Origin of the sequence: Mycobacterium sp. KBS0706 (assembly GCF_005938675.2) — a bacterium.
Classification (GTDB): Bacteria; Pseudomonadota; Alphaproteobacteria; order DSM-16000; family Inquilinaceae; genus Inquilinus.
Genome location: NZ_VCCH02000053.1, coordinates 1 through 55298, shown reverse-complemented (window position 1 = coordinate 55298; position 55298 = coordinate 1). Strand labels below are relative to the sequence as shown.

General features: G+C 70.0%; 55 protein-coding genes and 1 other RNA gene (1 of these 56 running past the window's edge). 22 read left to right on the top strand and 34 right to left on the bottom strand.

The genetic code is table 11. The features are described from left to right. The 10 genes from ruvB to FFK22_RS25560 all read right to left on the bottom strand — a co-directional run. Window positions 1-885: the 5' portion of a Holliday junction branch migration DNA helicase RuvB gene (ruvB, locus tag FFK22_RS25605; protein ID WP_138890669.1), read on the bottom strand. Its footprint begins 153 nt before the window's first position; 885 of the gene's 1038 nt are visible here — the first part of the coding sequence; the start codon lies at window positions 883-885; the stop codon falls past the left edge of the window. Further along, window positions 882-1502 (bottom strand): Holliday junction branch migration protein RuvA, encoded by a 621-nt coding sequence (gene ruvA, locus FFK22_RS25600; RefSeq protein WP_138890668.1) that lies wholly within the window; start codon window positions 1500-1502, stop codon window positions 882-884. Before ruvA ends, ruvB begins: the two co-directional genes overlap by 4 nt. Then, window positions 1499-2008, bottom strand: coding sequence for a crossover junction endodeoxyribonuclease RuvC (ruvC, locus tag FFK22_RS25595; RefSeq protein WP_138890667.1), 510 nt, complete (start codon window positions 2006-2008; stop codon window positions 1499-1501). Before ruvC ends, ruvA begins: the two co-directional genes overlap by 4 nt. Before the next feature lie 59 nt (window positions 2009-2067). Further along, window positions 2068-2817: a YebC/PmpR family DNA-binding transcriptional regulator gene (locus FFK22_RS25590; protein ID WP_138890666.1), complete on the bottom strand. Its 750-nt coding sequence runs from the start codon at window positions 2815-2817 to the stop codon at window positions 2068-2070. A gap of 219 nt (window positions 2818-3036) precedes the next feature. Continuing rightward, window positions 3037-3876: a TIGR00282 family metallophosphoesterase gene (locus FFK22_RS25585; protein ID WP_138890665.1), complete on the bottom strand. Its 840-nt coding sequence runs from the start codon at window positions 3874-3876 to the stop codon at window positions 3037-3039. Between the two features lie 12 nt (window positions 3877-3888). Then, window positions 3889-4479, bottom strand: coding sequence for a 5-formyltetrahydrofolate cyclo-ligase (locus tag FFK22_RS25580; RefSeq protein WP_138890664.1), 591 nt, complete (start codon window positions 4477-4479; stop codon window positions 3889-3891). 22 nt (window positions 4480-4501) lie between these two features. Continuing rightward, a non-coding RNA gene (gene ssrS / locus FFK22_RS25575) (6S RNA) lies at window positions 4502-4661 on the bottom strand. Between the two features lie 13 nt (window positions 4662-4674). Continuing rightward, window positions 4675-5001, bottom strand: coding sequence for a cell division protein ZapA (locus FFK22_RS25570; RefSeq protein WP_138890663.1), 327 nt, complete (start codon window positions 4999-5001; stop codon window positions 4675-4677). Between the two features lie 4 nt (window positions 5002-5005). Further along, entirely contained in the window at window positions 5006-5236 is a 231-nt protein-coding gene (locus FFK22_RS25565; protein ID WP_138890662.1) for a hypothetical protein, read from the bottom strand. A 36-nt stretch (window positions 5237-5272) separates the two neighbouring features. Then, the gene (locus FFK22_RS25560) at window positions 5273-6358 is read right to left on the bottom strand and encodes an Ldh family oxidoreductase (RefSeq protein ID WP_138890661.1); all 1086 of its coding nucleotides are present in this window, start codon (window positions 6356-6358) and stop codon (window positions 5273-5275) included. A gap of 264 nt (window positions 6359-6622) precedes the next feature. Between FFK22_RS25560 and tkt the strand changes: the two genes are divergently transcribed. Next, a complete protein-coding gene (gene tkt, locus FFK22_RS25555; protein ID WP_138890660.1) occupies window positions 6623-8614 on the top strand; it encodes a transketolase in 1992 nt (663 codons plus the stop codon). A 95-nt stretch (window positions 8615-8709) separates the two neighbouring features. Further along, window positions 8710-9717 carry a type I glyceraldehyde-3-phosphate dehydrogenase gene (gene gap / locus FFK22_RS25550; protein WP_138890659.1) on the top strand — a complete coding sequence of 336 codons (1008 nt, stop codon included), beginning with the start codon at window positions 8710-8712 and terminating at the stop codon, window positions 9715-9717. Window positions 9718-9787: 70 nt separating this feature from the next. Here gap and FFK22_RS25545 read toward each other — a convergent pair whose 3' ends face one another. After that, the gene (locus tag FFK22_RS25545) at window positions 9788-10168 is read right to left on the bottom strand and encodes a hypothetical protein (RefSeq protein WP_138890658.1); all 381 of its coding nucleotides are present in this window, start codon (window positions 10166-10168) and stop codon (window positions 9788-9790) included. A 182-nt stretch (window positions 10169-10350) separates the two neighbouring features. Continuing rightward, the gene (locus tag FFK22_RS25540) at window positions 10351-11697 is read right to left on the bottom strand and encodes an ammonium transporter (protein ID WP_138890657.1); all 1347 of its coding nucleotides are present in this window, start codon (window positions 11695-11697) and stop codon (window positions 10351-10353) included. Between the two features lie 271 nt (window positions 11698-11968). On the opposite strand from FFK22_RS25540, the gene FFK22_RS25535 reads away from it, so the two are divergent. Continuing rightward, complete coding sequence (locus FFK22_RS25535) at window positions 11969-13108, top strand: succinylglutamate desuccinylase/aspartoacylase family protein (protein WP_138890656.1); 1140 nt, start codon at window positions 11969-11971, stop codon at window positions 13106-13108. A gap of 193 nt (window positions 13109-13301) precedes the next feature. After that, on the top strand, window positions 13302-13751 hold the full coding sequence (locus tag FFK22_RS25530; RefSeq protein WP_138890655.1) for a dihydroneopterin aldolase: 450 nt from the start codon (window positions 13302-13304) through the stop codon (window positions 13749-13751). 3 nt (window positions 13752-13754) lie between these two features. On the opposite strand, the gene FFK22_RS25525 is transcribed toward FFK22_RS25530, so the two are convergent. The 3 genes from FFK22_RS25525 to gstA all read right to left on the bottom strand — a co-directional run bounded on the left by FFK22_RS25525 (window position 13755) and on the right by gstA (window position 15474). After that, complete coding sequence (locus FFK22_RS25525) at window positions 13755-14129, bottom strand: 4a-hydroxytetrahydrobiopterin dehydratase (RefSeq protein WP_138890654.1); 375 nt, start codon at window positions 14127-14129, stop codon at window positions 13755-13757. Window positions 14130-14194: 65 nt separating this feature from the next. Continuing rightward, window positions 14195-14788, bottom strand: a complete 594-nt coding sequence (locus tag FFK22_RS25520; protein ID WP_138890653.1) for an isochorismatase family protein — start codon at window positions 14786-14788, stop codon at window positions 14195-14197. 26 nt (window positions 14789-14814) lie between these two features. Further along, window positions 14815-15474 carry a glutathione transferase GstA gene (gene gstA / locus FFK22_RS25515; RefSeq protein ID WP_221938848.1) on the bottom strand — a complete coding sequence of 220 codons (660 nt, stop codon included), beginning with the start codon at window positions 15472-15474 and terminating at the stop codon, window positions 14815-14817. A 74-nt stretch (window positions 15475-15548) separates the two neighbouring features. Between gstA and FFK22_RS25510 the strand changes: the two genes are divergently transcribed. Further along, on the top strand, window positions 15549-16406 hold the full coding sequence (locus FFK22_RS25510) for a LysR family transcriptional regulator (RefSeq protein WP_138890652.1): 858 nt from the start codon (window positions 15549-15551) through the stop codon (window positions 16404-16406). Window positions 16407-16570: 164 nt separating this feature from the next. Here FFK22_RS25510 and FFK22_RS25505 read toward each other — a convergent pair whose 3' ends face one another. Genes FFK22_RS25505 through pxpB form a run of 5 tightly spaced genes read right to left on the bottom strand, consistent with a single transcriptional unit; the run spans window position 16571 to window position 20314 of the window. Further along, the gene (locus FFK22_RS25505; RefSeq protein ID WP_138890651.1) at window positions 16571-17212 is read right to left on the bottom strand and encodes an HD family hydrolase; all 642 of its coding nucleotides are present in this window, start codon (window positions 17210-17212) and stop codon (window positions 16571-16573) included. Window positions 17213-17217: 5 nt separating this feature from the next. Beyond that, window positions 17218-17691, bottom strand: a complete 474-nt coding sequence (locus FFK22_RS25500; RefSeq protein WP_138890650.1) for an NUDIX domain-containing protein — start codon at window positions 17689-17691, stop codon at window positions 17218-17220. Window positions 17692-17722: 31 nt separating this feature from the next. Beyond that, the gene (locus FFK22_RS25495; RefSeq protein WP_138890649.1) at window positions 17723-18583 is read right to left on the bottom strand and encodes an alpha/beta fold hydrolase; all 861 of its coding nucleotides are present in this window, start codon (window positions 18581-18583) and stop codon (window positions 17723-17725) included. Window positions 18584-18599: 16 nt separating this feature from the next. Then, window positions 18600-19607 (bottom strand): biotin-dependent carboxyltransferase family protein, encoded by a 1008-nt coding sequence (locus FFK22_RS25490; protein ID WP_186002639.1) that lies wholly within the window; start codon window positions 19605-19607, stop codon window positions 18600-18602. After that, window positions 19604-20314 carry a 5-oxoprolinase subunit PxpB gene (gene pxpB, locus FFK22_RS25485; protein WP_221938847.1) on the bottom strand — a complete coding sequence of 237 codons (711 nt, stop codon included), beginning with the start codon at window positions 20312-20314 and terminating at the stop codon, window positions 19604-19606. The genes FFK22_RS25490 and pxpB overlap by 4 nt, the downstream gene beginning before the upstream one ends. Before the next feature lie 160 nt (window positions 20315-20474). On the opposite strand from pxpB, the gene FFK22_RS25480 reads away from it, so the two are divergent. After that, window positions 20475-21875: an amidase gene (locus FFK22_RS25480; protein WP_138890647.1), complete on the top strand. Its 1401-nt coding sequence runs from the start codon at window positions 20475-20477 to the stop codon at window positions 21873-21875. Further along, the gene (locus FFK22_RS25475) at window positions 21872-22330 is read left to right on the top strand and encodes a YcgN family cysteine cluster protein (protein WP_138890646.1); all 459 of its coding nucleotides are present in this window, start codon (window positions 21872-21874) and stop codon (window positions 22328-22330) included. Before FFK22_RS25480 ends, FFK22_RS25475 begins: the two co-directional genes overlap by 4 nt. 7 nt (window positions 22331-22337) lie before the next feature. On the opposite strand, the gene FFK22_RS25470 is transcribed toward FFK22_RS25475, so the two are convergent. The 3 genes from FFK22_RS25470 to FFK22_RS25460 are packed head-to-tail and all read right to left on the bottom strand — an operon-like array spanning window position 22338 to window position 24294. Next, window positions 22338-22934 (bottom strand): hypothetical protein, encoded by a 597-nt coding sequence (locus FFK22_RS25470; RefSeq protein WP_138890645.1) that lies wholly within the window; start codon window positions 22932-22934, stop codon window positions 22338-22340. Beyond that, complete coding sequence (locus tag FFK22_RS25465) at window positions 22931-23566, bottom strand: hypothetical protein (RefSeq protein ID WP_138890644.1); 636 nt, start codon at window positions 23564-23566, stop codon at window positions 22931-22933. The genes FFK22_RS25470 and FFK22_RS25465 overlap by 4 nt, the downstream gene beginning before the upstream one ends. Further along, the gene (locus tag FFK22_RS25460; RefSeq protein ID WP_138890643.1) at window positions 23563-24294 is read right to left on the bottom strand and encodes a MotA/TolQ/ExbB proton channel family protein; all 732 of its coding nucleotides are present in this window, start codon (window positions 24292-24294) and stop codon (window positions 23563-23565) included. The genes FFK22_RS25465 and FFK22_RS25460 overlap by 4 nt, the downstream gene beginning before the upstream one ends. 189 nt (window positions 24295-24483) lie before the next feature. On the opposite strand from FFK22_RS25460, the gene FFK22_RS25455 reads away from it, so the two are divergent. From FFK22_RS25455 to FFK22_RS25405, 11 genes are all read left to right on the top strand, one after another. Then, entirely contained in the window at window positions 24484-25872 is a 1389-nt protein-coding gene (locus FFK22_RS25455) for a histidine kinase (protein ID WP_138890642.1), read from the top strand. Beyond that, entirely contained in the window at window positions 25869-26537 is a 669-nt protein-coding gene (locus tag FFK22_RS25450; protein WP_138890641.1) for a response regulator transcription factor, read from the top strand. Before FFK22_RS25455 ends, FFK22_RS25450 begins: the two co-directional genes overlap by 4 nt. 67 nt (window positions 26538-26604) lie before the next feature. Continuing rightward, the gene (locus FFK22_RS25445; protein ID WP_138890640.1) at window positions 26605-27519 is read left to right on the top strand and encodes a homocysteine S-methyltransferase family protein; all 915 of its coding nucleotides are present in this window, start codon (window positions 26605-26607) and stop codon (window positions 27517-27519) included. Window positions 27520-27724: 205 nt separating this feature from the next. Further along, entirely contained in the window at window positions 27725-28624 is a 900-nt protein-coding gene (locus FFK22_RS25440; protein WP_221938846.1) for a dihydrodipicolinate synthase family protein, read from the top strand. Beyond that, window positions 28621-29280 (top strand): GntR family transcriptional regulator, encoded by a 660-nt coding sequence (locus FFK22_RS25435; protein WP_138890638.1) that lies wholly within the window; start codon window positions 28621-28623, stop codon window positions 29278-29280. The genes FFK22_RS25440 and FFK22_RS25435 overlap by 4 nt, the downstream gene beginning before the upstream one ends. 48 nt (window positions 29281-29328) lie before the next feature. Beyond that, the gene (locus FFK22_RS25430) at window positions 29329-30660 is read left to right on the top strand and encodes a sugar ABC transporter substrate-binding protein (protein WP_138890637.1); all 1332 of its coding nucleotides are present in this window, start codon (window positions 29329-29331) and stop codon (window positions 30658-30660) included. A gap of 272 nt (window positions 30661-30932) precedes the next feature. Then, entirely contained in the window at window positions 30933-31865 is a 933-nt protein-coding gene (locus FFK22_RS25425) for a carbohydrate ABC transporter permease (protein ID WP_138890636.1), read from the top strand. Window positions 31866-31876: 11 nt separating this feature from the next. Beyond that, on the top strand, window positions 31877-32707 hold the full coding sequence (locus tag FFK22_RS25420) for a carbohydrate ABC transporter permease (RefSeq protein WP_138890635.1): 831 nt from the start codon (window positions 31877-31879) through the stop codon (window positions 32705-32707). A gap of 123 nt (window positions 32708-32830) precedes the next feature. Next, window positions 32831-33247 carry a hypothetical protein gene (locus FFK22_RS25415; RefSeq protein WP_138890634.1) on the top strand — a complete coding sequence of 139 codons (417 nt, stop codon included), beginning with the start codon at window positions 32831-32833 and terminating at the stop codon, window positions 33245-33247. A gap of 152 nt (window positions 33248-33399) precedes the next feature. Next, on the top strand, window positions 33400-33813 hold the full coding sequence (locus tag FFK22_RS25410; protein ID WP_138890633.1) for a hypothetical protein: 414 nt from the start codon (window positions 33400-33402) through the stop codon (window positions 33811-33813). Between the two features lie 97 nt (window positions 33814-33910). Then, complete coding sequence (locus FFK22_RS25405; RefSeq protein WP_221938845.1) at window positions 33911-35908, top strand: hydantoinase/oxoprolinase N-terminal domain-containing protein; 1998 nt, start codon at window positions 33911-33913, stop codon at window positions 35906-35908. 22 nt (window positions 35909-35930) lie between these two features. On the opposite strand, the gene FFK22_RS25400 is transcribed toward FFK22_RS25405, so the two are convergent. The 4 genes from FFK22_RS25400 to FFK22_RS25385 all read right to left on the bottom strand — a co-directional run bounded on the left by FFK22_RS25400 (window position 35931) and on the right by FFK22_RS25385 (window position 40362). Then, window positions 35931-36320, bottom strand: coding sequence for a hypothetical protein (locus tag FFK22_RS25400; protein WP_138890632.1), 390 nt, complete (start codon window positions 36318-36320; stop codon window positions 35931-35933). A gap of 46 nt (window positions 36321-36366) precedes the next feature. Beyond that, window positions 36367-37749, bottom strand: a complete 1383-nt coding sequence (locus FFK22_RS25395) for an NCS2 family permease (protein WP_138890631.1) — start codon at window positions 37747-37749, stop codon at window positions 36367-36369. A 54-nt stretch (window positions 37750-37803) separates the two neighbouring features. Further along, window positions 37804-39672 (bottom strand): adenine deaminase, encoded by a 1869-nt coding sequence (locus tag FFK22_RS25390; RefSeq protein ID WP_138890630.1) that lies wholly within the window; start codon window positions 39670-39672, stop codon window positions 37804-37806. A 228-nt stretch (window positions 39673-39900) separates the two neighbouring features. After that, the gene (locus FFK22_RS25385) at window positions 39901-40362 is read right to left on the bottom strand and encodes a DUF3237 domain-containing protein (protein ID WP_221938844.1); all 462 of its coding nucleotides are present in this window, start codon (window positions 40360-40362) and stop codon (window positions 39901-39903) included. On the opposite strand from FFK22_RS25385, the gene FFK22_RS25380 reads away from it, so the two are divergent. After that, complete coding sequence (locus tag FFK22_RS25380) at window positions 40331-41353, top strand: LysR substrate-binding domain-containing protein (RefSeq protein ID WP_221938843.1); 1023 nt, start codon at window positions 40331-40333, stop codon at window positions 41351-41353. The genes FFK22_RS25385 and FFK22_RS25380 overlap by 32 nt on opposite strands. A gap of 326 nt (window positions 41354-41679) precedes the next feature. Beyond that, window positions 41680-43245: an alkaline phosphatase PhoX gene (locus FFK22_RS25375; RefSeq protein ID WP_138890629.1), complete on the top strand. Its 1566-nt coding sequence runs from the start codon at window positions 41680-41682 to the stop codon at window positions 43243-43245. Window positions 43246-43252: 7 nt separating this feature from the next. Here the strand turns inward: FFK22_RS25375 and FFK22_RS25370 are convergent, their stop codons facing one another. From FFK22_RS25370 to FFK22_RS25340, 7 genes are all read right to left on the bottom strand, one after another. Continuing rightward, complete coding sequence (locus FFK22_RS25370; protein ID WP_138890628.1) at window positions 43253-45778, bottom strand: cation:proton antiporter; 2526 nt, start codon at window positions 45776-45778, stop codon at window positions 43253-43255. Window positions 45779-45978: 200 nt separating this feature from the next. Further along, window positions 45979-47655 carry a calcium-binding protein gene (locus tag FFK22_RS43970; RefSeq protein WP_138890627.1) on the bottom strand — a complete coding sequence of 559 codons (1677 nt, stop codon included), beginning with the start codon at window positions 47653-47655 and terminating at the stop codon, window positions 45979-45981. Between the two features lie 145 nt (window positions 47656-47800). After that, on the bottom strand, window positions 47801-48682 hold the full coding sequence (pdxY, locus tag FFK22_RS25360; RefSeq protein WP_186002638.1) for a pyridoxal kinase PdxY: 882 nt from the start codon (window positions 48680-48682) through the stop codon (window positions 47801-47803). Between the two features lie 246 nt (window positions 48683-48928). Next, window positions 48929-50311, bottom strand: a complete 1383-nt coding sequence (locus tag FFK22_RS25355) for a PLP-dependent aminotransferase family protein (RefSeq protein WP_138890626.1) — start codon at window positions 50309-50311, stop codon at window positions 48929-48931. A gap of 117 nt (window positions 50312-50428) precedes the next feature. Beyond that, window positions 50429-51310 carry a DUF3618 domain-containing protein gene (locus tag FFK22_RS25350; protein WP_138890625.1) on the bottom strand — a complete coding sequence of 294 codons (882 nt, stop codon included), beginning with the start codon at window positions 51308-51310 and terminating at the stop codon, window positions 50429-50431. Next, the gene (locus FFK22_RS25345; protein ID WP_138890624.1) at window positions 51288-51704 is read right to left on the bottom strand and encodes a phage holin family protein; all 417 of its coding nucleotides are present in this window, start codon (window positions 51702-51704) and stop codon (window positions 51288-51290) included. The genes FFK22_RS25350 and FFK22_RS25345 overlap by 23 nt, the downstream gene beginning before the upstream one ends. Window positions 51705-51715: 11 nt before the next feature. Continuing rightward, window positions 51716-52156: a hypothetical protein gene (locus FFK22_RS25340; RefSeq protein ID WP_138890623.1), complete on the bottom strand. Its 441-nt coding sequence runs from the start codon at window positions 52154-52156 to the stop codon at window positions 51716-51718. Between the two features lie 339 nt (window positions 52157-52495). Here FFK22_RS25340 and FFK22_RS25335 point away from each other — a divergent pair, with 339 nt between their 5' ends. Further along, entirely contained in the window at window positions 52496-53560 is a 1065-nt protein-coding gene (locus tag FFK22_RS25335) for a glycosyltransferase family 4 protein (protein WP_138890622.1), read from the top strand. A gap of 858 nt (window positions 53561-54418) precedes the next feature. Continuing rightward, window positions 54419-54748, top strand: coding sequence for a hypothetical protein (locus tag FFK22_RS25330; protein ID WP_138890621.1), 330 nt, complete (start codon window positions 54419-54421; stop codon window positions 54746-54748). The last annotated feature ends 550 nt before the right edge of the window (window positions 54749-55298 follow it).

The window sequence follows — 55298 nt, the reverse complement described above, 5'->3', positions numbered from 1 at the left end:
CTCGATCATGTCGCGCTGCTCGCTCAGCGCCGCCGCCAGCGTTTCGACCCCGACCGGGCCGCCGCCGTAATGCTCCGCGATCAGACGCAGATAGCGCCGGTCCATGGCGTCCAGCCCGGCGTCGTCGACATCTAGGCGCTTCAGCGCCTGGTCGGCGGCGCGGGCGTCGATCTGCGCCAGCCCGGCCACGGCGCCGAAATCGCGCACCCGGCGCAGCAGCCGGCCGGCGATGCGCGGGGTGCCGCGCGAGCGCTTGGCGATCTCGTGCGCGCCCTCGTCGGTCAGCGGGCAGCCGAGCAGCCGGGCGCCGCGGGCGACGATCGATTCCAGCTCCGGCGTGCCGTAGAAGTTCAGCCGCAGCGGAATGCCGAAGCGGTCGCGCAGCGGCGTGGTGATCAGCCCCGACCGGGTGGTGGCGCCGACCAGGGTGAAGGGCGGCAGGTCGATACGGACCGACCGCGCCGCCGGCCCCTCCCCGATGATCAGGTCGAGCTGGTAGTCCTCCATCGCCGGATAGAGGATCTCCTCCACCGCCGGGTTCAGCCGGTGGATCTCGTCGATGAACAGCACGTCGCGCGGCTGCAGGTTGGTCAGGATCGCCGCCAGGTCGCCGGCGCGGGCGATCACCGGGCCCGAGGTGGCGCGGAAGCCGACGCCGAGCTCGCGCGACACGATCTGCGCCAGCGTGGTCTTGCCCAGGCCGGGCGGGCCGAACAGCAGCACATGGTCCAGCGCCTCGGCCCGGCCGCGGGCGGCGGTGACGAAGACCCGGAGATTCTCGCAGACCTCGCGCTGGCCGACGAAATCCTCCAGCGTCTGCGGCCGCAGCGAGGCGTCGTCGTCGCCCTGGCGCTCGCCGGTGACGATGCGGTCGGCGTCACTCATGACGCCAGCTCACGCAAGGCGGCGGGGATGATCGCCGACACTGTCGCCTCGGGCCCCAGCTTGCCGCCGGCCCGGGCCACGGCGGCAAAGGCCTCGGCCCGGCCGTAGCCGAGATTGACCAAAGCGGAGACGGCGTCGGCCGCGGCGCCCGCTTCCGCCGGGGCAAAGGCGGCACCTCCGGTGTGGAGGGCGACGACGGCGGGCCCGAGGGCGATGCCGCCGACCTTGTCCTTCAGCTCCGACGCGATCCGGCCGGCCAGCTTCGGCCCGACGCCTTCGGCCCGGGCCAGCATCGCCTTGTCGCCGGCGGCGATCGCGGTCGCCACCTGGTCCGGCGACAGCACCGACAGGATGGCGAGGCCGACCTTGGCCCCCACCCCTTGCACCGTGGTCAGAATGCGGAACCAGTCGCGCTCCGCCGTGTCGGCGAAGCCGTAGAGATGGATGTGGTCCTCGCGCACATGGGTCTCGATGTGCAGCGCCACCGCCTCGCGCGGGCCGCCGAGCAGGCCGAGGGTGCGGCGCGAGCAGAACACGAGGTAGCCGACGCCGTTGCAGTCGATCACGGCGTGGTCGGCCCCGGCGCTGTCGACCAGCCCGCGCAGCCGGGCGATCATCGCGCCACCTGCAGCCGGATGCCGGCGATGCTGGCCTCGGTCTGGCGGTGATGGGCGTGGCAGATGGCGACAGCCAGGGCGTCGGCGGCGTCCGGGGTCTTGAAGGTGGTGCCCGGCAGCAGCATCCGCACCATGTGCTGGACCTGGGTCTTGTCGGCATGGCCGGCGCCGACCACCGACTTCTTGATGTGGTTGGCGCCGTATTCCGCGACCCGCAGACCGGCCAGGGCCGGCACCAGCAGCACCACGCCGCGGGCCAGGCCCAGCTTCAGGGTCGAGCTCGGGTTCTTGTTGACGAAGGTCTCCTCGACCGCCGCCTCGTCCGGCGTCCAGCTCCGGATCACCTCGACCAGCCCCTCATGCAACTGCACCAGCCGGGTGGCGAGGTCGGCCTTGTCGTCGGAATCGACGCGACCGTCGGCGATGTAGCGCAACCGGTTGCCGTCGACATCGAGGACGCCCCAGCCGGTGTGGCGCAGCCCGGGGTCGAGGCCGAGGATCCTCATCGGCGGTCCATCCCCCCTGCCCTCGCCATCCCCCGAAATGCCATCACCCCTCCGCCGGCTCAGGCCGTGAGCCGCGCCATGATGTCGTCCGGGATCTCGAAATTGGCCGAGACCCGCTGCACGTCGTCATTGTCGTCGAGCGTGTCGAGCAGCTTCAGCAGCGCCGCGCCCTGCTCCTCGTTCACCGCGATGGTGTTGAGCGGACGCCAGACCAGCCCGGACGAATCCGGCGTGCCGAATTTCTCCTCCAGCGCGTCGCGCACGGCGGCGAAGCCCTCGACCGAGGTGGTCACGGTGTGGGTCTCGTCGTCGCTTTGCACATCGTCGGCGCCGGCTTCCAGCGCCGCCTCGAACACGGCGTCGGCGCTGGCGGCCTTGGCCGGGAACACCAGCTCGCCGACCCGGTTGAACATGAAGCTGACCGAGTTGGTCTCGCCCAGCGACCCGCCGTGCTTGACGAAGGTCGAGCGCACTTCCGCCGCGGTGCGGTTGCGGTTGTCGGTCAGCGCCTCGACGATCACGGCGATGCCGGCCGGGCCGTAGCCCTCGTACCGGATCTCGACATAGTCGCTGTCGTCGCCGTCGCCGGTGGCGCGCTTGATCGCCCGCTCGATGTTGTCCTTCGGCATGTTCTCCTTGCGCGCAGCCTGGATGGCGGCGCGCAGGCGCGGATTCATCGCCGGGTCGGGCAGGCCGAGTTTGGCGGAAATGGTGATCTCGCGCTGGAGCTTGGTGAAGATCTTGCCTCGCTTGGCGTCCTGCGCGCCCTTGCGATGCATGATGTTCTTGAACTGTGAATGACCGGCCATGGGGGCAGTGCCTGACTGACTTGGAGAATTCGCGGCGCGAGACATATGCGGCCGAACCGGCGACGGCAAGCGTCACCGCACGTTCACCGGCGCCGCGTTAGGCCCAGACTATGGCGCTTTTGTGGCCCGGAGGAAAGGGACACGAAAATTTCTGATTCGCAAGATTCTGTTTCCCAGCAATCGGATAGCCGCGGTTGCTGGGAAATAAGTTGAATAGCCTCAGCCCGCCGATTCGGCCGGGGCGAAGCCGGTCGGCCAGGCGGGCGCCAGCCGGCCGCCGAGGCGCAGCGGCTCGACCTTGCGGGCGAGTCCCGTGGTCTCGTCGGTCTCCAGGACCAGGCCGCAGATCGTCGGCTGGCCTTCGGCCGGGGTCAGCCGCTCGGTCGGCATCTTGCGGATGAAGCGAGCGATCGCCGGCTCCTTCACCATGCCGATGACGCTGTCGTAATCGCCGCACATGCCGGCATCGGTCTGGTAGGCGGTACCGCCGCGCAGGATGTGCAGGTCCGAGGTCGGGACATGGGTATGGGTGCCGACCACCAGTGTCACCCGGCCGTCGAGATGATGGCCCATCGCCATCTTCTCGCTCGACGCCTCGCCATGGAAATCGACGATGATGGCGTCGACCACCCCAGGCATGGCCATGTCGGCGAGCAGCCGGTCGACCGCGGCGAAGGGATCGTCCAGCGCGTCCATGAACAGCCGCGCCATCAGGTTGATCACCAGCACCTGGCGGCCGCCGCGGGCCTGCAGCAGGGTGGCGCCGCGCCCCGGCGTGCCGGCCGGGAAATTGGCCGGGCGCACCATCCGCTTGTCGCGGTCGATGCTGCCCAAGAGCTCGCGCTGGTCCCAGATATGGTTGCCGGTGGTCAGGCAGTCGACGCCGGAGTCGTAGAACTCCTCGGCGATCTTCGGGGTGATGCCGAAGCCTCCGGCCGAGTTCTCGCCGTTGACCACCACGAAGTCGAGGTCGAGGCGCTGCCGCAGCCGCGGCACCTGCTCCATCACCGCCACGCGGGCAGCGCGGCCGACGACATCACCCAGGAAAAGAATTCGCATCCGAAATCCGTCTCAAACAGCGATGCGGATCGCCTCGCGATCCGTCACGATCCAATCCAAAGCTTCGTCGTGCAGGCCGACCGGCACCGCCGCGACCTCCTGCCCGGCATAGCCGATCCCGACCGCCACCACGGACTTCTGCGCCCGCAGCCCGGCCAAGGTGCGGTCGTAGAAGCCGGCGCCGTAGCCCATGCGGAAGCCCTTGCGGTCGAAGCCGAGCAGCGGCACGAACAGCAGATCCGGCACCCGCTCGGCCGCCGACGGCGCCGGCACCGACACGCCGAACACGCCCTCGACCAGCGGCGCCTCGGGCCTCCAGTCGCGGAACACCAGGGGCCGGCCCTTGCCCTGCACCACCGGCACGCAGGCGTGATGGCCGCGATCGATCGCGGCGCGCAGCAGCGGCAGCGGGTCGAGCTCGTCGTCGATCGGCAGATAGCCGCTGACCACGCCGCCCGGGGGAAGGGGAATCGTCTTCAAGACGATGTCGCGCAGCCTTTCGCCCGCTCCAGCGCCGTGGTCTTGATGATAGGCCGCACGGTGCTCCCGCGCCGCGGCCCGGAACGCCTTCTTGGCGTCGCGCAGCTCGCTCCCGTCAGGCATCGCAGGAGGAACTAGAAGGAGTAGCGGAGCCGCATCGGCCGGTGGTCATATCGTCTCCTCTTGGGCCCTGCAACAGCAGGTGGGCGCCGTTTGCCGGGACCACGATCCCGGCAGGGACAGCTCCCTAAGAGAAGTGCTACGGCCCCAGGGACAAAGCGACCTGTCGCACCGCGCAGCCCCGCTCCGCGAACAGATTTAGGGTGTCTCGACCCGGGCTGCAATGGCCTCGATCCGATCCGCGAGTTTCTGCAGCCGCGACGACAGCTCCGGGTCGTCCAGCGGCGACGCCGCCGGGGCCGCGGCGCCCGGGACCTTGCCCTCGCGCAGGTCGAGCAGCTCGTCGCCCAGCATCAGCGCGACCATGACCAGGAGATGCGTGTCGGTCGCGGTCCGCACCGAGCCCTGGATCTCGCGGATCCGCTCCTGCACGAAGCTGGCGACCTCGCGGACGCGCCCCTCCTGCCCGTCTTCGCAGGCGATCGGATAGGGGCGGTTGTTCAGATTGATTTCGACCCGGGCCACGGCGCTACTTTTCCAAAAGGGTCTCGATGCGCTGGATCACCTGGTTGACCCGCGCCGCCACTGTCGCCGTGTCCTCGCGCAGTTCGGTCTCGATCTCGGTCACCGCCTGCGAGCGCACGCGATCCGCGATCTCGTCGATCTGCGATTGGCTGCGCTCCGCCTGCGCCGCCATGGCGGTGTCCAGGCGCTCCAGGGCGCGCTCCAGGCGATCCAACTCGGCGGCCAACCCGCTCATCGGCGGGACTCCAGATCCAGCGTCATCCGGGTGAAACTATGCGCCGCTCCGGTCCCCGTCAACGGAAGCCTCCGGCACGGGCGCGCCGACGGTGCCGGCGAAGGCGACCAGCCGCTCCCAGGTGCGGCGGTCCAGCGGCACGCCGAGCCGTTCGCGCTCCGCCGCCTCGCGCTTCTCCGGGTCGCCGGGCGCCATCACCTCCTGCCCCGGCTGGGCCGGCTGCGCCCGCAGATCCTCGAGAATCGCCGCGAGCGACGATTCGTAGCCGCCGGCGGCGAAGGCCTGCGGCTTCAGCAGCAGGAAGAAATGGCCGATATGCACCGGCTCGCCAGGCCCGGTGAACTTGGTCATGCGGTGACCATGCGGCATGCCGGTCAGGCTGGCGCACAGGATCTCGACCATCATCGCCAGGCCGGCGCCCTTATAGCCGTAGCCGAGGCCGCCGACCGGGATCAGGCCGGTGGCGATATGCGGGTCGATGGTGGCGATGCCGTCGTCGCCGACCGCGACCTCGGGCGGCAGCGGCGTGCCGGTGTCGCGGCGCAGATGCACCCGGTTCAGCGGGATGGCGCTGGTCGCCATGTCCAGCAGCACCGGCTCCTCGTTCCGCGCCGGGGCGGCGAAGCTGATCGGGTTGGTGCCGAAGAACGGCTTCACCCCGCCATGCGGCACCACCAGCGCATCGGCATGGGTGCAGCCGAAGGCGATGAAATCGCGCTGCGCCGCCGCCAGGGTGTAGACGCCGGTGGCGCCGTGATGGGACGAGCGGGTGACCACCGCCGCGGCCAGTCCGGTCTCTTCCGCCAGCTTTGCCGCCTCGTCGATGGCGCGGTAGCTGGCGAGATGGCCGAGGCCGCCATCTGCGTCGACCACGACGCAGGCCGGCGCGGTGCGGGTGGCGGTCACCGCCGGGGCCGGGTTGACCCGCCCGTTCTGCAGCTGGTCGAGATAGAACGGGATCAAGCGCACGCCATGGGTGTCGACGCCGCGAGCCGAGGCGTCGGTCATCGCCCGCGCCGTCGCCGCCGCGCTGTCGTCCGACATCCCGGCGCCGCGCAGGAGCGCTGCCGCGAAGTCTTCCAGCACCGCCCGCTTCAGCCGCACCCCGTCGAACCGTTCCATCCCGCGTCTCCGCAACCCTTTCGCCGGCGCCGGCGCCGTTATGTCCGACGTTTCTAGCGCAGCGCTCCGCGGACCTCCAGAGCTTCCGCCCGGCACCAGGAATGTCAGACGTTTCCATCCACATTATCGGCCTGAAATGGGCATTTGGTGGCATTGACGCGGGGGCACCGGGGCTGCATGGTGCCGCCCGCCCCCGACGACAGCCCGCCTTGACGCCTGGGCGGGCCATCGCCGGATCCCCGTGCCCCCGAACGGATCGATGCCATGAGCGACAGCCCCCGGACCGTGACCCACTCAGACATGGCGAACGCCATCCGCTTCCTGTCCCTGGACGCGGTGGAGAAGGCGAAGAGCGGCCATCCCGGCATGCCGATGGGCATGGCCGACGTCGCCACGGTGCTGTTCAGCCGCTATCTGAAGTTCGACGCCGCCCACCCGACCTGGGCCGACCGCGACCGCTTCATCCTGTCCGGCGGCCACGGCTCGATGCTGCTGTATTCGCTGCTGTACCTCACTGGCAACAGCAAGATCACGCTCGAAGAGATCGAGAATTTCCGCCAGCTGGGCCACCACACCGCCGGCCATCCCGAGGTCGATCACGACGCCGGGATCGAGACCACCACCGGGCCGCTGGGCCAGGGCCTGGGCAACTCCGTCGGCTTCGCGCTGGCCGAGCGGATCCTCAATTCCCGCTTCGGCGACGACCTGGTCAACCACCACACCTGGGTCACCTGCGGCGACGGCGACCTCGAGGAGGGGATCAGCCACGAGGCCTGCTCGCTGGCCGGGCACCTCAAGCTCGGCCGGCTGATCGTCTTCTACGACGACAACCACATCACCATCGACGGCCCGACCTCGCTGTCCTTCAGCGACGACGTCCAGAAGCGCTTCGAGGGCTATCACTGGCACGTCCAGCGCATCGACGGCCACGACACCGATGCGATCGCCGCCGCGATCGACGCGGCGCTGGCCGATGAGCGGCCGAGCCTGATCGCCTGCAAGACCATCATCGGCTGGGGCGCCCCGAACAAGCAGGGCACCAGCGCCACCCACGGCTCGCCGCTGGGCAAGGACGAGGTCGCCGCCACCCGCGCCAACCTGAACTGGCCCTACCCGCCCTTCGAGGTGCCGGAGGCGACGGTCGCGGCCTGGCGCGAGATCGGCAAGCGCGGCGAGGCCGAGCGCCTGGCCTGGGACCAGCGCCTGCTGAAGACCCCGGCCGAGACCCGCGCCGCCTTCCGCCAGGCCAACACCGGCGCCCTGCCCTCCGGCCTCGACGGCATCCTGGCCAAGTTCAAGGCAGAGATCTCGGAGACCAAGCCAAGCCTGGCCACCCGCGTCGCCTCCGGCCAGGTGCTGGAGCTGCTGGTGCCGGCGATTCCGGAGCTGATCGGCGGGTCGGCCGACCTGACGCCGTCGAACAACACCAAGACCAAGGCCTCGACCGACATCGAGCCCGGCAAGTACGGCGGCCGCTACGTCCGCTACGGCGTACGCGAGCACGGCATGGCGGCGGCGATGAACGGGCTGGCGCTACATGGCGGCGTCATCCCCTACGGCGCCACCTTCCTGACCTTCACCGACTATTGCCGGCCGTCGATCCGCCTGGCGGCGCTGATGCGCCAGCGCGTCGTCTTCGTCATGACCCATGATTCGATCGGCCTCGGCGAGGACGGCCCGACCCACCAGCCGGTCGAGCATGTCGCGGCGCTGCGCGCGATCCCGCACCTGATGGTGTTCCGCCCCTGCGACGCGGTCGAGACCGCCGAGGCCTGGCAGATCGCGCTGGAAACCGAGGACGCCCCGTCGGTGCTGGCGCTGACCCGCCAGAACCTGCCGACGCTGCGCCAGAACGCCAATGCCGAGAACCTGTCGGCCAAGGGCGGGTACATCCTGCGGGAGGCGACCGGCACGCCGCGCGTGCTGCTGGTCGCCACCGGCTCGGAAGTGTCGATCGCCAACGAGGCGCGCGACGCGCTGGAGGCCGAGGGCATCGGCACGCGCCTGGTCTCCATGCCCTGCACCGCGCTGTTCGACCGCCAGCCGTCGGACTACCGCCGCCGGGTGCTGGGCCAGGGCGTGGTCCGCATCGCGGTCGAGGCCGGCGTGCGCCAGGGCTGGGACCACTATGTCGGCTCGGAGGGCGGCTTCATCGGCATGACCGGCTTCGGCGCGTCGGGCCCCTACGACCAGCTGTACAAGCATTTCGGGATCACGGCCGAGGCGGTCGTCGCCGCCGCCAAGGCCAAGCTGTAACGCCGAGGCCGGGAACCAGCCCTTCCCGAACGGAAGGGAACGGGTTGGTTCCGCATGCGCTATCGGTACAAGACCATCGGATCGGAGAAGACGACATGGCCGTGAAGGTTGCCATCAACGGGTTCGGGCGCATCGGCCGCCTGGTGCTGCGGGCGCTGATCGAATCCGGGCGCAAGGACATCGAGGTGGTCGCGATCAACGACCTCGCCGACGTCAAGACCAACGCCCATCTGCTGAAATACGACAGCGTGCACGGCCGGGCGCCGTTCGATGTCCAGGTCGAGGGCGACACGCTGGTCGTCAACGGCCACGGCATCAAGGCGGTGCAGCAGCGCGACCCGACCCAGTTGCCCTGGGGCGCGATGGGCGTCGAGATCGCGATGGAATGCTCCGGCATCTTCACCAAGCGCGACGATGCGGCGAAGCAGCTGACCGCCGGCGCCAAGAAGGTACTGATCTCAGCCCCGGCGACGGATGAGGACCTGACCGTCGTCTACGGCGTCAACCACGACAAGCTGACCGCCGCGCACACGATCGTCTCCAACGCCTCCTGCACCACCAACTGCCTGGCGCCGGTCGCCTGGGTGCTGCATGACGCGATCGGCATCGATCACGGCTTCATGACCACGATCCACAGCTACACCGGCGACCAGCGCATCGTCGACACGATGCACAAGGACCTGCACCGGGCCCGGGCCGCGGCGCTGAACCTGATCCCGACCTCGACCGGCGCCGCGAAGGCCGTCGGCAAGGTGCTGCCGGAGCTGAAGGGCAAGCTGGACGGCACCTCGATCCGCGTGCCGTCGCCGAACGTCTCGGTGGTCGACTTCAAGTTCGTCGCCAAGCGCCCGACCACGGTCGAGGAGGTCAACGCCGCGATCAAGCAGGCCGCCGGCGGCAAGCTGAAGGACATCCTCGGCTTCTACGAGGAAGACCTGGTGTCGACCGACTTCAACCACGACCCCCGCTCGTCGATCTTCGCGATCAACGAGACCAAGGTCATCGACGGCACCTTCGTCCGGATCATGACCTGGTACGACAACGAATGGGGCTTCTCGAACCGGATGGGCGACACCGCGATCGCCATGTCCCAGGCCCGCTGAGTCGGATCCCCGATTCAGGACTGCGAGAGGGCGGCTTCGGCCGCCCTCTTTCTTTTGGCTCAGCCGCCGCTCAGTCGGGCTTGGCGACGTGCCAGGCGCCGCCCGCGCCGTCGCCGGTGACGTCGCCGGCCTTCTGGTCCTTGATGTAGGTGTAGAGCGGCTTGCCGTCATAGGCCCACATGGCGGTGCCGTCGGTGCGGGTGACGATGGTCCATTCGCCCATCGCCTTGGCGCCGGCCTCGGCCTTGAACGGCGGCCAGTTGGTGGCGCATTTGTCGTAGCAGTTCGACTTGCCGGCCTCGTCCTTGTCGTAGACGTAGAGGGTCATGCCCTTCGCGTCCGTGTAGACCTCGCCGGCCGAGGTCTTCATGGTCTTCGCCGGATCGTCCATGGCGAAAGCCGAAGCGGCGGCGAGCAGCCCCGCCGCAATGCCGATGGCGATGGTTTTCATGGCGGTTCCTCCCGAAGGCTGGCGCGACCGAGCGCGCCTTTCCACCACAATTCGTCCCGGCCCGGCCGGTGGTTGCGTCCACCGGCCTCCCATTGCCCGAAAAATCGGCAGCCCGTGCCATGGGTAAAAAAGAGGGGCGTCCCGAAGGACGCCCCAAGTCTGGCCGCCAATTGTGCGACGCGCTATTGCACCGCCTCGCCATGCAGCGCGAGGTCGAGGCCATCGCGCTCCGCCTCTTCCGAAACCCGCAGCCCCATCACCGCCTTGATCAGGAACAGCAGCACCAGGGTGACCACACCGCTCCAGACCAAGGTGGCGATGACGCCTTCGGCCTGGATCCAGAGCTGGCCGGGGTTGCCGTAGAGCAGGCCGGCATAGTCGCCGGCTCCGGCCGAGATCGCCGGGTCGGCGAAGACGCCGGTCAGCAGGGCGCCGACGATGCCGCCGACGCCGTGGACGCCGAACACGTCGAGCGAGTCGTCATAGCCGAACGCCTTCTTCACCGAGGTCGAGGCGATGAAGCAGACGATCCCGGCAGCGATACCGATCACCAGCGCTCCCGTCGGATTGACGTAGCCACAGGCCGGGGTGATCGCGACCAGGCCGGCCACGGCGCCGGAGATGACGCCGAGCACGCTGGGCTTACCCTTCGCCGCCCATTCCACGAACATCCAGGCCAGCGCGGCCGCGGCGGTGGCGATGTGCGTCGCCGCAAACGCCATGCCCGAGCGGCCGTCGGCGGCGAGCCAGGAGCCGGCGTTGAAGCCGAACCAGCCCACCCACAGCAGCGAGGCGCCGATCACGCTGTAGACCAGATTGTGCGGCGCGAAGGCATGCGCCGCGCCGGTGCCGTAGCCCTTGCGCTTGCCGATCACGATGCAGGCGACCAGCCCGGCGATGCCGGCATTGATGTGCACCACGGTGCCGCCGGCGAAGTCGAGCACGCCGAGCCCGAACAGCCAGCCGTTCGGCTGCCACACCCAATGGGCCACCGGCGCATAGACGATCAGCGACCAAAGCAGCATGAAGACCAGCAGCGAGGAGAACTTCATCCGGTCGGCGAATGCCCCGACGATCAGCGCCGGCGTGATCGCGGCGAAGGTCATCTGGAACATCATGTAGACCGATTCCGGGATGACCGTGGCGACCGGTGTCGCCGCCCCGCCCGCGCCGAGCGTGAACACGCCCGACACCGGCAGGCCGTTGAGGAAGAAGCGCGATAGATCGCCGATATAGGCGCCGCCATTGGTGAAGGCGAGGCTGTAGCCGAGCACCATCCAGGCGATGCTGATCAGGCAGGTGGTGGCGAAGCACTGCATCAGCATCGACAGCACATTCGCCTTCCGCACCATGCCGCCGTAGAACAGCGCCAGCCCCGGAATCGCCATCAGCAGGACCAGCAGCGTGGAGGTCTGCATCCAGGCCGTCGCTCCCGAATCCGGCACGGCCGGTGCGTCCTGCGCCAGCGCCGGCAGGGCGAGCAGCAAGGCCGCCCCCGTTATTCCCGTTCCCCAAAACGTCCGCTTCATTGAGTCCTCTCCAGCCTACATCCTTCCGGCTGACGGTCGGTAGCCGCCCTGTCGGCACCGGCACGAACCGCCTTTTCGCCGGGGTCCAAGCAAGTGCCATGCCGGTTTTGCCGGCAGCGGGCGAAGCCAAGGATCATGGCCGGCAGGCGGAATCTGAGTGAACAAATTTTAGGCAACCGCTGCAGCGTTGGCGAAAAAATCACCACCCCATGACGGGTGCCTTCCGGCAGCCGTCGCGGTAGGGTGCGGCGCCCTTGTCCAGAGTGCCGGAATGAGCAAGACCGTCAGCCGGATCCCGCTACCCTCCCCCGCCCTTGGAACCAGCCGCACCGTCACCGTGCACCGCTACGGCCAGCCGGGCGCCCGCCCCAAGGCCTATGTCCAGGCCGGGCTGCATGCCGACGAGCTGCCGGGCATGCTGGCTGCCCATCACCTGCTGCGCCGGCTCGACACGCTGGACGCCGCCGGCGCGATCCATGGCGAGATCGTGGTGGTGCCCGTCGCCAACCCGATCGGCCTGTCGCAATCGGTGCTGGAGTATCATGTCGGCCGCTTCGCCCTGGACGGCCGCGGCAACTTCAACCGTCACTACCCCGACCTGGCCCCGATCGTGGCGCCGCGCATCGCCGGCCAGCTGACAGACGATGCCGAGCGCAACGTCCGGCTGGTGCGGGCGGCCCTGCTGGCGGCGCTGGCGGAGCAGCAGCCGGCCGGCGAGACCGGCGCGCTGCGCCAGTTGCTGCTGGGCCTGTCGATCGACGCCGACATCGTGCTGGACCTGCATTGCGACAACCGGGCGCCGGTGCATGTCTATCTCGGCACGGCGCTGTGGCCGGACGCCGAGGACCTCGCCCGCGACGTCGGGGCCGAGGCGGTGCTGCTGGCCGACGAGTCCGGCGACAACCCGTTCGACGAGGCGAATTCGGCGCCATGGTGGGTGCTGCGCCGGCTGCTCGGCGACGACCATCCGCTGCCGCCGGCCTGCCTGGCGGCGACGATCGAGCTGCGCGGCCAGGCCGATGTCGACGACGCCACCGCCGGGGCCGACGCCGACGCGCTGATCCGCTTCCTGCAGCGCCGCGGCGTCGTGGCCGGCGATCCCGGCCCGCTGCCCGAGGCGCGGTGCGACGCCACGCCACTGGCCGGCAACGAGATGCTGCGCGCTCCGGTCGCCGGCATCGTCACCTACTCCCAGCCGCTCGGCGCCCGGCTGCGCCGCGGCGAGCATGTCGCCGACATCGTCGACCCGACCGCGGATCCGGCGCTGGCGCGCACCCCGCTCCATGCCGGGGTCGACGGGGTGCTGTGGTCGCAATGCCTGCACCGGCTGGTGCGGCCCGGCGACATCGTCGCCAAGATCGCCGGCGCCGAACCGATCGAGGGCCGCGGGGCCATCCTGCTGACGACCTGATCGGGTCCGGATCCGTCTCGCCTGGTGGCGGGAGCCATGCACGCAATGCGTGCACTTCCTTCTCGCCTTCCCGGACCGATCGCGGCACGATATCGATCTTGAGGCCATCGCGCGGCCAGATTGCCCGTGCTTCGCCATCGGACCCTCGGCCGGCAGAGTCACGGCCCTGCGTCCGCGCCAATCGGATCGCCCCATGAGTGCCCCGTACCGTTCCCCGATTCCGCTCGTCACACGCGCCGGATCGAAGCCGACCGCCTTTCCGGCGGCCGAGACCGCCCGCGCTGCGACCTATCTGATCCGGCTGCGCCATTTCGTGGTGGCGATGTCGATCGGCGTCTATGCCCATGAGGAGCAGCGGCGCCAGCGCGTCCGCATCAGCGTCGAGATGGAGGTCGAGCTGCCGGCCGGCGGCATCGGCGACGACATCGACCGCATCCCCTCCTATGAGGGTCTGGTGCAGGGCCTGCAGGCCCTGGCCGAGAAGGAGCATGTGCGGCTGATCGAGACCGTTGCCGAGCATGTGCTCGACCTGGCCATGGCCCATCCGATGGTGCTGCGGGCGACGGCCGAGGTCGAGAAGCTCGACGTCTTCCCCGAGGCCGATTCCATCGGCGTCCGGTTCGAGCGCCGGCGAGAGGGCTGAGGCTCAGTCGTATTTGATGTAGGCGAAGCGCGGGTCGGTGGGCGTGCCGTCCAGCCCGGCCCCCTCTTGGCCCGGGTGCCAGGCCACCACCTCCTCGATCTTGCGGGCCAGGGCGAAGTCGCGGTCGGTGATGCCGCCGCCGGCATCATGTGTGTTCAGCCGGACCTCGACCCAGCCCCAGGCGGCGGCGATCTCGGGATGATGCCAGGCGGCCTCGGCCAGGTGGCCGATGGCGCCGATGGCCAGCATCGAGCCCTTCCAGCCATGCGTCTGGTAGCGCCGGCGGATGCTGCCATCCTCAAAGCGCCAGCGCGGCAGGTCGCGGGCCAGGCGGGCCTCGACCTCCGCGGGCGGGTAGGCGTGCAGTTTGGCGGCCATGGCGATCCTCCCGGTGGGATCGGCGGCCCCGGCGAGGCCGCCTTCACCCCCAGAAGGATAGAGCGTCAGTCGCGAACGGCATCCCCCCGCGCCACCACCACGGCGAAGCGGTCGGCCAGGGCGGTCAGCGCCGCCCGGTGCACCTCGGCCGCCGGCCGCACGCCGCCGAGCGGGTCCGGCAGGTCGCGGCTGGCGCAGGCCGCGGCCACCACCGTCGAGAACAGCCCGTGGTCGACCGCCGAGCGGGTGGTGGCGTCGACGCACATATGCGTCATGAAGCCGACCGTCACCAGCTTGCGGCGCCCGGTGGCGGCGATGCGCTCGGCCAGGTCGGTGCCGGCGAAGGCGTTGGGCAGGCCCTTTTTCACCACCACCTCCCCGGCCGCCGGCGTCACCGCCGCGATCGGGGCGACATAGGGGCCGTCGATGTCGAACAGCCCGCCCTTGCGCTCGTTCAGCACATGGATGACCGGGGTGCCCAGGCGGCGCGCCCGGGCCAGCAGGGCCGCCGCCTCCTCGACCGCGGGACCGACGCCGGGCAGCGCCAGCTGGCCGTCGCTGTATTCGCGCTGCATATCGATCAGGACGAGGACCGATTCCGTCAGGATGGCGGATTCCAGCCGGGCGCCGGCATGGTCGAGCAGGGTCTTGGGAAGCATGGCGTGTCTCCAGGAATGAAGGGGAATCAGGCGGCTTCGGCCGGCGCTTCGGCAGCCAGCGCGGCCGTCACCGACGGGCGGGCGCCGACACGCCGCATATAGGCCGCGATCGCCGGCCAGCGGCCGAGGTCGATGGCGAAGAACCGGGTCCAGCGCAGCACCGTGAACAGATACGCGTCGGCGACGCTGAAGCCGCCCTCGAGCAGATGGTCCCGGTCCCGCAGCGCGTCCTCGATCACGGCGAAGCGGCGGAACAGCTTCTGCCGGAAGACTGCCTTCGCCTCTTCGGGCAGCGCCGCGTTGAACAGTGGGCTGAGGCCGGCATGGATCTCGCTGGTGATGAAGTTCAGCCATTCCTGCAGCCGCACCCGCTCCCATGTCCCGTTCGCCGGTGCCAGCCCGGTCTCGGGCTTCAGGTCAGCGAGGTATTGCACGATCACCGCCCCCTCGGTCAGCACCCGGCCGTCGTCGAGCTGCAGCGCCGCGACATAGCCCTTGGGATTGACGGCCAGGAAGTCGCCGCCATCGGCGGTCCGCTTGGTCCGGTTGTCGACCCGGACCGGGGTGAAGGGCAGGCCGAGCTCGCGCAGCACGATGTGCGGCGACAGCGAGCAGGTCTCGGGGGCGTAGTACAGCTTCATCCGGCGCTCCGGCATCGGCCGCCGCAGGGGATCGCGGCGGTTCATGCCCCTGAACTTGGCTGCCATCATCTCTGCAGGAAAGCCGAGATTCTGCCGATACACTCTGCAATAATGCAGGAATGGATTGGGACCTCGCCCGCTTCGTCCTGGCGCTTGCACGGCATGGCACCGCTTCCGCCGCGGCTCAGGCGCTGGGGGTCGACCAGACCACCGTGTCTCGCCGCCTATCGGCCGCCGAATCCGTGCTGGGCACGCCGCTGTTCGATCGGGTCGAGCGCCGGTTCCGGCCGACGCCGGTCGGCGCCACGGTGGTGGCCGAGGCGGAAACCATGGAGCGGGCGGCGATCGCCATCGAGCATGCGGCCCGCGATCGCGACGCGGCGCTGTCGGGGCCGGTGCGGATCTCGGTCCTGCCCGGCTTCGCCGCCGAGTGGCTGATCCCGCGCCTGGGCGATCTGCGCCGCCGCCATCCCGGGCTGCGGCCCACGGTGCTGAGCACCGACATCAACACCGATCTGGAGCGGCGGGACGCCGACATCGCGCTGCGCCAAGCCCGGCCAAGCACCGGCGACCTGGCGGCGCGGCTGGGCGTCCGCATCGGCCATGCGGTCTATGGCCCGGAGGACGGCGCGGCCGAGGCCTGGATCGCACTGGAGCCGGCGCTGGACGCGGTGCCGCAGATGGTCTGGCTGCGCGACCAGCCCGGCGGCACCGACCCGGTGCTGCGCGTCACCGGCGGGCTGGAGCTGCTGGCGGCGGTGCGCGCCGGGCTAGGGCGCGCCGTGATCCCCTGCTACATGGCGGACGAGGCCCCAGGCCTGCGCCGCCTGTCCGGCCCGGTGCCGGTGGCCAGCCGCGAGCTGTGGATCGTGCTGCCGGCCCCGGCCAAGGACGTGCCGCGCATCCGCGTGGTTGCCGATTGGCTGGCGGCAGCACTAGCCGAGGACCGCGTCCGGCTGGAGGGAGTGCAGGTGTAGTCCGGAACACTCGCTCGACGGCGGCTCTCCCCCTCACCCTCCCATCGCCGCGCGATGGGTCCCTCCCTCTCCCCGAGGAGAGGGGACCGGAACCCGCCTCGTCACCTCTCCTTGGGGAGAGATCGAAATCGCATCGCGATTTCGGGTGAGGGGGTGGCCCCGGCCTATCCGCCTGACTGAGCGTCTGTGGAAACAGGCTCCGGCACCCAGCTGCCTTCCCGGTCGGCGTGTCCATACAGCCGCTCGACCAGCAGCCGCAGCGTCGGGTCGCTGTCCAGCGCCTCCTGCATCCGGCTGAAGGTGCGGGTCCGGGTGACGCCGTGCTCGTGCCAGGACTTGCCGCCGCTCATCACGTTCTGGGCGAAGGCCTGCAGCCGGTCGAGGGCGCGGGCGTAGCGCGCCTCCGGCGTCTTGCCGGCCTCGAACTCGGTCCACCAGCCATGCACCTTGTCGCGCAGATCGGGCGGCAGCAGGCCGAACAGCTTCACCGCCGCCTCGGCCTCGCGCGCCGCCTGGCCCTGCAGACCGACATCGTCATAGGCGAAGGTGTCGCCGGCATGGATCTCGACCAGGTCGTGGGTCAGCACCAGCGACAGCACCTTGGCGATGTCGACCTCGAAGCCGATCTCGTCCTTCAGCAGCAGGGCGTAGAGCGCCATGTGCCAGGTGTGCTCGGCGTCGGTCTCGCGCCGGCTGCCGTCGATCAGGTAGTTCTGCCGGGTGATCTGCTTGAACTGGTCGCAGACCAGCAGGAATTCCTGGATCCGGGCCAGGCGGTCGGCGGGCGGGGATGCGGCGTCAGTCATGGGCGTCACCAGACGGTATCGATGCTGCGAAGGCCTAGGATCTCATCGATCCGACGCTTGGTGGCGTCGTGCATCTCGCGCGGCAGATCCTCGGGCGGGAAAAAGCGGGCCTCGGCGATCTCGAAGGACAGGCGGCCGCCGGAGGGGCGCCAGCGATCGGCGAGGAACAGGGCGACGTGGTCGCAACGCAACCGGTCGAAATGGGTGTAGAGGCCGATCAGCCGGTCGACCGATTCGACCTCGACCGCCGCCTCCTCGCGCGCCTCGCGCACGGCGCAGGCCTCGAAGCTCTCCCATTTCTTCACCCCGCCGCCGGGGAAGAACCAGCCGGGGCGGTAGGTGTGATGCACCAGCAGGAAGCGCCCCTCCCCGTCCCGCACCACCATGCGGGCGCCGAGGGTCAGCGGCTTGCGCAGCCGCAGATAGGCGTTGTGGGCGCGGTGCAGCAGGCGCGGCAGGGTGCGGCGGGTCGAATTCATGGCCGCAGATGACCGGCGGAGCGGGTCGGTGTCAACCAGCCACGAACCCGGCGATTGCCGCCCGCAGCGCCTCCGGTTCGTCGACCCGGATCGAATGGCTGCTGTCCTCGAAGATCCGCAGGGTCGAGCCCGGCATCAGGCGGTGGATCTCCTCGGAGAATTCCGGCGGGCAGATCCAGTCGTGCCGGCCGGCCAGGATCAGGGTCGGCGCCGTGATCCGCGCCAGCTCCGGCCGCAGGTCGAGCCGGCGCAGGAAGCCGTCGGGGCCGAAGGCGCGGTTGATCGCGTCCGGCGAATGGATCGCCCGGCCCCGCGTCGCCGCGGCCGCCGCCGGGTCGTAGCGGCGGGAATAGAGCGGCCCCATCGCCTGGTAATAGGCCTCGAGATCCGACTCGGTGCGGAAGCCGCCGGCCCACAGCGTCTCCCCGGCCGCGATCTGCTCGGCATTGCCGCGCTCGCGCAGGATCTGCTGTGCCCGCTCGTGGAAGCCGGCATGGGCGGCGGTGACGATCAGCACCAGATGCGACACCGCTTCCGGATAGCGCGCGGCATGCGCCATCGCCACCATGCCGCCATAGCTGGTGCCGATGCTGGCGATCGGGCCGAGGCCGAGATGGCAGCGCAGCGCCTCCATGTCCTCGACATTCTCGTCCAGCGTGTAGCGCGCCGGGTCGCCGCGGGCGGAGCGGCCCTGGCCGCGATGGTCGAAATAGACCAGCTGCAGGTGCTGGGCCAGCGGGCTCATGCTCGGCTTGAAGCCGCTGTGGTCCGAGCCCGGCCCGCCATGGATCAGGAAGCCGGCCGGGCGCTCGCGCATGGCGCCGCCCTCCGGCACCAGCCCGGCGCCGTCGATGTCGAACCAGATCTCGGTGTCGCGGAGCTTCGCGCGCATCACATCCCCTTCAAAGTCAGATCCCGGCGTGGGCCGCCACCCCGGCGGCCAGGCGGCGCAAATCCAGCCGCGCCCGCCGGCGCCGCTCCTCGGCCTCGGCCAGCCCGACCGGCACGAAGCGCAGCACGTCGCCCGGGCGCAGCTGGCCCAGCACCGGCAGGTCGCATTCGATCACCTGGGCGATGCGGGGATAACCGCCGGTGCTCTGGGCGTCGGCCATCAGCACGATCGGCTTGCCCTCGGGCGGCACCTGGACCGTACCGGTCGTCACCGCCTCGGACAGCAGGTCGCGCGGATAGGACAGGCTGAGCACCGGCCCGTCCAGCCGGTAGCCCATGCGGTCGGAGCGCGGGCTGACGGTGAAGCGCTCGCCGTGGAACGCGGCCAGGCTGTCGCGGTCGAAATCGGTCGCCTGCAGCCCGGGCAGCACCCGGACATGCGGCGACCGCCGCAGCGACGGGTCGAGATCGGCGGCGGCGGACCAGCCGGTGGTGGCGAAGGGCCATCCGCCGCGCTCCGCCGCAAGCAGCCTGGCCAGGCGCTCGCCCAAAGCCGTCGGCGCGCCGGCCGGCAGCCGGTCCCCCGCCTTCAGCGCCCGCCCCTCGAATCCGCCAAGCCCGGCCCGCAGATAGGTCGAGCGGCTGCCCAGCACCGGCGGCACGTCCACGCCGCCGGCGATCGCCAGATAGCTGCGGCAGCCGATATTGGTCGGGGTGAAGCGCAGCTCCGCCCCCTTCGGCAGCAGCACCGGCCGGCGCAGCGGCACCGCCTCGCCGCCCACCGTCCCGCGCATGCCGCCGCCCGCCAGCGCGATCAGCGTCTCGGCCTCGAAGCGCAGCGCCGCCCCCATCAGCGTCATCTCGAGGGTGGCGGCGCCGGGGTCGTTGCCGGCCAGGATGTTGGCGACGGCATGCGAGCGCCGGTCCATCGCCCCGCCCACCACCACGCCATGCCGGCGATGGCCGAAGCGGCCGAGATCCTGCACCGTCGACAGCAGGCCGGGGTCGAGCACCGCAACGGTCACTTGGCGTCTCCAGCCAGGGCCTCGAACTCTTCCACCGCCACCGGGCGGAAGCGGATGCGGTCGCCCGCCTGCAGCAGGCAAGGCGGGTCCTCGCCCGGCAGGAACAGCGCCAGCGGCGTGCGGCCGATCAGGTTCCAGCCGCCCGGGGATTCGACCGGGTAGATCCCGGTCTGCGGCCCGCCGATCGCGACCGTGCCGGCCGGGATCTTCAGCCGCGGCGACGCCCGGCGCGGCGTCGCCAGGCGCTCGGTCAGCCCGCCGAGGAAGGGGAAGCCGGGGCTGAAGCCGATCATGTGCACCCGGTACTCGGTGCCGGAATGCAGCGCCACCACCTCCTCCTCGGTCAGGCCGTGATGCTGCGCCAGCTCGGCCAGGTCCGGGCCGAAGACGCCGCCATAGGCGACCGGGATCTCGACCAGCCGGGGCTCCCCCAGCGCCTCCGGGTCGAGGCCGGACAGCCGCGCCTCCAGCAGCCGCTGCACCGTGGCGGCCGGCGGCTCGTCGCGGTCGCGCGGCACGGCGTCGGGGTCGAAGAACACGGCCAGCGTGGCGAAGCCGGGCGACGCCTCGACGAAGCCGGGGAACGGGTCGCTCTCCAGCGACAGGGCCAAGGCGTGGATGGCGCCGGCGATCGCGCCATCGATGGTCTCGCCGAAGCGCACCACCATCGCGGTCTCTGTCATCACGGCGATCGACGCAGCGGTCACGGGCCTCTCCTCGAATTCTGCCCCAAGCCATAGCGCGGCAACGCCCTTGGCGGAAGCATGGTGGTCCGCCTCTTGCCCTGCCTCTTGATTGCGCCGCCGGGGCGGCGATGATGGGCGCGACGCCATTGCGCCACCACCACAGCGACCCGGGAGACCCCGCGTGACCGATCCGGCCCTGTTGTCGGCAGCCGAGCTGTCCAGCCTCTACGCCGCCCGCGACCTGTCCCCGGTCGAGGCGGCGCAGGCCAGCCTCGACCGGATCGAGCGGCTGAACCCGCAGCTCAACGCCTTCTGCGGCGTCCATGGCGACGAGGCGCTGGCCGCGGCCCGCCAGTCCGAGGCGCGCTGGCGCGAGGGCCGGCCGCTGAGCCCGATCGACGGCGTGCCGACCTCGGTGAAGGACCTCGTCCTGGCCCGCGGCTGGCCGACGCTGCGCGGGTCGAAGACGATCGACCCGGCCGGCCCCTGGGACCAGGACGCGCCGTCGGTGGCGCGGCTGCGCGAGGCCGGGGCGGTGCTGGTCGGCCGCACCACCACGCCGGAATTCGGCTGGAAGGGCGTCACCGATTCGGTGCTGACCGGCATCACCCGCAACCCCTGGGACCCGAGCAAGACGCCCGGAGGCTCATCCGGCGGCGCGGCGGTGGCGGCGGCCACCGGCATGGCGGCGCTGAACATCGGCAGCGACGGCGGCGGGTCGATCCGCATCCCCGCCGGCTTCACCGGCATCTTCGGGCTGAAGCCCAGCTTCGGCCGGGTGCCGGCCTATCCGCTGAGCCCGTTCGGCACGGTCTCGCATCTCGGGCCGATGACCCGCACGGTGGGCGACGCGGCGCTGATGCTGTCGGCGATGGCGCGGCCCGACCCGCGCGACTGGACCGCCCTTCCCTTCCCGGTGACCGATTTCACCGAAGGGCTGGAGGACGGCGTCCGCGGCCTGCGCATCGCCTATGCCCCGACCCTGGACGACGCGCCGGTCGACCCTGAGGTCGCGGCCTCGGTGGCGAAGGCGGTCGAGGTCTTCGCCGGCCTCGGCGCCCGGGTCGAGACGGTGACGCTGGACCTGCCCGACACCGGCCCCATCTTCCGCGCCCATTGGTTCGTCGGCGCGGCGACGCTGCTGGCCTCGATCCCGCCGGAGAAGCACGCCCTGATCGACCCCGGCCTGCGCGCCGTGGCGGCGGAGGGCGCGGCGATCCCGCTGCTCGACTACACCAAGGCGACGCTGGCCCGCGGCCGGCTGGGCGTGAAGATGAACCAGTTCCATCAGGACTGGGACCTGCTGCTGATGCCGACCCTGCCGATCCCGGCCTTCGCCGCGGGACGCAACCTGCCGCAGGGGCCGGACGGCGCGACCTGGGCCAACTGGACGCCCTTCAGCTACCCCTTCAACCTGACGCAGCAGCCGGCGGCCAGCGTGCCCTGCGGCCTGACCGCGGCGGGCCTGCCGATCGGCCTGCAGATCATCGGCCCGATGTTCCAGGACGCGCTGGTGCTGCGCGCCGCCCGCGCCTTCGAGGCGCTGCACCCGGCGCCGCTGCCGCCGCTGGCCCGATCGTGACCGAAGCCAAGCCCTTCTGGCGCCGCAAGCGCCTGGACGAGATGAGCCGCAAGGAGTGGGAGTCACTGTGCGACGGCTGCGGCCGCTGCTGCCTGCACAAGCTGCGCGACGCCGACGAGCCGCCGGACACGCCCAATGTCGACTACACCGACATCGCCTGCAAGCTGCTGGACACCCACAGCTGCCGCTGCACGCACTACCCGACCCGCCGCCGCTACGTGCCGGACTGCGTGCAGCTGACGCCGAAGAATGTCGACCATCTCGGCTGGATGCCCTCGACCTGCGCCTATCGTCTGCTGTCGGAAGGCCACGACCTGTACTGGTGGCACCCGCTGGTCTCGGGCGACCCGGAGACGGTGCACATCGCCGGCATCAGCGTGCGCGACAAGGTGATCTCCGAGACCGAGGTCGAGGAGGACGAGTTTGAATACCACATCGTGGAGTGGCCGGCCTGAGAGCCCCTCACGGGATGTTCTTCGGCGGCAGCACCGGCCTGGGCAGCGGGATCAGGTCGACCGATTTGGACTGGCCGCCGAGGAACTCGGGGTCGAGCAGCCCGCCGCCGGAAGGGTCGCCGCCCGGTGGCGCCCCGGCATTCACGAACCCCATCACGCCGGCATGCGTCGGGCTGCCGAAGAACTGCGCCCGGCCGCCCTGCGGATGGCCCTTTTCGATCTCCGCCTGCGCCGCCGAGACCCGGCCGGCCAGCTCCGGCGAATAGGGCAGCAGATAAGCCCGCGGCACGCCGCTCGGCAGGTTGGCATCATCCAGCTCCTCCAGCCAGAGATGGATGGCGCCAGGTTCGCCGCGCGACGGGTTCGGCTCCAGCACCCGCGTCCACAGCACCTGGAAGCGGTCCGGCACCGCCACCGGCGCCGACCAGCCCAGCAGCCCCTGCGTGGCGAAGAACACCGCGACATAGGCAGCGCTCGCGGCCAGGATCGCGGCGATCTTGAACAGCCGCCGGATCGGTAGCCAGATCAGCACCGCCAGCAGGATCGTGCTCAGCAGCACATAGGCCAGGGACAGGCCGAGGACGCTCGTCTCCAACCCCATCATGGCTGCCCCACCTGCCAGGTCCGGCTGAAGGTCTGCAGGATCGATCGCGCCACGTGGTTGGTGCCGGTGACTGCGCCCTTCCCGTCCAGGGTGAAGCGCACGACGGTCCGTTCACTACCGCCCTCGGCGGATTCGATCGTCTCCTTGGCCACGATGGTCACGATCGGGTTCAGCTTCTGCACGGTTACCGTCACCGGCACCGGTTTCCCGGTCAGGGCGGCGAAGTGATAGAAGTTCACCGTGTATTCGCCGGCGACGATGCCGCGGATGGTCACCAGTTCCTGGCGCGTCGCGGTCGGCACCTTGACGCCGTTGACCAGCACGAAGTCGTTCAGGCCGCCGCGGTCGTCGCGGTCCAGCACCATGAAGCCGGCGTCGCGCCGGCGGTACCAGACGACATTGCCGATCGGGTCCTGGACAAAGATGTCGAAATCGTCGGGATGGTTGTCCGGCCAGTCCATGCTGATCATGAACTCGGCCTTGCTGTCGACCTTCCCCTCCTTGGCCTCCGGCGCCACGATCAGTAGCGCGACGAAGAACAGGAAGGCCAGGATCTGCAGGGCCTTGAACAGCACCACGCTGAACGGGTCGAAGGCCTCGTCGCGCGGCAACAGGTCGAAATCGTCGATCATTCAGCGGGGGTCCGGCTGTCCAGCGCCGAGACGACATGGACCTCGGTGAGGTCGACGGCGAAGGCGAAGATCTTCGCCGTGGCGCTGTCCAGCAGCGAATACTGGATCTTGAGCAGGACCGACCCCGCCAGCCCGACCAGGGTGGTGTACATGGCCACCGCCATGCCGTCGCTCATCAGCGACATCGACGACCGCACCGCCTCGCGGTTCTCGGTGTCCAGCCCGGCGATCGGCGCCAGCATCATGATGAAGCCGATGATGGTGCCCAGCAGGCCGAGCTTCATCAGCGTGTCGCTGGCGAAGGCGCCGAAGGAGTTCGACCCGCGCAGCCGGCTGGCCAGCACCCGCAGCAGCAGCGTCTGGTCGAGCCGCTCGGCCCCCTGCAGCGCGGCCTTGGTGGCGAGGTCGCGGATATGGGTCGAGACCAGGCCGGGCGGCAGGCCGTCCTTGCCCAGGATCCCGCGGCCGTTGCCGATCACGGCCTGGGCCGCCTTCAAGGCCGCGTTGCCTTCTCGCGAGATCGCCAGGACGCGCCACAGGCAATGCAGGCTGCTGGCGACATAGAGCAATGAGATGATCAGCGAGATATGGGTCGGGTCGCTGGCGACCATCCGGCCGATCAGCCCGAAATACCACAGCAGGACGAAGGCAAAGAGGCTGATGCCGGTGAAGATCAGCCAGGGCAGCAGCGGATCGTGCCCGGGCAGCTCGACTCTACGCTGGCTCATGCAGGGCTCCGGCAGCTCGTCGGCGATGGCTCGGAGCCTATCGGGGGAGCGGACGGAAAGGCCTGGGCACCGGTCCCGAGTGGCTCTGGGCAATTTGCCCGAACTGCGCCGCAGCAAGGCCTCCGTGCTTGCCAGCCCGGGGCGCCGGCGACCAGTATCGGCAAGATCCCTTCGTGCGGGGACCGACCCATGAACCTTTTCGTTCATCTCGTCTTGCGCCTGGCCGCGGTCGTCCTGCTCTGCCTGGCCTGCGCCGTCGGCTGGGTGCTGGTCGACACACACCGCGCCATCGAAACCGAGGCGGCGGCCTCCGCCGACCGCGTCGCCGGCACGCTCGAGACGCTGTACTGGCGTGAGCTGATGTGGCGCGGCGGGCTCAGCCGCGAGCATCTGGTGCCGATCCCGGACTGGGAGACGATGGCGACGATGAAAGTCATCTCGCCCGGTGTCTGCGTCACCTTCTCTCCCGGCAGCGAGCCGCCGCGGCGCCTGTGCAGCCAGCTGGAGGCGATCGGCGACCCGGCGCCGTCCTGGTTCCAGGCCGTCTACGACCATGTCTTCGGCGCCTATGCCCGGGTCGAGCGCCCGCTGTCCGCACGGCAGCCCCTGGCCGGCGTGGTCACGGCCGAGCCGGATCGCGGCGCCGCCATCCGCCAGGCCTGGCACCAGATCGATGTCGTGCTCAGCGTCGCGGCGCTGCTCGCCGCCGGCATCGGCATCCTGGCCGCTGCGCTGGTCGGCCAGTCGCTGATGCCGGCCCGGACCATCGTCGCCGGCCTGCAGCGCCTCGGCCGAGGCGATTACAGCTATCGCCTTCCCGGCTATCGCACGGCGGAGTTCGACCAGATCTCCCGCGCGGTCAACGACCTGACCGCCCGCCTGGCCGAGACCACGGCGCAGCGGATGGCGCTGACCAACCGCCTGTTCCAGGTGCAGGAGGAGGAGCGCCGGGCGCTGGCCCGCGACCTGCACGACGAGTTCGGCCAGTGCCTCGCCGCGGTCGGCGCCCTGGCCACGGTGATCGAGCTGGAGGCGGCGGACCGCCCCGACCTCGCCAAGGATGCGCGCTCGATCCGCGAGACCAGCAAGCGGATGTCGGCGACCTTGCGCGGCGCCCTGGCCCGGCTGCGGTCGCAGGAGGTCGAGGAGCTGGGGCTGGAGGCCAGTCTGGCCCAGCTCGTCGCCGGGTGGAACGCGCAGAAGGACCGGCAGGCGGCCTTCCATCTCGACATCGTCGGCAGCCTCGCCGGGGTGCCCGAGGCGACCGGCCTGAGCATCTACCGCATCGCCCAGGAATGCCTGACCAACGCCGCCCGGCACGGCAAGCCGCGCGATGTCCGGCTGCAGGTGCAGCGGGTCGACGCCGAGGGGCGCGACGCCGTGGCCGTGAGCGTCGAGGATGACGGCGGCGGCACCCTGTCCCGGCTGGGCTGGGCGCCGGGCTACGGCATCCTCGGCATCCGCGAGCGGGTGACGGCGCTGGGCGGCAGCCTGTCGATCAGCCAGGCGCGCTGGGGCGTGCGCGTCGCCGCGCTGATCCCGCTGATGCCCGGCCGCGAGGCGCCGGCCCCGGCATGACCGAGCTGACCATCCTGCTGGTCGACGACCACCCCGTGGTGCGAGAGGGCTATCGCCGGCTGCTGGAGCGCATACCGGGCTACAGGGTGGTGGCGGAGGCGCATGACGCGATGTCCGCCTACCAAGCCTACCAGAAGTCCGGGCCCGACGTGGTGGTCATGGACCTTTCGCTTCCCGGCATCGGCGGGATCGAGGCCCTGCGGCACATCCGGCAATGGGACCGCGACGCGCGTATCCTGATCTTCACCATGCACAGCGGCGCCGGCTTCGCCCTGAAGGCCTTCGAGGCGGGCGCGGCCGGCTACGTCACCAAGGGCAGCGACGCTGCCGAGCTTGTCAGCTCGATCGCGGTCGTCGCTCGGGGCGGCCGGGCCATGAGCGACGATGTCGCCCGGGAGATCGCCGCCGAGCGCCTCGCCCGGCCGAGCTCCCCGCTGGACGAGCTGAGCCCGCGGGAGGCCGAGATCCTGCGCCTCGTCGCCTCAGGCTGGTCGGACGAGGAGATCGCGGCCTCGCTGCATCTCAGCCTGAAGACCGTCCGCAACTACCACTACCAGATCAAGGCGAAGGTCGGCGCCCGCACCGACGCCCATCTGGTGTGGCTCGCCATGGGCATGGGCCTGGTCCAGGCCGGACCGCAGGCCGCCCCGCCCTCGCCGAAGTGAAAATCTCCTGGCGGCAGCCTTGCCGGGGCTGCAGTGTCGCGTCCCGGACGGAACCGAGGGAGTCGACATGTCAGGACCCGGCGTGACGCTGCTGGATGGCGGCATGGGGCGGCAGCTCGCCCGGATGGGGGCGCCGTTCCGGCAGCCGGAATGGTCGGCGCTGGCGCTGATCGAGGCGCCGGAGACCGTGCAGGCGGCGCATGCGGCCTTCATCGCCGCTGGGGCCGAGGTGATCACCACCAACAGCTACGCCGTCGTCCCTTTCCATATCGGCGAGGACCGCTTTGCCGCGCAGGGGCTGGAGCTGGCCGACCTGTCGGGCCGGCTGGCGCGGCAGGCCGCGGCGTCAGCCGCCGCCCCGGTGCGTGTGGCCGGATCCCTGCCGCCGCTGTTCGGCTCGTACCGCCCCGACCTGTTCGAGCCGGAGCGCGCGCCGGAGATCGCGAACATCCTGGTCGAGGGGCTGGCGCCGTATGTCGATTTCTGGCTGGCCGAGACCCAGAGCTCGATCCGCGAGGCCGCCGCCGCGGCGGCGGCCGTGGCCGGGCACGGCAAGACGCTGTGGATCTCCTACACCATCGAGGATGAGAGGCCCGAGCCCGGCGCGCCCCTGCTGCGCTCCGGCGAACCGGTCTCGGAGGCGGTGCGGACGGCGCTCGGCCTCGGCGCCGAGGCGGTGCTGTTCAACTGCAGCCAGCCCGAGGCGATGGGCGACGCCGTCGCCGCCGCCGCGCGGGTGATCGGCGCGGCCCGGTCGCCGGCCCGGATCGGCGTCTATGCCAACGCCTTCCCGCCGCAGCCGGAGGACGCCGCCGCCAATGACGGCCTGTCGGAGCTGCGGGCCGATCTCGACCCCGACAGCTATCTCGGCTGGATCCGGCGCTGGGTCGGGCTCGGCGCCTCACTGGTCGGCGGCTGCTGCGGCATCGGGCCCGAGCACATCGCCCGCATCCGCAAAGCGCTGCCGGAGCTCACCGCGTAGGCTGGGTTCGCGCAGCGAACCCAACACAGCGGTGCCTGAAGTCCTGTTGGGTTCGCGTGCCGCGAACCCAACCTACTCGGCCCGCCCGATCGATTCATTTTTGTTCGACATATTGACGTCTCTCACGCCCCGCGCTACGACTGACATGTCAGATCGATATCACTGGCCGTGCAGAACGTGCACGGCAGACGACAGGGAGATGGGCGTGGCCCAGCCAGGCGAGCGTTTCGGCCTTTCCGCGGCATTGACCGTCCCCTTCCGGCCCGATGGAGGCGTCGACTTCCCGCGCTTCGTCGCCCATGTGCGCTGGTGCCTGGCGCAGGGCTGCCGCACCGTCACCGCCTTCGGCACCACCGGCGAAGGCGCCGCCTTCTCGCTGGCCGAGCGCGACCGGGTGCTGGGCGCCCTGGCCGGCGCCGGCATCGAGGGGTGCCAGCTGGTCGGCGGCGTCTCCGCCTCCGCCGCCGAGGACGCCGTGGCGCAGGCGCGCATGGCGCTCGATTTCGGGGCCGATGCCGTGCTGCTGCCGCCGCCCTTCTACTTCAAGGGCGTCGGCGATGACGGCCTGTTCGCGTGGTTCGCCCGGGTGTTCGAGCAGCTGGGCGCCGCCGCCCGCGACGTGATCCTCTATCATATCCCCAGCGTCACCCAGGTGCCGCTGTCGGTCGATCTGGTCGGCCGACTGCGCACCGCCTTCCCCGAGGTGATCCGCGGCGTCAAGGACTCCTCCGGCAACTGGGACTACGCCCAGGCCCTGCTGGCGCAGCATCGCGACCTGGCGATCCTGATCGGTGACGAGCGCTGCCTGGCCGCCGCGGTGCGGCTGGGCGGCCAGGGCGCCATCTCCGGCATCGCCAACATCTACCCCGAGGCGATGCTGCCGCTGGTGCAGGAGGGGCGCGACGACGAGCGCATCCAGCGCCTGGTCGAGGCGCTGCTGGCCTATCCGGTGATCCCGGCGGTCAAGGCGCTGGTGGCGCATCGCAGCGGCGACCCGGCCTGGCTGGCCACCCGCGCGCCGCTGCAGCCGCTGTCGCCGGCCGAGGCGGCCCGGCTCGGCGCCGCGGCGGACAGCCTGTTCACCACCATGGCGGAGGCTGGATGAGCGAAGACCGCGAACCGCTGAAGCTGCGCGAGAAGGCCTATGACAGCTTCACCCAGCACCTTCTGGCCAACAACCTGCACGCCGGGCAGTTCATCTCCCAGCGCGAACTGGTGGCGCTGACCCAGATGCCGCTGGGCGCCATCCGGGAGCTGGTGCCGCGGCTGGAGGTCGAGGGGCTGATCAAGACCGTGCCGCAGCGCGGCATGCAGATCATGCACATCGACCTGACCATGATCCGCGACGCCTACCAGTTCCGGCTGTTCCTGGAGAAGGAGGCGACCGCCGCCTTCGCCCGATCGGTCACCGACGGGGGCCTGGCGGTGCTGCGGGCACAGCATGAGGAGATCATCGCCCGGGTCGAGCGCGAAGGCCCGACCCAGCAGGTGATCGACGACGCCCAGGCCACCGACTGGGGCCTGCACGACATCATCATCGACGCGCTGGGCAACGAGATCATCTCCAAGACCTATCGCGTCAACTCGATCAAGATCCGGCTGATCCGGCGCGAGCTGACCGGCATCGCCGGGCTGGTGGTGCCGGTGATGCGGGAGCATCTCGGCATCATCGACGCGATCGCGAGCCGGGACCCGGTCCGTGCCGCCGAGGCGATGACGGCGCATATCGCCAACGCCCGCAATCGCGCCCTCGGGCTGTAACCTGAACCAGCCGGCGAAGCCCGGTCCAATCAATCAAGGGAGGACACCATGGCATCCATACTGAATCTGAGCCGCCGCTCGCTCCTGGCCGGCACCGCGGCAACCGCCGCCGCGGCGGCCCTGCCCCGAATCCGCCCGGCCTGGGCCGCGCCGGACTGGAAGAAGTACGCCGGCACCCATATCGAGGTGAACCTGGTCAAGAGCCCGCGCAGCGAGACCATCGCCCGGCATCTGCAGGAGTTCATCGACCTGACCGGCATCGATGTCGGGCTGGAGCAGACGCCGGAGCAGCAGCAGCGCCAGAAGGCGGTGGTCGAGTTCAACAGCGGCGCGCCGAGCTTCGACGTCATTCATCTCAGCTACCATGTGCAGAAGCGGATGTTCGAGAAGGGCGGCTGGCTGGCCGACCTGCGGCCGTTCCTGGCCGACCCCGCCCTCGCCGACCCGGCCGTCAGCCTGACCGACTTCTCCAGCGCCGGCCTGGACTATGCCACCGCGGCCGACGGCGCCATCGGCAGCCTCCCGCTGAGCGTCGACTACTGGATCATCTACTGGAACAAGGAGCTGTTCGCCGCCAAGGGGCTGAAATACCCGACCAGCTTCGAGGAGCTGGTGTCCGCCGCCGAGGCGCTGACCGACCCGGCCGCCGGCACCTACGGCTTCGTCGCCCGCGGCATGAAGAACGCCAACGTCCCGGTCTGGACTTCGTTCATGCTTGGCAACGGCGTCGCGCCCCTCGCCGAGGACCGCAGCCTGGCCACCACCTCCGATGGCGCGGTCGAGGCGGCAAAGCTGTACCAGCGCCTGCTGACCAAGGCGGCCCCTCCCGGCGTCGCCGGCTTCAACTGGAACGAGTGCCAGTCGGCCTTCCTGCAGGGCAAGGTCGGGATGTGGCTGGACGGCGTCGGTTTCGCCAAGCCGCTGGAGGACCCGAAGCTGTCGCGCGTGGTCGGCAAGACCGGCTACGGCGTCATGCCGAAGGGCCCGAAGGACCAGGCCTCCGCCACCTTCGGCGACGGCATCGGCGTCACCGCGGCCAGCGAGAACAAGGAGGCCGCCTTCCTGTTCTGCCAGTGGGCGGTGTCGCGCACGGTGCAGGCCGACCTGCTGCAGAGCGGCTCGGGCGTGCCTTTCCGCACCTCGATCCTGGACGATGCCGAGGTGCGCAAAGGCGTGACCCTGCCGGCCGAATGGATCGACGCCGTCGTCGGCTCGTCCAAGGTCAGCAAGCTCGGCCTGCCGGTGATCGTGCCGGTCACCGAGTTCCGCGACATCTTCGGCATCGCCCTGACCAACATCGCCGGCGGCGCCGACCCGGCGGCCGAGCTGGCCAAGGCGACCGAGCAGTTCAAGCCGATCCTGGCCAAGAGCGAGGCCTAAGCCCCCATGTCTCCCCCTCGTTGTGTCCTGCGCCGGTTCAACATGCCGACAGGGCAGGAGGACGGTGCAGCGCGATGCAGCGCATCGCGCAAGCCGTTCGACGCACCATGTCGGCATGTTCAACCGGCCCGAAGGGTCGCCTTGCGGCGGCCGCCTGCGGGCGCGGGCCGCTCGACCGTATGGCCCGATACGCTCTTCGCGGCCCGCGCCCTCATTCGACTCACCGCAAGGCGACGCAGGGCGCAACGAGGGGGAGATATGGGGGCTAAGCGATGACCGCCGCCGACGCCGGGGTGGGACGGAGACAACGCGTGCGGGCGCGGCGGCCGAATGCCGTCGCGCCGAGCCTGCGCACCTACCTGCCCTTCATCCTGCCGGCGGTGCTGGTGGTGGGGGCGGTGATCATCTTCCCCTGGGCCTTCACCGGCTGGGTCAGCCTGCATGACTGGCAGGCCACCGGCGCCGGCGGCTTCATCGGCCTCGACAACTACGCCCGGCTGTTCACCGATGCCCGCTTCGGCGAGGCGGTGTGGCACACGCTGCTCTACACCGTGCTGTCCGTGCTGCTGCCGCTGGTGCTGGGGCTGGCGGCGGCGCTGGTGTTCAACGAGCGCTTCCCCCTGCGCGGCCTGGCCCGCGGCATCGTGATCATGCCGATGATGGCGACCCCGGTCGCCATCGCCCTGGTCTGGACCATGATGTTCCACCCCCAGCTCGGCGTGCTGAACTACCTGCTCAGCCTGGTCGGAATCCCGCCCTCGCTCTGGGTGTTCGACCAGGGCACGGTGATCCCGTCGCTGGTGCTGGTCGAGACCTGGCAATGGACGCCGCTGGTCATGCTGATCGTGCTGGGCGGCCTGTCCGCCCTCCCCGCCGAGCCCTATGAGAGCGCCCAGATCGACGGTGCCGGCTGGCTGCAGCAGTTCCGCTACCTGACCCTGCCGATGATCTCGCCCTTCCTGATGGTGGCGGTGATCATCCGCTCGATCGACGCACTGAAGAGCTTCGACATCATCTACGCCATCACCCAGGGCGGCCCGGGCACGGCGTCGGAGACGATCAACATCTACCTCTACACCCAGGCCTTCAGCTTCTACGACATCGGCTACGGCTCGGCGATCGCGGTGGTGTTCTTCGGCATCGTCGTCGCCATGTCCCTGGCCCTGCTGTGGCTGCGCCAGCGCGCCAAGCTCGCGGCCACCTGAGGACGACGACCATGCCCCGCCCCCTCGCCAAAGCCCTGCGCCGCGCCGCCCTGTATTTCGCCGTGCTGGTGATCGTGTCGCCGGCGCTGCTGTTCTTCCTGTGGATGCTGTCGCTGTCGCTGAAGCCGGAGGTCGACAACATCAGCTACCCGCCGGTCTTGATCCCGACCACCCTGGCCTGGAGCAACTACGCCCAGGTCTTCGCCGAGAACTCCTTCGGCCGCTACTTCATCAACAGCCTGATCGTCACCGGCAGCGCCACGCTGATCGGCCTGGTGATCGGCGCCCCGGCCGCCTACGGCATCGCCCGGGCCAGGGCCACCAAGCTGTCCGTGGTCGTCATGATCGCGCGGATGACGCCGGGCCTCAGCTACCTGATCCCGCTGTTCCTGATGTTCCGCTGGCTCGGGCTGATGGGCACGCTGTGGCCGCAGATCATCACCCATCTGGTGATCACCCTGCCGATCGTGATCTGGGTCCTGATCTCCTATTTCGAGGCCCTGCCGATCGAGCTGGAGGAGGCCGGGCGGATCGACGGCGCCAATCGCTGGCAGGTATTCCGCCACGTCGTGCTGCCGCTGACCCGACCGGGCCTGACGGTGGCGCTCTTGCTGTCCTTCATCTTCTCCTGGAACAATTTCGTGTTCGGCATCGTGCTGGCCGGGCGCACCACCCGCACCCTGCCGGTCGCGGTCTACAACTCGCTGACCTTCGAGCAGGTCAGCTGGGGCCCGCTCTCGGCCGCGGCGCTGGTGGTGGTTATCCCGGTGCTGGTGCTGACCGTGGTCGCCCAGAAGCAGATCGTGGCCGGCCTGACCTCCGGTGCGGTGAAGGGCGGCTGAGCCGCCCGTCACCGGATTCGCCCACCCACCCCAATTGGATCACTTGCAAATTAGATAAAATGTCGTAATTTGTAGGTATATAGTCATTTGCTTTTGAAGCACATTGGCTCGGGGGATGGTGCCATGTCTGTCATTCAGATCGCCGAAGATCGGGCCCTGCCGGCAACGGCGCCCGCGACCTCCATCCGGACCACTCTGGTCAGCCGCCAGGACGAAATCCTCTCGCTGCGGCAGAACGCATCCGAGATCCTGTACCGGCTGCGGGCCGTCCGCGAGACCTGGTCCGAGAGCGACGTGCCGCCGGCCCAGGAACGCTGGGTGCTGCAGCAGGTCCTGGAGTGCCTGACCGTCAGTTGCGAGCCGCCGACCGGGGACGAGTTCGACCGCATCGCGGTGGCCGGCCAGGCGCTGGCCATTCTGTTCGACATGTCGGATGAGGAGTTCGCCGCCGTCGCCGCGGATGACGACGACTACGACCTGGTCGATTTCGACGCCGATCTCGACGATGCGGAGGATCTGGCTGCGGCCAATGCGGCATAGGACCGGCGCCGGCCGCGCCTTTCCCGGATTGCAATCCCCAAACCGGCTGGCAGATCCTACCCAAATGGATGATTGCAAATTAGATAAAATGCTTTAGATTGTAGGCATATAGTCAAGACATACGAGCCGCATAGGATCAGAGGGGGACCATCATGCCCTTCACGCAATTCGACAGCTCCGAAATTTCCCCGTCGACGGCGCCCGGGGCCATCCAGGCATCGCCGGTCGGCCGCCAGGAAGAGATCCATTCCTTGCGCCAGAACGCCGCCAGGATCCTGCGCGCGCTCCGGCGGGTTCGCGAATCGTGGTCCGAGGACGACGTTCCGCCGCCGCAGGAGCGCTGGGTCCTGGACCAGATCCTGTGGTGCCTGCTGGTCAGCCAGAATCCGCCGTCCGGTGACGAATACGACCGCATCGAGGCCGCCGGACAGGTGCTCTCTCTGCTGGTCGAGATGCCGGGCGCCAATTTCGAGCCCGACGAATGCGACGATGCCGACTACGACCTCGTGGATTTCGACACCGCTCTGGATGAGGCCGAATTCCTGGTGACCGGCAACACCTGGTAGATCCGGCCCGGCGCCGGCCGCTGTTGGACCCATCCCCGTCGCATGCCGAAAAGCTTTGCCGCGCGAGAGGGCTTGTCCTAATCGGAAGACGACACTCTTGGCGCGGTACATCTTGTCCCTTTCTCTCGGCATCGACACCGGCGGCACCTTCACCGATGCGGTCCTGTTCGACCCGGACCGTGGCGTCGTCGCCGCTGCCAAGCGACTGACCACCAAGCACGACCTGGCGCTGGGCATCGGCGCCGCGATCGACGCGGTGCTGGAGCAGCACCCGGCCGAGATCGCCTTCGTCGGCCTGTCCACCACCCTGGCCACCAACGCCGTGGTCGAGGGCCAGGGCAACCCGGCCTGCCTGATCCTGATCGGCTACCCGGAGGCGGCGCTGGACCGCGCCGGGCTGCGCGAGGCGCTCGGCGGCGACCCGGTGGTGGCCGTGGCCGGCGGGCACCGGCCCTCGGGCGAGGAGCAGGCGCCGCTCGACCTCGACGCGGTCCGCGCCGCCGTCCTGCACCACGCCCCTGGCGTCACCGCCTTCGCCGTCGCCGGCTATTTCGCGGTGCGCAACCCGGCGCATGAGCAGGCGGTGCGCGACCTGGTGGACGACCTGACCGGCAAGCCGGTGACCTGCGGCCACGAGCTGACCTCCGGCCTCGACGCGCCACGCCGGGCGCTGACCGCCCTGCTCAACGCCCGGCTGATCCCGCTGACCGCGTCGCTGATCCGGGCGGTGCGCGGCCGGCTGGACGCCCGCGGCATCGCGGCGCCGCTGATGGTGGTGAAGGGCGACGGGTCGCTGATCGCCGACCGCTTCGCCCTGGCCCGGCCGGTCGAAACGGTGCTGTCCGGCCCCGCCGCCAGCGTCGTCGGCGCCCGCTGGCTGACCGGCCGCGAGGATTGCTTCGTCTCGGATATCGGCGGCACCACCACCGACATCGCGGTCCTCAAGGACGGCCGTCCCCTGGTGAACCGCGAGGGCGCCCAGGTCGGCGGCTGGCGCACCATGGTCGAGGCGGTGGAAATCCGCACCTTCGGCCTGGGCGGCGACAGCGAGGTCCGCATCGAGCCGGGACTCGGCCTGGCCGTAGGGCCGCGCCGGTCGGTGCCGCTGAGCCTCTTGGTGCACCAGCATCCGGAGATGCTGGTGGCGCTGCGCCGCCAGGCCGAGCGGGCCGAGGGCCTCAGCCTGGACGGCCGCTTCGCCCTGCGCCTGCGGGCGCTGGACACAGACACGCTGTCGCCGCCGGAGCGGCGGATCTGGCAGGCGCTGGCCGACGGGCCGCAGCCGCTGGAGACCGTCCTGACCAGCCATCTGCTCGACCGGCCGCTGGAGCGGCTGGTGGCGCGCGGGCTGGTGATCCTGTCCGGCTTCACCCCGACCGACGCCGCCCATGTGCTGGGGCTGCACAGCGGCTGGTCGCGCGAGGCGGCGCTGCTGGGCGCGGCGCTATGGGCCCGGCGTCCGGCCGAGCCGGGCTGGACCCCGCCCGCCGATGCCGAGGCCTTCGCCCGGTCGGTGCTGGAGCGGCTGACCGCCGACAGCGCCCTGGCGCTGGTCGAGACGGCGCTGGCCCGCGACGGCGTCGCCGAGCCCGCGCGCGAAGCCCGTGGGCTGCTCCCGCGCCGCGCGGTGGCGGGCGATGCCCCGGCCCCTGCCCTGCTGCGTCCCGCTCTCGCCCTCGGCTTGCCGCTGGTCGGCATCGGCGCCTCGGCCGGGACCTATTATCCGGAGATCGCGCGGCGCCTCGGCACCGAGAGCGTGGTGCCGGAGCATGCCGGCGTCACCAACGCCATCGGCGCGGTGGCCAGCGGCGTGCTGCAGACCGTCGCGATCACCATCACCGCGCCGGAGGAAGGCCGCTTCCGCGTCCACGCCCCCGGCGGCATCCGCACCTTCGGCAGCCTGGCGGAGGCCGCCGCCCACGCCGAGGCCGAGGCCCGCGGCCGGGCCGAGTCCCTGGCCCGCGAGGCCGGCGGCCAGGAGGTGGCGGTGACCGTCACCCGCGCCGACCGCGTGGTGTCGATGGCCGGCGGCCTCGACCTGTTCGTCGAAAGCACCGTCACCGCGGCCGCCGCCGGCCGGCCGCGGATCGGGTGAAGTCGCGGGCCGTCCAGGGGGGCTAGAGGCCCCGAGGGTTACCCTTCACGAGCGTACCGGACATCCGCTGCGTGCCGATCCTTAGGGTGACGGTGTTGCCGTCGACCGTCAGATCGACACAGTCATTCGGCTGCGGCGTCTTGCCCGGATCGACCACGCAGAGCTGTCCCCCGGCCCCGACACTCCAGTGGCCGACCTTCCCATCGGGGCTGGCAGCCTCCACCGTCGATCGCGCCTTACCGTCCGGCGAGAAGTATATGGCGTTCTGCCGGCCGCCATCGGCGATCTCGACCGTATTCCCGATCACCGCCCGGATCGCGGCTTTGCCGGTCAGCGGGGCAGATGCCTGCGCCGTCACCGGCGCGACGAGGATCATCTGCAGGGCGACGGCCGCCCCCACGATCGACCACATGCGCATCCTTCGCATCCCTCTCCAGCCGGCGACCGCGGCCAGCCCGTCACATCAGCCGGCTGGTGATGACAAAGTACATCACGAAGATCACCCCGATCCCCCACACCACCGCGGTGAGGCCGGAGCGGCGGCCGAGGGCGAGGCACAGCAGGATGTAGGCGAAGGTGCCGATCGCCATGCCGTTGATCAGGTTGTTGCTGAGCACCGTGACCAGCAGCATCAGCACCACCGGCACGGCGTTGGCGAGTTCCGACATGTCGACCCGCGCCAGCCCCTGCAGCATGAAGATGCCGACCACCACCAGCGCCGGCGCCGTGGCCTGGGGCGGGATGATGACGAAGACCGGCCAGACGAACAGCGCCAGCACGAAGCCGATCGCGACCACGATCGAGGTCAGCCCGGTGCGGCCACCGGCCTGGACGCCGGCCACGGATTCGATGAAAGCCGTCACCACCGAGGTGCCGAGCAGCGGCCCGACGATGGTCGCGGTCGCGTCGGTCGAGAAGGCGGCGGTGGCGTTCGGGATCGACCCGTCCGGCTTGCGCAGATTGGCCGCACCGGTGACGCCGATCAGCGTCGCCAGGGTGCTGAAGAACTCGCCGCACAGGAAGTAGAACATCAGCGGCAGCGCCACCACGAAATGCGAGACGAGGTAGCTGAAATCGAGCGCCAGGAAGGTGCTTTCAGGCCATTTCGGCAGGGCGAAGACTGTGGCCGGCAGCGTCGTCACCATGGTGCCGTCATCCTTCAGCGGCACGAAGATGCCGATCACGGTGATGGCGGCGATCGACAGGACCAGCGCGCCCGGCACGCGGCGGGCGACCAGCACCGGCGTGACCAGGATGCCGGCTAGGGTCAGCAGCACTGGCGGGCTGGCCAGCGATCCCATCGCTACATAGGTGTTCGGATTGGCGACGATGAAGCCGGCGCCGCGCAGGCCGATGAACACGATCAGCGTGCCGACCGCGGCCTGGATGCCGATCTTCAGCGCGTCCGGCACCTCCTTCGCCACCTTCTCGCGCAACTTCGACAGGCTGAGGGCCAAGAAGATCACGCCGGTGACGGCGACCATGGCCAGCGCCCCCTGCCAGGGGATGCCCATCTGCTTCACCATGACATAGGCGAAGACGATGTTGGACCCCATGGCCGGGGCCACGGCCAGCGGCAGGTTGGCGGTCATCCCCATCATCAGGCTGCCGAAGATCGCGGCCAGGGCCGTCGCGATCACCAGGTCGCCGCGGTCCATCCCGGCGGCGGACATGATCGCCGGGTTGACGGCGACGATATAGGCCATCGCCGCGAAGGTGGTGATGCCGGCGACCACCTCCTGCGGCACCGAGCTGCCGCGCTCGGACAGCTTGAAGCGGCGGTCGAGCCAGCCCCCCGTGCCCCCCTCCGTAGACGATGCCCGCACACTGGAAACGGTCATGAGCCCCCCTCGCCCGGGTCTGCGCCGGGTCGGTCGAACGAAATGGCGGTCCCCCTACCAGACGACGGGGTGGGTCTCCCCGCTCTGCACATTGACGAAGCCCTGCGGCGCCTGCTCGCAGGGCGCCACCAGCACCCAGCGCCACGGTGCGCAGGTCAGGGTGGCGAAGATCAGCCGTTCGGGGAATCCCGGAAACCAGCGCGGGTGGAAGGTCGGCTCGTACATCCAGTCGATGCCCTCGGCCGCGGCGTAGAGCGCCTGCATCTCGGCATCGAGCTCTTCCGGCGGCCGGCAGCTCATCAGCCCGCCGATCTCGTAGCACACCGTGGCCAGCACCCGGCCATCGCGCACCAGGGCCCAGCCGCCCTGCTGGTCGGTGAGCGTGTTGACCGCCAGCGCCATGGCCGCGTCGGAGGAGCCGGTGACCCAGATATTGTGCTTGTCATGCGCCACCGAGCAGGCCAGCGCCGTGTCCGGCGTGCGCGGGCCGCAGCCGAGCCAGAACATCTTTGCCACCCGCCCGTCGCCGGAGAAGCGGTCGACAATGGCGAATTTGGTGATGTTGCGCTCAGGGTCGCGCTGCACCGCGCCGTCGCGCACCGGCAGCTCGGCGGTGATGAAGCCGTCGGCCCAGTGGAACGGCCGCAGCAGCGCCGCCTGCATGGTCTCGCGGCCCAGCGCGGCGGGCAGGGCGAAATCCGCCGCGGTCAGGTCACGCCGGATGTTCACCGTCTGTCGCGCCCAGCCCGGCCAGTCGATCGCCGGCACCGCGCCGGTGTAGCGCTTGCCGTCGGACACCGGCTGCCCGTCGGACCAGACCTCGGCGATCTCGAGGCTGGCGACATCCGACAGCAGCACGACATCGGCATAGCGCCCCGGCGCCAGGCTGCCGACCCAGGGCGTCAGCCGCATGTGCCGCGCCGGGTTCAGGGTGATGCACTGGATCGCGATCTCCGGCGCCAGCCCGTGCTGGATCGCTAGCCGGGCGTTGTGGTCGGTGGCGCCGAGCCTGAAGGTGTCGGAGACGCTGCGGTCGTCGGTGGTGAAGGCGATCTGCGACCATTCGGCCAGGCCCTTTTCGATCAGCCAGGGGATCACCTCCGGCATCGAATAGGGCCGCAGCTCGACGAAGATGCCGTGGGCCAGCTTTTCCCACACCTCCTCTGGCGTCCACGCCTCGTGGTCTGAGGCGAGGCCGGCGGCGGCGAAGGCGCTGATCGCGGCGGTGTCGCGCAGCCCGGCGCCATGGCCCTCGACCACGCCGCGCTGCTCGAAGGTGGCGCGGATCATGCCCCAGAGCCGCGGATAGGACGGGTTCTCCGGGTTCCAGACCGCCGGCCAGTCCATCACCTCGTCCAGCCCGGCGACCATCAGGCTGTCCTGCAGGAAGCCTTTCTGCTCGTCATAGCCGTACCAGCCGCCGCCCCATTCATAGGCGGTCGGCGGCACTGCCGACCCCGGCAGCGGGAAGATCTTCAGCGGCGAGCCGCGGCGCCGGGCCTCGAACCAGAAGGCCAGGTTGTTCGGCCCGTCGACATTGGAGAATTCGTGGCTGGCCTCGCAGGTCCAGGTGTTGCCGCGCGGCAGCACCAGCGCCGCCTCCCATTCCGGCGTCAGATGCGTGCTCTCGATATGCTTGTGCACCTCGCCGAAGCCCGGCACGGCCACCAAATCCGGCTTCTCCACCCGCCGCGCCGCGGTGCCCGGGAAGGTCCCGGCCGGCCCGGTCCAGGCGATGCGCCGGCCCTTGATCGCGATCTCCTGGTCGTCGCGCCAGCTCCGGGTGTGGACGTCCAGCAGCCGGCCCACCCGCAGCAGCGTGTCGGCCGGGCGCTTGCCCAGCGCGGTCAGCACCAGGTCCTGGCGGATCGCCACCTCGTCCTCGGCGCCGATCAGCAGATCGTCGGGCAAGGAGGTCGCCATGGCCGCTCTCCTGAAGGGGTATGTCCGACCTTTACGCCTCCCTAGGAATGCCCGCCAGTCCCTTCCGCAGGCCGCAGGTGAAATTCCCAGGGCACGGTGTTTCCCAAAGGATGGCTGGGACCGACAGCCGGACGTATTCACCCGTCATGGCGAGCCCCAAAAGGGCGCCGAGGGCGACTTCTGAGCCGTCGCGGCCGGGTGGCCGATGCCGATGTCGGCCGCCCGGCCTCACAGGATCTCGAAGATATCGTAGGTCACGCCGCCCGGACGGCGCTCGCCGATGCCGACAGCCACGATCCGGTTGAGCCAGGCATGGGCCGGCGAGGCCGTCTCGAAGAACGGGACAATCCGCAGATAGTACTCCGACCCTTCGACCGCCTCGCCCCGCGCGATCCGGTCGCCGACCTCGGGCGCGGCATGCCGCACGCCGCGATAGGTCATCAGGACCAGCGCCCCGTCCCCGGTCCGGAGGGTCAGCCGGACATCCTGCTGGAACGAGCCGTCGGCGCGAGTGAGCAGCAGGTCCGAGCCGCCATGCGGCAGGACCTCGCCGGCCAGCCTGTCGCCCTCGAACCGCCCGCCGGAGACCGGCACGACCCGGCGCTCGCCGGCCGGCGTCAGGCCCAGTTCGTGAATGGGATGGAGGTTCAGCGAGAGGGTGAACAAGGCGCGCGATTTCAGCTCGATCATGGGGATCTCCGGTCCGGCGAAAGACCGCATTAAGCGCGGGCGAGCCAGCCGGCCCAAAGCGATCGATCTTGCCTGTCATCTTAAGCTGCCCTTAACATGGGCCATGCCGAAACGCCTGCCGGCTCTGGAATCGCTGCGCGTCCTCGAAGCCGGCGTCCGCCATGCGAACTTCACCCGGGCGGCGGCCGAGCTCGGCGTGACCCCGGCCGCCATCAGCCTGCGGATCCGCGATCTCGAGGCGGAGCTCGGGGTGAGGCTGTTCCGCCGCTCGGGCCCGAACGTGACCCCGACCGAAGCCGGCACGGCGCTCGCGGCACGGATGGCCCAGGCCCTGGGCCTGATCCGCTCGGCGGTCGACGATTGTCGTGGTGCGGCCGAGCCCCTGCGCGTGACCGCCGTCCCGACCTTCGCCATGCGCTGGCTGACGCCCCGGCTCGCCGCGTATCACGCCCTGCCCGATGCCGTCCCGATCACGCTCGATGTCTCGGCCGAATTGCGGCCGGCCGACGGCTTCGACATCGCGATCCGGACCGGGAATGGCGACTGGCCCGGCTTCGAGGCGACGGCCCTGATGCCGGTCGAGGCCACGTCGATGCTGAGCCCGGCGCTGGCGGCCGGGGCAAAGCTGTCGTCGCCCGCGGACCTGGCGGCCTTGCCGCTGCTACCCCATGACGGCTGGCGGCGCTGGTTCCGCGAGGCGGGTGTGGAGGTGCCCGGCCTGCGCTTCTACGCCGACGACTACCCGACGCATGAGCTGGACGCCGCGGCCGCCGTCGAGGGCGCCGGCGTGGCGCTGCTCTCGCCACGGTTCTTCGGACCGCTGCTGCGGGACGGCAAGCTCATCCAGCCCTTCCCGCATGCCATCCGCGGCCCGGCCGCCCATTACGCCCTGCTTCAGCCCGGCGAGGCGCGACCCATGGTGCTTCGCTTTCGCGACTGGCTCGTAGACGAGGCGCGTCGGCCGGTCGCCGGTCCTATGCCCGTTGCGTGACCATGAGTTGGTATGCTCCAATCCGATCTCCGACATGGGACCCGGGGGATACTTCTAAACACTTGCCGCCGACATGACTATCGATTCACCGTCAAAAAAAATTGGAATTTATACTTTAATTTTAAACACAATTAATATGCCATAAATGTGAAACATGATAGGGGATTTGATTTTATTTATTGATCGCTGCCGAGTCTCCTTAACAAAAGTTTATCTGATCTTGGCTATAGCCCTGCCGGTCAGTGATCCCCTTGGCTTTGGGACAACCATCCTTCGCCTCAGGCGTTTGCAGGACCCAGGTCGACGGACAGCCAGCAGGAGACCTTATGTCCATCCCCACCTCCCGACGCCTCCTCCTCCAAGGCGGCGGCGCCGCCCTGGCCCTGGGCGCCATCGGCAGCCTGGGTGCGCTGTCGCAGCGCCAGGCCCAGGCCGCCGCCACCGGCGAGAACTGGACCGCCCCGGTCCGCAGCCCCTACGGCCCCCTGGCCCCGGCCGCCGACGAGAGCACCGGCCTGCCGCTGCTGCTGCTGCCGCCCGGCTTCCGCTACAGCTCCTTCTCCTGGACCGGCGACCGCATGGCCGACGGCCAGCCGGCGCCGGGCAAGCATGACGGCATGGCGGTGGTGCACGGCAAGGGCGGCCGCTGGTTCGGTCTCGGCCGCGGTCACGGCCATGGCCACGACCGGGGCGACGAGCTGATCCTGGTCCGCAACCACGAGATCAGCGCCGCCGGCACCATGATCACCGCGCCGGGCACCTACGACACCGGCACGGTCGACACCAGCGGCTCGCGCGCCGGCGGCGGCACCACCACGCTGCGCTTCCGCAACGGCCGCTGGGTCTCGGCCGAAGCCAGCCTGGCCGGCACCCTGCAGAACTGCGCCGGCGGCCGCACGCCCTGGGGCACCTGGCTGAGCTGCGAGGAGGTCAAGACCAACGCCCGGTCCACCGCCGGCCGCCGCCACGGCTACGTGTTCGAGGTCCATCCGGAGGCCGAGCGCACCACCGGCCGCCCGCTGGTGGCGATGGGCCGCTTCAGCCATGAGGCGGTGGCCGTCGACCCGCGCACCGGCATCATCTATCTGACCGAGGACGACCGCAACAAATCGGGGCTGTACCGCTTCATCCCGGACGACCGCTCGGGCCGGCACGGCGCGCTGGACCACGGCGGCCGGCTGCAGGCGGCCCGCGTCCGCCGCCGTCCGAACGCCGACCTGGTGGTCGCCCATGTCGGCGACGAGTACCAGCTGGACTGGATCGACATCGAGCAGCCGGACATGGATTCGGTCACCGCGCCGATCGGCTTCCCCGACATCGGGACCGGTGAGACGCTGAGCGGCCCCTTCGCCCAGAGCTGGGCCGAGGGCGGGCTGCGGATGAGCCGCGGCGAGGGCATCTTCTACGCCGATGGCCGCATGTTCATCGTCGACACCAGCACGGGCAAGGAGCCGAGCGGCCGGCTCGGCCGCGGCTATGGCGCGGTCTGGGTGCTGGACCTGTTCACCCAGCGGCTGCGGGCGCTGTTCGTCAGCGACAGCCAGATCGCGGCGCACAACCCGGACAACGTCACGGTCAGCCCGCGCGGCGGCGTGGTGCTGTGCGAGGACCCGGACGCGGCCCCGGCCGGCAGCCCGGACACCTATGGCCCCGGCACCCGGCTGGTCGCGCTGACCCGCCAGGGCGCGCCGTTCTACCTGTTGAAGAACAATATTGAGCTGACCGCCGGCCAGATCGCCGACGCCGGCAAGACCATCGCCGAGGGCGACTACCGCGCCAGCGAGTTCGCCGGCGCGTGCTGGAGCCCGGAGGGCCGCACCCTGTTCGTCAACATCCAGACCCCGGGCATCACCTTCGCCATCACCGGCCCCTGGGAGCGCGGGCCGCTCTGAGGCGGCGTCACACCGCCTCCTCCTCCCCCAGCGCCGAGATCGTGCGTTCGGTCTCGGTGCTGCGGGCGCGGGCGACCTCGGTGATGGTGCGGCGCAAATCGGGATGGGCGCTGGCCAGAGCCTGCAGGTCGCGGGCGGTCAGCGCCAGGAGCTTGCAGAAGGCGATGGCGGTGACGGTGGCGTTGCGGCGGCCGCTGATCAACAGCGCCATCTCGCCGAAGAAGTCGCCGCGGCCGAGCCGGAACTTGCGCCCGCCGCGGCCGACCTCGACCGCGCCGGAGGAGATGAAATACATGGTGTCGCCGCGGTCGCCGGCCTGGACGATGGCCTCGCCCGGCACCGCGAAGATCGGCTTCAGCAGCTTGCAGATCTGGCCGATCCGTTCCTCCGACAGGCCCTGGAAGAACGGCAGGCGCCGCACCAGCTCCTCGGTGCTGAGGCCGAGGTCCAACTGCGGCCGCTTCTGCAGCGTCTCGTACAGCCGGCCGACGTCGCGCTGCAGGTCCTCGTAGATCTCGCCGCTGATGAACTGCTGGTTGCGCAGCTCGTCATATTCCGCCGCTTCCAGCCGCAGCGCCGCCCAGCGCAGGAAGCGCTCGGACATCCGGCGCTCATAGTCCGGATATTGCAGCCGCCACGCTTCGATCGCGGCGACGACGGCGTCGAGCCGGGTGGTCAGCACGGCGTCGAGCGACTGCCATACCTCGGCACCGAGCAGCCGGCGCATCTCGGCCTCGGCATGGCGCTTCAGCATCTCGATCATCATCCGCGCCACCTTCAGCATCTCGAGGCGGTCGGCGATGCGGCTGGATAGCGACCGGTCCCAACCGGTGTAGCGCTGCAGCTGGATGGCGAGGCGGAAGCTCGTGCCGAAGCCGATGTTGCGGGTGGCAGCAGCGAGATAGCCGGCGCGGCCGTCGGTCATCGCCGCGTCGTGCAGCCGCCCGACCTGGGTCAGCAGGTCGGCGGCAGTGCGACGCGACATCAGCTTCTGATCGAAATGCTCGACCACCAGGTCGCGTTCGCGGTTGGCCAGGGCCATCAGCCCCATCCGCTCGCGCTCCTTCGGATCGAGCATGAAGGGCCGGCTGGCCAGGCCGCTGAGCCGGCTGCGATAGGCCTCGGCGGCCTCCTTCGCCACCTCCGGCGCCAGATGCTGCTCTGCGCCGATCTCCTCGATCCGCTCGGCGATGCCCTCGCGCGCCTGGTGCAGGGCGCGGTCGCGCAGCGCCAGCTCGGTCGGGCTCAGCGCGTTCAGGCCCAGCGCCCGCATCACCAGCCGCAGCGTGGTGGCGTTGATCAGCAGCGTCCACAGCACGAAGCCGGTGGCCAGCACCACCACGAAATGCGTCGCCTCGGGCCCGAGCAGCGGGTTCTCGCTGACCGCCAGCGCCAGCGCCAGGGTGACGGCGCCGCGCAGCCCACCCCACAGGATGACGAGGCGATAGGGCGTGCTGACCGGCTGCGCCACCTTGAGCCAAGTCAGCAGCGGCAGCATCGCCCACAGCACGATGGCGCGGGCGGCGAAGGCAGCGGCGACCAGCACCAGCAGCAGGTAGCCGTCCTCGACCGTGGCGTCGCGCAGGAACTCCGGCACCAGCATGGCGGCGAAGATGAAGATCAGGGTCGAGGCGCAGAAGCCGAGCAGCGCCCACACCTTCTCCAGCCCCTCCCAGCCCTCGGCCGAGATCCGCACCCGGCCGGTGGACCCGACCACCAGCGCCACCGTCACCACCGCGACCACGCCGGAGACGTGCAGGTAGCGCTCGGCCACGACATAGGCGATGTAGGGCAGCGCCAGGGTGAAGGCGACCTCGGCCACCGGGTAGCGGTTCAGCGGCCGCATCACCATGAAGGCCAGGCGCCCGGCGATGAAGCCGAACAGCCCGCCGCCGATGAAGAAGCGCAGGAACAACAGCGGCGCGCCGCCCGCATCGGCGTCGCCATGGCCGGCGCCGGCGCCGGCGGTCAGCAGGCCGATCAGGACGATGTAGAGGGTGATGGCCGCGGCGTCGTTGAGCAGGCTCTCGCCCTCGACCAGGATGGTCAGGCGCCGTGGCGCGCCGGCGTCGCGGAAGATGCCGATCACCGCCGCCGGGTCGGTGGTGGCGACGATGGCGCCCAGCAGCAGGCACAGCACCAGCCCCTGGCTCGAGGTGCCCCACAGCGCCACCCCGACCACCAGGCTGCACACCAGCACGGCGACCACGGCGAGGGTCAGGATCGTCGCCCCGTCATCCATCATCCGCCGCACATCCATGTGCAGCCCGGCCTCGAACAGCAGGATCGGCAGGAAGATGTGCAGGATCGCCTCGGACCGGATCTCGCCGCCGGTCAGCGCATGGGCGAATTCGGACAGCGGCCCGCCGCCGCCGATCACGCCGGTGACGCTGCCGATGCTGCCGATGGCGATGCCGAGCGCGGCGATCAGCACCGAATGCGGCAGCGCCAGGCGCGTGGCCAGCGGCTGCAGCAGCGCCACCAGCACGATCAGGATGGATATGGCGAGCACCGCCAGGGCGATATCGGGCATGGCTTCCCATCGGCAGAACCGGGCGTCCCCTCGCCCGGCACGGCGATACTACACGACCCGCGCCCGGTGTCGCCGGTGATGGTGGTCACTGGAGGACGAGATCAGCCTGGACGTATCGCCTCTTGCAACCCTGCAGCCATGTCGGCCGGACGCAGCCAGCGGACTCGGCTGGCAGCGTCCGGCCGGGGCTTCGTCGAGGGTCAGAGCACGAAATCCGCTGCGACGAGCGCCAGGGCGCCGGTGAGCTGGATGTGGAAGTCAGAGACGCCGTCACCGTTGACGTCGCCGGCGACGGTGGTGACGCCGGGGGCGGTGACGGCGGCGCGCAGCTGCCCGGCCACACCGGTGTAGAGGCCGGCGCCGATATAGGTGAAGGCCTGGTCGCCGGGCGCGCCGGAGTTCGCGTCGATCAGCGACAGGTCGATCCTGTCGCCCTGGGCGTGGCTGAAATCGGTGATCCGGTCGGCATTGGCGCCCACCACGCTCTCGGCGATCGACGCATAGACGAAGCGGTCGGCCCCCGCACCACCACCCAGCAGGTCCTTGCCGCCGCCGCCGCTGATCACGTCGTTGCTTTCGAAGCCGTTCAGCGCATTGGCGCCGCTGCTGCCGATCAGCGTATCGCCGCCCTGGCTGCCGTTGACGTTCTCGATTGCGACATAGGTGTCGCCGGCTGCGTTGCCGCCGCTGCCGGTGCCGGTGGTGAGATTCACCGTGACGCCGGTGGCCTCGCCCCAATAGCTGGCGAGGTCGGTGCCGACGCCGCCGTCCAGCTTGTCCGCGCCGCCGCGGCCGCGGAGCACGTCGTCGCCGTTCCAGCCCTGGAGCGTGTTGGCGCCGGCATCGCCGGAAAGGATGTCGCTGCCCTGGCTGCCGCTGAGGTTCTCGATCGCGACCAGGGTGTCGCCCTGGGCCTCGCCGCCGCTGCCGGTCCCGGCGGCGAGGTCGACGACGACGGCCTCCGGACGGAGGTAGTAGCTGGCGGTGTCGATGCCGGCGCTGCCGTCGAGCTGGTCGGCACCGTTCTCGCCATAGAGCACATCGTTGCCGTCGCCGCCGTTGAGGATGTCGTCATCATCGTGGCCCCGCAGGATGTCGACGCCGCCGAGACCGTTGAGGATGTCGTCCCCGCCCCGGCCGTCGAGCAGGTTGTTCCCGGCCGAGCCGGTCAGGATATCGTTGACGAGGAAGGCACCGTAGACATTCTCGATGCCGGTCAGCACGTCGCCCGTGGCATCGCCGCCGCTGGCGCTGCCGGTGCTGAGATTGATGGTCACGGCGGCGGAGCCGGCATAGTCGACCAGGTCGACCCCGGCGCCGCCGTCGATCTGGTCCGCGCCGCTGCCGCCCGTGAGGTGATCGTCGCCGGCCCCACCGATCAGCGTATCGTTGCCGTTCAGCCCGTCGAGGTCGTCATTGCCGTCGCCGCCGTTGAGGACGTTGGCAGCGACATTGTTGCCGATGAGCGTGTCCCCGCCCAGGCCACCGATGATGTTCTCCACGTCGATGACGCTGTCGCCGCTGGAGTCGTTGGCGCCGCCGGAGCCGACGCCGTTCAAGAGGTTGAGGGTCACCCCGGCGATGGCGCCGGCGTAGCTGACGGTGTCGATGCCGCTGCCGCCTTCGAGCCGGTCCGCGCCGGCGCCGCCCGTGAGCACGTCATCGCCGTTGCCGCCGACGAGCTTATCGTCGCCGATGCCGCCATCGATCAGGTCGATGCCGCCGCCGCCATGGATGATGTCGTTGCCGCCGAGACCGTTCAGGGTGTCGTTGAAGGCCGTCGCCAGGGGTATATCGTTGTAGCCGGGCGGGAGGACCACCCCGTCGCCGAGCAGATGGATCAGGTCGTTTCCCGCGGTTCCGTTGACGACGGCCATGTCTATCGATCTCCTGACTGAACAGGCGCGGCAACCCGCGCCGGCCGGTGATTCTGCATAAGATCAGATGTGGCGCATCTCCCAGATGGGGGGTGGCGCGGACGACTTTCCTTATGTCCGGCGCCGATGCCCTGGCCGGAATCCCCTACCCCTGCACCGCCTTCACCTCGAAATGCCCCGGCGGATTGGCGATGGCGTCCTGGGCGGCGACCAGTTGGATCTCGCGCTTGCCCGAGAGATGCGTCGCCTCCATCACCGCATAGACGGTGCCGGCGGTGCGGCCCAGGGCCGTGGCCGGGTCGCCGCTCCTGAGGTAATGCGCCAGGAACAGCGCCGCGGTGATGTCGCCCGAGCCGTTGACCGCGATCGGCAGCCGCGGCGTCGCCACGATCCAGGCCCCGTCCGGCGCCACCGCCAGCATCTCGATCACCCCGTCCGGCGCGTCGCGGCGGATCAGGCTGGTGACCAGCACGATCTTCGGCCCGGTCGCCTGCACGGTCCGCGCGGCCTTGAGCGCGTCGTCCAGCGTGGCGATGGCGCGGTCGTCGCCGACCCCGGCGCCGAGCCCGGCCAGGTATTCCAGTTCGAACTGGTTCGGGGTGATGATGTCGGCCTGCGGCACCGCCTTGTCGCGCATGAACTCCGGCAGGCCGGGGCGGACGAAGAAGCCGCGGTCGACATCGCCCAGCACCGGGTCGCAGCAATAGATCGCCTTCGGGTTGGCCGCCTTCACCTTCGCCACGGCGTCGAGCACGACATGGCCGAGCGACACGTCGCCCATATAGCCGGACAGCACGGCGTCGCAGCCCGGCAGCACGCCGCGCTCCTCGACCCCGCGCAGCACCTCGGCGATCTGGTCGGCCGGCAGCACCGGGCCGCGGAAGCTGCCGTAGCCGGTGTGGTTCGAGAAATGCACGGTCAGGACGGGCCAGACATCGATGCCGAGGCGCTGCAGCGGGAACACCGCGGCGCTGTTGCCGACATGGCCATAGGCGACGGAGGACTGGATCGACAGGATGGCGGTCACGAGGCGGCTTTCTGGGTTTGGGCGGCTAGGAATAGGCGAGTCGCGGACGAGAGACGATACCCGTTGCCTCCCCCGCTCGAACGATTGCCTCTCCCGCTTGCGGGAGGGGTCGGAGACGCGTAGCGGCTCCGGGTGAGGGGGTGGTGTCGAGGCCTCGGCCCGCCCTCACCCGGTCGTCCTGCGGACGCCCGACCTCTCCCGCCAGGCGGGAGAGGCAATCCGAGAGAACTCCGAACACTGGCCTCATCAGGCGGCCGCCAGGCTGAGATCCGGATCGCTCCGCAGCAGATCCACCAGCGTGCGCAGCCCCCGCTCCAGCTCCTCGGCGTCGGCGGCGGCGGTCAAAGTGATGCGCATGGCGTGCGGCGTCTCGGCCCGGCCGGGCACGAACAGCTCGGTCGAGGTCATGGCCAGGCCGCGCTGCCGCGCCGCCGCCACCACCTCCTGCGCCCGCCACGGCTCCGGCAGTTCGAGCCAGATGTGGAAGCAGCCGGGCTGGCTGTGCCAGGTCAGCCCCTCCAGCGCCCGCGCCGCCACGGCGTGGCGCGCCTTGGTCTCGCGCCGGATGCGGTCGGCCAGCACGTCGCAGGTGCCGTCCTCGATCCAGTCGGCGACGATCTGCCCCATCACCGGCGGCGCCATCCAGTTGGTGGCGCGGGCGGCGGAGCTGAAGCGCCCCAGCCGGTCGGACGGCATGGCGGCGAAGCCGATGCGCAGCGACGGCGCCATCGCCTTCGACGCCGCGGTGATGTAGATGCTGCGCTCCGGCGCGAAGCTGGACAGGGCCGGCGGCGGGTCCTCGGCGACCGTGCCGTAGATGTCGTCCTCGACGATGGTGATGCCGAGATCGCGGCACAGCTCGGCGATGGCGCGCCGGCGCTCGACCGACATGGTCTTTGTGGTCGGGTTGTGCAGCGTCGGGGTGGTGTAGAGCAGCCGCGCGCCCGAGGCGCGGGCCGCGGCCTCCAGCGCCTCCGGGATCATCCCCTCCCCGTCCATGGCGACGGCCTTGAGCGACAGGCGCAGCAGGCTGGACAAGGCGCGGACGCCGGACCAGGTCAGCTCCTCGACCAGGATCGGGTCGCCGGGGTCGCAGAACGCCATCAGCGCGGCGGTGATGGCGTGCTCGGCGCCGCTGGTGACCAGGACGCGCTCGGGCCCGACCTCGATGCCGCGGCGGCGGATCCACTGCGCCCCGGCGGCGCGGTGCTCCCACCGCCCGGTATGGGCCTGGTAGTTGATCAGCTCGCCGAGCGAATTGGACCCGGCGATGCGGCGCATGGCCTCGGCATATTCCGGGGCGACGACATGGGTGGGCGGCCGGTTGACGCCGAGCTCGATGGTCTGCGGCCCGCCGACGGCCGGCATGTCGAGCGTGGCCTGGGACCGGGCGCCGGCCTTGACGAAGCTGCCGCGCCCGACCTCGCCGGCGACGAGGCCGCGGCGCTCGGCCTCGGCATAGGCGCGGCTGACGGTGCCGACGGTGACGCCGAGCCGCCAGGCGAGGTCGCGATGGGTGGGCAGCCGCTCGCCGACCTTGAGCCGCCCGGCATAGACGTCCTCGGCAATGGCGTCGGCGATGCGGAGATATTTCGGCCCCGCGCGGTCGACCAGCGACGGCATCCACATGGCGGCCTCCTCCTTGGTGCGCTCGATTGAGCCCCGATTGTCTCGATCCGCATCAGAGCATGATCGGGACAATCGGGACAAGGAGGCGGCGAATGCACCAGCGGCAGGGCTGGATTGTCAGGATGGAGCGGAGCGGTCGGGCTCCCGGGCGGGGTCATTCGCCGGCGGCACGACATCGCTGCGTTCGAGCGACTCGACCGCCTCGCCGACCACCGCCGCGCCGGTCAACCCTTCGCGCTCCGCCGCGCTCTGGGCCGCCCTGACGGCGTGCTCGGCCACCTTGTCGGCCTTGTCCAGCTGGCGCAGGGCGAAGTCCTCGGCCTCGTCCTTCAGCTTGTCCTTGCTGCTGCCGAGCGTGCGGTTCTCGAATTCGGTCGCCGGCAGCAGCGCGCCGAGCGCGGCGCCGACGGCGATGCCCAGCCCGGCCACGACCAGCGGCTGCTCGTGCCACAGCCGGCTGAAGCCGCCGGCCATCGACGCCGCGCGGTCTCCGGCCGCGGCGCCCGCATGGCCGATGGCGGCACCGCCGCGTCTGGCCCGGCCGGCGACGCTGTCATAGGCCGAGGACAGGCTGTCGCCCACCGCGGACGCCGTTTCCCCGACCCGGCGGCCGAGATCGCCGGCCGTGTCGCCGAGCTGCGATGCCATCGCCCCGATCCCGCTCGGGCGCCCGCTCTCCGGGTCGTCGTCCGGGCGCGGCGGCCCGGCCGCGTAAGGCTGCCGGTCCGGGTGACTGTCCGGGTGCGCCCGGCCGTTGCCGCCGCCGCCCATCATCAGCCAGGCCAGCCCGGTGCCGACCAGGGCCAGGGGCAGCGGGTTGTCCACCGCCCGGTGCTTCAGGTTGTCGACGAAGGCGGCGCCAGACGAATCCCGCGTATAGCCCAGCACCTCGTCGAGCACATGGCCGGGGGTCATCCGCGCGCGCAGCTCCGCCAGGGACTCGCGCAGCGCGGCGCGGCACTGCTCGCTTTCGCGCTCAAGCTGCTCGGTGGTGGTCATGCCTCGCCTCCTGCGTCGCCGCAGCGGCGTCGCGCTGCAGCTGGTGGATGGTGCGGTCGGGAACCAGGCTCGCAGCCTTCACCCGGTTCATCCCGATCATCAGCAGCACGATGCCGATGATCAGCGCGACGCCGCCGACGATGACCGCCGCCAGCGCCGGCGACATGCCGGAGGCCATCAGCGCGGCCACGGCGGCTTCCAGCAGCACCACCAGGGCCGGGATGGCGAGGATGCCGCCGAAGGCCATCATGCCGATGCCGGCGCCGGCGCGGCCGATGTTCTCGGCCACCTCCGCCCGCGCCAGGCGGCTTTCGGCGCGCACCAGGTTGGTCAGGTTCTGCGCCGCGTCGCCGATGATGTCGAAGATCGGCCGATTGAGTCCTGTGATTGCCATGGCGTCTCTCCTCACGGCCTGGCCGAGCTTTTCAGGAAGCGCGACAGCGCCAGCCCGGCGACGACGGCGACGCCGAACAGCGCCGCCGGCCGTTCGCGGGCGAAGCGCCCGGCGCTTTCGAACAGCTCGTCGACATTGCGCTCGCGCAGGGCGGCGGCGGTGCTCGACACGCGTTCGGCGCCGCTGCGGATCAGATCGGCGACCGCGGGGCTCTGCTGTTCGAGGTCGTCGGCGGCGGAGCGGATCGCCCGGCCGGTCGCATCCATCACCTCGGCGCCAGCCTGCTTCTGCCGCCCGGCGACGTCGTGGACGGCCTGGCGGATGGTGTCGCCGGCCTTGTGCCGGTCGCCGGCCGCCGCCGTGTCGCTGGATGTGGGGGTCGGGGGGGCCGGCGGCCCACCCCACTCGTCTGCGTTCGGGGAAATGCCGGTGTCGTGACCCTGCGGGTCCATCGCTGCCTCACCTGTGGCGCCCTGTTGCAAGCGTCGCGAGGCGCCGGTCGGCCGACGCTGCTTGGGGGAATCCTGCGGGGACAACGGCGGCATTTGCCGTCCGGTTCCGGCTCCGAAACGATGCGGCCGGACGCGCTCACGGTTGGACGGCCAAGACGACTCCCTCCAACACCCTCGCGACGACGAGACATCCCGGGCCAGGAGACATGTTGCATTTTATCATTTGATATTTTTTGTGGAATTTCAATGCAGTACGGAACGCCGCCTAGGCCGTGCCAGTTGCATTGGTGGGTCTGCGACCGGGCCTCTGACCCTGGCCCGTCACCCTCGGGTCCGACGATGAAGATCGCTCAGATCGCCCCCCTCTACGAAGCCGTGCCGCCCAGGCTCTACGGCGGCACCGAACGGATCGTCGCCCATCTGTGCGACGCGCTGGTCGATCTCGGGCATGACGTGACGCTGTTCTCCAGCGCCGACGCCGACACGCGGGCGACGCTGGTGCCGGTGCGCGACCAGGCGATCCGGCTCGACCCCTGCCCGCTCAAATCCGGCTACGCCGCGCACCTCTCGATGCTGCACGAGCTGCGCCGGCGGGCGGATGAGTTCGACATCCTCCATTTCCATGTCGATCTGATCCATTTCCCGCTGTTCGAGGCGATCGCCCCCCGCACCGTGACCACGCTGCACGGCAGGCTGGACCTGAAGGACCTGGCGGAGGCCTATCGCCGCTGGCCGCACTACCCGCTGATCTCGATCTCGGACTCCCAGCGCCTGCCGCTGGCCGACGCCAACTGGGCGGCGACCGTCCATCACGGACTGGCGGAGGAATTGTTCCACCCGGCGCCCGCGCCGCGGGGCGACTATCTCGCCTTTCTCGGCCGGATCGCGCCGGAGAAGCGGCCGGACCGGGCGATCGAGATCGCCCGCCGCTCCGGCCGGCGCCTGCGCATCGCCGCCAAGGTCGACGAGGCCGACCGGGTCTATTTCAGGGAGGAGATCGAGCCGCTCTTGTCCGACCCGCTGGTCGAGTTCATCGGCGAGATCGGCGACGCCGACAAGTCGGAGTTCCTCGGCAACGCCGCCGGCCTGCTGTTCCCGATCGACTGGCCCGAGCCCTTCGGCCTGGTGATGATCGAGGCCATGGGTTGCGGCACGCCGGTGATCGCCTGGGCCTGCGGCTCGGTGCCGGAGGTGATCGACCATGGCGTGAGCGGCTTCATCGTCCGGTCGATGGACGAGGCGGTGGCGGCGGTCGGACAGCTGCCGGAGCTGGACCGCGGCAAGATCCGCCGCAGCTTCGAGCGGCGCTTCTCGAGCCGCGTCATGGCCCAGGAGTATATTCGGACATACGAGAAGCTGGCGGCTGCCAGCGGATGGCCCGCCCGCGCCTTGGCCGCGGAATAATGCCGATGGTCGAAAATATTGATTCGTCATCCCGTGCGCGCTGCGGCGCGAAGAGCCGCTGCGCAGACACGGGATCTCCGCACGATCCCGAAGAGATCCCGTGGTTGTAGCGCATCATTGCACGCAGCACTGTGCACGGGATGACGGGCTATTGTTTGTAATGCCTGATATAAATCGTGCACTGAAATCTCGGGCTGAACGTGCATCCCGCACTTCATCCGCCAATCTCGTTGTTCGGTGCCGCAACGGGGTGATGACATGGGTGGGCGGACGGTTGACGCCGAGTTCGATGGTCTGCGTCCCGCCGACGGTCTCGGCGCCCGGTCCCGGCAGTGGCGCGGCCGACGGCAACGCCGAACCGAGATTTCACATCCGCGAGGTCGATAGATGAGCACATCTGCCCGAAAACCTCATCCTCTCGGGCAGCCTCTGCCGAGCGCTGGATATCCGGTTCGTCCCCATTGCCGCCATCCGGGGCCCTTCCAGGACGCTCCGAACCGGACATTGCCCGTCGCCGCGGTGGCTCCCGCTACCGGACGCCAGACCGGTGGTCGCTCGGTCCCCCAAGTGGACGGTTAGAGGCCCGATCGGTTGCTCCGAAGCGGAAATCTCCAGCGACCATCCAGGCCCGATAGCGGACCCGGCCCAGAGACGGGTCCATCAGCGATTTCCTCGGGTTGCACGATGTTCGAGCATCGAGGGAGCCAAGGCTCTGGCGGCTTTCGGCGCGACCCCATTGGCCGCGCCGACGGCAAAGGGCGGAAAGCAGACCTGGCTATTTGAGTTTTCCGATTCCAAGCTGGCATACTTGCGAATCTCAGAGCCGAGCACGTATCGAGTATATGCTGGAGGCATTTGATGATCGGTTTCCGGTTGAAAAGAGCTTTCTCTCTTATCATCGTAAGCACACTTGCGGCCTGCGGATATCCCAATATACCTGACTCGGATGTCTTGAATATAACTGATACCTACGTTAAAAAAAGGGATCCGCAGCTAATACACGACTTCCCGATCCGAAGCATCGATCAAAACGATGATTACTGGATTGTATATTATCTTCCGGACAAGAATTACTTTGCAAAACATCCTGATAAATCTATGTTGGAGCCAATGGTTGGCGGCGATGGTTTTGTTGTCAACGTTAACAAGAAGAGCAAAATGCCGGAAAATCTATTGTTTCAACAATAGCCTCTGCTCCTGCACTTGCTCCGGGCCAGGAACCGCCTCTTCCATGTCTGGCCGGACCAAGGCCGACGGTGGCCGACTTCCGCAAGGGGTCGAATCCCGCCATGTCCGCTCCGAAGCGCCGAGTCGAATGGCCGGTTTCCGGCACCCCGTAGCCGACCCGGCCGACCGGAACGGGCGGTTAGCGGACCTTCAGCTTCGGGCCCCTATAGCGCCAACGATCTTCTCTGCCACAGTGCGCAAGAAGACGGTTGGCCAAATGTCCAAGCCTGAGCAACTTGCGTGAGGCTCTGATCCTTCGAGCAATCTGAAAGGCTCGGCCACCCGAGAGATCCGCGGGAATCTCGATTTCATAAGCCGCGGCTCCGAAGCGGAGCGAACGCCGGGATATCCGGGTGAGTCTCAGGCCGGAGTGCTCGCAAAACCTCTTGGGGAGCCACAGCCGGTCCCGTCTTCCCTGGAGAACTACAGTAGGGGGCTTGGTCAGCATAATCGGAGGATAAGTCATTTTCTGATGACCGCAACTGTCGGGCGACACGTAAAACTGGACCCC

Bases quoted from the DNA above. Each gene is read 5' to 3' on its own strand.
- FFK22_RS25335 (WP_138890622.1), top strand. From the start codon at position 52,496: ATGAAGATCGCTCAGATCGCCCCCCTCTACGAAGCCGTGCCGCCCAGG.
- tkt (WP_138890660.1), top strand. From the start codon at position 6,623: ATGAGCGACAGCCCCCGGACCGTGACCCACTCAGACATGGCGAACGCC.
- FFK22_RS25510 (WP_138890652.1), top strand. From the start codon at position 15,549: ATGGATTGGGACCTCGCCCGCTTCGTCCTGGCGCTTGCACGGCATGGC.
- FFK22_RS25565 (WP_138890662.1), bottom strand. From the start codon at position 5,236: ATGAGCGGGTTGGCCGCCGAGTTGGATCGCCTGGAGCGCGCCCTGGAG.
- FFK22_RS25370 (WP_138890628.1), bottom strand. From the start codon at position 45,778: ATGCCCGATATCGCCCTGGCGGTGCTCGCCATATCCATCCTGATCGTG.
- FFK22_RS25535 (WP_138890656.1), top strand. From the start codon at position 11,969: ATGAGCAAGACCGTCAGCCGGATCCCGCTACCCTCCCCCGCCCTTGGA.
- FFK22_RS25375 (WP_138890629.1), top strand. From the start codon at position 41,680: ATGTCCATCCCCACCTCCCGACGCCTCCTCCTCCAAGGCGGCGGCGCC.
- FFK22_RS25590 (WP_138890666.1), bottom strand. From the start codon at position 2,817: ATGGCCGGTCATTCACAGTTCAAGAACATCATGCATCGCAAGGGCGCG.
- FFK22_RS25450 (WP_138890641.1), top strand. From the start codon at position 25,869: ATGACCGAGCTGACCATCCTGCTGGTCGACGACCACCCCGTGGTGCGA.
- FFK22_RS25500 (WP_138890650.1), bottom strand. From the start codon at position 17,691: ATGAATTCGACCCGCCGCACCCTGCCGCGCCTGCTGCACCGCGCCCAC.
- FFK22_RS25445 (WP_138890640.1), top strand. From the start codon at position 26,605: ATGTCAGGACCCGGCGTGACGCTGCTGGATGGCGGCATGGGGCGGCAG.
- FFK22_RS25460 (WP_138890643.1), bottom strand. From the start codon at position 24,294: ATGAGCCAGCGTAGAGTCGAGCTGCCCGGGCACGATCCGCTGCTGCCC.
- FFK22_RS25580 (WP_138890664.1), bottom strand. From the start codon at position 4,479: ATGCCTGACGGGAGCGAGCTGCGCGACGCCAAGAAGGCGTTCCGGGCC.
- FFK22_RS25425 (WP_138890636.1), top strand. From the start codon at position 30,933: ATGACCGCCGCCGACGCCGGGGTGGGACGGAGACAACGCGTGCGGGCG.
- FFK22_RS25455 (WP_138890642.1), top strand. From the start codon at position 24,484: ATGAACCTTTTCGTTCATCTCGTCTTGCGCCTGGCCGCGGTCGTCCTG.
- gap (WP_138890659.1), top strand. From the start codon at position 8,710: ATGGCCGTGAAGGTTGCCATCAACGGGTTCGGGCGCATCGGCCGCCTG.
- FFK22_RS25420 (WP_138890635.1), top strand. From the start codon at position 31,877: ATGCCCCGCCCCCTCGCCAAAGCCCTGCGCCGCGCCGCCCTGTATTTC.
- FFK22_RS25415 (WP_138890634.1), top strand. From the start codon at position 32,831: ATGTCTGTCATTCAGATCGCCGAAGATCGGGCCCTGCCGGCAACGGCG.
- FFK22_RS25345 (WP_138890624.1), bottom strand. From the start codon at position 51,704: ATGGCAATCACAGGACTCAATCGGCCGATCTTCGACATCATCGGCGAC.
- FFK22_RS25385 (WP_221938844.1), bottom strand. From the start codon at position 40,362: ATGATCGAGCTGAAATCGCGCGCCTTGTTCACCCTCTCGCTGAACCTC.
- FFK22_RS25470 (WP_138890645.1), bottom strand. From the start codon at position 22,934: ATGATGGGGTTGGAGACGAGCGTCCTCGGCCTGTCCCTGGCCTATGTG.
- FFK22_RS25395 (WP_138890631.1), bottom strand. From the start codon at position 37,749: ATGACCGTTTCCAGTGTGCGGGCATCGTCTACGGAGGGGGGCACGGGG.
- FFK22_RS25410 (WP_138890633.1), top strand. From the start codon at position 33,400: ATGCCCTTCACGCAATTCGACAGCTCCGAAATTTCCCCGTCGACGGCG.
- FFK22_RS43970 (WP_138890627.1), bottom strand. From the start codon at position 47,655: ATGGCCGTCGTCAACGGAACCGCGGGAAACGACCTGATCCATCTGCTC.
- gstA (WP_221938848.1), bottom strand. From the start codon at position 15,474: ATGAACCGCCGCGATCCCCTGCGGCGGCCGATGCCGGAGCGCCGGATG.
- FFK22_RS25435 (WP_138890638.1), top strand. From the start codon at position 28,621: ATGAGCGAAGACCGCGAACCGCTGAAGCTGCGCGAGAAGGCCTATGAC.
- FFK22_RS25540 (WP_138890657.1), bottom strand. From the start codon at position 11,697: ATGAAGCGGACGTTTTGGGGAACGGGAATAACGGGGGCGGCCTTGCTG.
- FFK22_RS25560 (WP_138890661.1), bottom strand. From the start codon at position 6,358: ATGGAACGGTTCGACGGGGTGCGGCTGAAGCGGGCGGTGCTGGAAGAC.
- FFK22_RS25390 (WP_138890630.1), bottom strand. From the start codon at position 39,672: ATGGCGACCTCCTTGCCCGACGATCTGCTGATCGGCGCCGAGGACGAG.
- FFK22_RS25340 (WP_138890623.1), bottom strand. From the start codon at position 52,156: ATGGACCCGCAGGGTCACGACACCGGCATTTCCCCGAACGCAGACGAG.
- ruvC (WP_138890667.1), bottom strand. From the start codon at position 2,008: ATGAGGATCCTCGGCCTCGACCCCGGGCTGCGCCACACCGGCTGGGGC.
- FFK22_RS25545 (WP_138890658.1), bottom strand. From the start codon at position 10,168: ATGAAAACCATCGCCATCGGCATTGCGGCGGGGCTGCTCGCCGCCGCT.
- FFK22_RS25330 (WP_138890621.1), top strand. From the start codon at position 54,419: ATGATCGGTTTCCGGTTGAAAAGAGCTTTCTCTCTTATCATCGTAAGC.
- FFK22_RS25350 (WP_138890625.1), bottom strand. From the start codon at position 51,310: ATGACCACCACCGAGCAGCTTGAGCGCGAAAGCGAGCAGTGCCGCGCC.
- FFK22_RS25525 (WP_138890654.1), bottom strand. From the start codon at position 14,129: ATGGCCGCCAAACTGCACGCCTACCCGCCCGCGGAGGTCGAGGCCCGC.
- FFK22_RS25465 (WP_138890644.1), bottom strand. From the start codon at position 23,566: ATGATCGACGATTTCGACCTGTTGCCGCGCGACGAGGCCTTCGACCCG.
- FFK22_RS25430 (WP_138890637.1), top strand. From the start codon at position 29,329: ATGGCATCCATACTGAATCTGAGCCGCCGCTCGCTCCTGGCCGGCACC.
- FFK22_RS25400 (WP_138890632.1), bottom strand. From the start codon at position 36,320: ATGTGGTCGATCGTGGGGGCGGCCGTCGCCCTGCAGATGATCCTCGTC.
- FFK22_RS25585 (WP_138890665.1), bottom strand. From the start codon at position 3,876: ATGCGAATTCTTTTCCTGGGTGATGTCGTCGGCCGCGCTGCCCGCGTG.
- FFK22_RS25505 (WP_138890651.1), bottom strand. From the start codon at position 17,212: ATGACTGACGCCGCATCCCCGCCCGCCGACCGCCTGGCCCGGATCCAG.
- FFK22_RS25530 (WP_138890655.1), top strand. From the start codon at position 13,302: ATGAGTGCCCCGTACCGTTCCCCGATTCCGCTCGTCACACGCGCCGGA.
- FFK22_RS25355 (WP_138890626.1), bottom strand. From the start codon at position 50,311: ATGTGGATGCCGTCGCTGGTCGACCGCGCGGGGCCGAAATATCTCCGC.
- FFK22_RS25520 (WP_138890653.1), bottom strand. From the start codon at position 14,788: ATGCTTCCCAAGACCCTGCTCGACCATGCCGGCGCCCGGCTGGAATCC.
- ruvA (WP_138890668.1), bottom strand. From the start codon at position 1,502: ATGATCGCCCGGCTGCGCGGGCTGGTCGACAGCGCCGGGGCCGACCAC.
- FFK22_RS25495 (WP_138890649.1), bottom strand. From the start codon at position 18,583: ATGCGCGCGAAGCTCCGCGACACCGAGATCTGGTTCGACATCGACGGC.